Genomic DNA, 55,273 nt, shown 5'->3' with positions numbered 1-55,273 from the left:
GGTGATGAGTGTGCTCACCGACTCGCCCTGGTCCGGGGCGGACGCGGAGTTCGCTGCACGACCCTGGGCTTGTCGAGCATGGAGCCGACGTTGTGGTAGAACACCCGGTTCTCGACGATCTTGCCGTCCTTGATGGTGAATTGCTCGATGAAGTGGGTCAGTTCTCCGGTCGTGACGTCCTTGATGCCGACGCACGCCGCGACGCGGTCGCCGTCGGCGATGGTGTAGTGCACGGTGATCGAGGAGACCTCGATGTAGTTCGGCAGGACCTGGGCGAGGCCGAGGAATTCGTCCTTGCCGTGGTAGGCCTTCCCGAAGGGCAGGAACACCGGCTCGATGACCGCGACGTCCTCGGAGAGAAAGGAAAAGACTCCCTCGACGTCGCCGCGGTTCGCCGCCGCGAACATGCCTTCGACGATCGCGCGGTTCTGCTCGGTCAGTGAGGTGGCTGCGGACATGGCGTTTCTCCTTTGAGGCCTTTGGGGCGAAGACTCTGGGTCCAGTTGGGGCGAGGACTCTGGGTTCAGCGGTCGATCGTGGACTCGTTGAAGTCGTCGTGCCGGGCGCCGGTGGCCGGCGTGAGGGTGTCCAGCCGCCGCAACTGGTCGGCGGTCAGGACGACGCCGTCGGCGGCGGTGTTCTCCTCTACGCGAGCGACCCGTCGGCTGCCGGGGATCGGGGCGATGTCTCCGCCCTGGGCCACCAGCCAGGCCAGCGCGATCTGGGCCGGGGTGGCATCGACCTCGGCCGCGATGTTCCGCACTTCCTCCACGAGCCGCAGGTTCTCGTAGAAGGCCTCGCCGATGAAGCGCGGATTGGTCTTGCGCCAGTCGCCGTCGGGGATCTCCTCCGGCGTGCGGATCTGGCCGGTCAGGAAGCCGTGCCCGAGGGGCGCGTAGGGGACGAGGCCGATGCCCAACTCTCGTAGCAGGGGCAGGAGTTCGTTCTCCACGTCCCGGGTCCACAGGGAGTACTCGGTCTGCAACGCGGAGATCGGGTGCACGGCGTGCGCGCGGCGGATCGTCTCCGGCGAGGCCTCGGACAGGCCGATGTTCAGCACCTTGCCTTCGGCGACCAGCTCGGCCACGGTGCCGATGGTCTCCTCGATGGGGGTGTTCTGGTCGACCCGGTGCTGGTAGTAGAGGTCGATCCGGTCGGTGCGCAGGCGCCTCAGGGAGCCCTCGACGGCGGTGCGGATGTTGGCCGGACTGCTGTCGAACAGGCCGGTTCCGTCCCCGGCGTGGGACAGGATGCCGAACTTCGTGGCGAGGACGGCCTGGTCGCGCCGCCCCTCCAGCGCCTGACCGACGACCTCCTCGCTGTGGTAGGGGCCGTAGCTCTCGGCGGTGTCGATGTGGGTGACGCCGAGGTCGAGTGCGCGATGGACGGCGCGGATCGATTCGGCGTCGTCCAGACCGCCGCCGGAGAGGAGGGTGCCGGCCATGGACATGGCACCCAGGCCGATCCGGGAAACCCGCAGGTTCCCCAGCATCGCGTGCTGCATCAGAGAACTCGTTTCTCGTCGAGAGCGTCGAGGGACGGTGCATCAGAGGGAAGTGGCGAGGACCGACGTCCGTGGCATCCGGGCGCCGATCCCGATCGGCAATCCCGATCGGCAATCCCGATCTCACCGGCACCCAGCCAACATCCGTTCGCCGTATCCCGACAGGCACTGCGAAAAGGGGTACTCACAGGGACCCCTTACGGGACGCGGACCGGGCCTACCCTTGATCCATGGACGAGAAGGAGGCCGCACGGGCGGCGGTCCGCGAGTTCCTCACCACGCGCCGCGCCCGGGTCACCCCGGCCGACGCGGGCCTTCCTCCGCAGGGCACCCGCCGTCGGGTGAAAGGCCTGCGCCGGGAGGAGGTCGCGCTGCTCGCCGGCGTCAGCCCGGAGTACTACGTGCGCCTCGAACGCGGCCAGGCGACCGGACCCTCCGCCGGAGTCGTCGACGCCGTCGCCGACGTCCTGCGGCTGGACGACGACGAACGCGCTCACCTCCGCCGGCTGCTCGCCGCCCTGACCCCCGCGGCCCGCAAGCGCCGCCGCCGCGCGGCGAAAGACCTGGTCACCCCCGGAATCCGGGTGCTACTGGACTCCATGGACCACCTACCCGCGGTGGTCTTCAACGCCCGGTTCGACATCCTCGCGGCCAACACCCTGGGGCGGGCACTCCTCGCGCCCGTGTTCGACCTGCCCGGACGGACGAACAGCGCCCGCTTCCTGTTCCTCGACGAGCCCGGGGCCCGGGACCTGTTCCCCGAGTGGGACCGGATCACGGCCGACACCGTGGCGATGCTGCGGATCGAGGCCGGCCGCCGCCCCGACGACCCGGACCTGACCGAACTGATCGGCGAACTCGCGACCCGCAGCACGGAGTTCCGGACCCGCTGGGCGACCAACGACGTACGGACCGCCCGAGCCGGCGCGAAGACCTTCCGGCACCCGCTCATCGGCGAGATCACCCTGCCCTACGAGACGCTCCGTATCGACGCCGTCTCCAGCCAGATCCTCAGCGTCTACACTCCTCAGCCCGGCACCCCCGAAGCCGACGCGATCCGCCTCCTGGCCAGCTGGAACGGGCTCACCAGGGCATCACCCCAGGGCGTGCTCCAGTAGTGCCGCCCATTGGGCCACCACTCGTTCCCGCCTGCCCCTGTCGTCCGTGAGCAGGTTGGCCAGGCCCAGGCCCCTCGCCATGTCCAGGAGGCCCTGGACCGTTTCGCGCACCCCCGGCCGGGACTCGTCCGCGTCCAGCAGGTCCACCGCGATGCGGTGGGTCTCGCGGCCCACCTTCGCCTCCAACTCCGTCACCCGGGGCCGGAGTTGGTCCTCGTTCGACGCGGCTACCCATAGGTGCAGGGCCGCGCGGAAGAGGGGGCCGGTGTAGAGGTCGACCAGGGCATCGATCACCGCGCGGCGGTTCGCGGCGCCCTCCGGAAACAGGGCGCGGAGGGCCGTGGAGCGTTCTTCCGCCACGTACTCGACCGCCGCCGTGAAGAGGTCCTCGCGGGTCGGGAAGTGGTGTTGGGCGGCGCCTCGGGAGACGCCGGCGCGTTCTGCCACGACCGAGACCGTGGAGCCGGCCCAGCCGTGTTCGGCGAGGCAGGACACGGCGGCTTCCAGGAGGCGTTGCCGGGTGGCCCTGCTGCGGTCCTGCTTGGGTCTGCGGTCGACCGCGCCCGGCGCCGTCGTCGCGCTCACACCACCCATGCGGGATCCCGTCGTTCGAGAAATGCTGTCATCCCCTCGCGGGCCTGCGCGGAGCCGAACAGCCGGGCCGAGAGCGCGGTCAGGTCGGCCGCGTCCCGGTCGAAGGTTTCCAGCACCCTAGCCGTGAGCAGCCGCTTCGTCTCGGCCAGGGCCTCGGGGGCGGATCGGCGCAGGCCGTCGAGGATCGGTGCCAGTGCCTCGTCCACGTCCCCTGCCGCCGCTGTCAGCAGACCTGCGCGGGCCGCTTCCGTCGCGTCGAAACGCTCGCCGGTGAGGTAGTAGCGGGCCAGTGCTCGCGGGTCCGTGCGGGGCAGGAGCGGGAGGGAGATCACGGCCGGGGCGACTCCGATCCGCACCTCCGTGAACGCGAAGGTGGCGGACGTAGAACCGACTGTCATGTCGCACGCGGCGAGCAGGCCCAGGCCGCCCGCGCGTACGTGGCCCGTCACTCTCGCGACCACCGGCTTGGGGAGTTCCACGATCTGGCGGAGTACGGCCACCAGGGCGTCCGGCGGTGGCGGGTCCCGTAGGTCCGCGCCCGCGCAGAACGTGTTGCCGGTGTGGGTGAGGACGACCGCCCGTACGTCGGCGTCCTTCCCGCACTCCGTCAGCGCGTCCGCCAACTCGCTTACCAGGGAAGCCGATAGCGCGTTCCTGGTGTCCGGTGAGTCGAGGCTCAGGGTCTCGATGCCACGCGCGCGTGAACGACCGATCGACGTCATGCGCGGCCTCGCAGTTCCCGGCGCAGGATCTTGCCGGAGGCGGCGCGCGGGACGGCGTCGATGAAGGTGACCATGCGGACGCGCTTGTAGGGGGCGACGCGTTCGGCGACGTACATCAGGACCTCGCTCTGGGAGAGGTCCAGGGCGGTCTGTTGGCGGACCACGTACGCATGCGGGACCTCGTTGTTGTCGTCGTTGTACTCGCCCACGACGGCCGCGTCGGCGATGCCGGGGTGGGTGAGCAGGAGGGCCTCCAGTTCGGCGGGGGCCACCTGGAAGCCCTTGTACTTGATGAGTTCCTTCACCCGGTCGACGACGAACGTCCAGCCGCCGGCGTCCACGTAGCCGACGTCGCCGGTGCGCAGCCAGCCGTCCTGGTCGATCATCGCGGCGGTCTCGTCGGGGCGGCCGAGGTAGCCCTTCATCACCTGGGGGCCGCGGATGAGGAGTTCGCCCGCCTCGCCGATGCCCAGGTCCTTGTCGGGGTCGTCGAGGGAGACGATCCGCATCTCGGTGCCGGCGATGAGTTTGCCGACCGTGCCTGGAGGTGCGGTGGGCATGTCCCGTACGGGGACCACGTGGGTGCCCGGGGACAGTTCCGTCATGCCGTACGCCTGGCCCACAGGCGGCAGGCCCAGGCGGTGCGAGCAGGCGGCGGCGAGGTCCGCGTCGAGGGGGGCGGCGGCGCTGATGATGTATTTGAGGGAGGAGAGGTCGTACTGGGCTACGGCCGGGTGCTTGGCGAGGGCCAGGACTATGGGTGGGGCCACGTAGAGGCCGGTGATGCGGTGGTTCTCGATCGCCGCGAGGAAGGTCTCCAGGTCGAAGCGCGGGAGGACGACGACTGCGGCGCCCTTCCTCAGGGGGGCGTTCATCAGGGCCGTGAGACCGTAGATGTGGAAGAAGGGCAGTACGGCGAGGATGCGGTCGCCGGGACCGGTGGGGACTGCGGGCTCCAACTGGGCCAGGTTCGTGGCTATTTGACGGTGTGTCAGCATCACGCCCTTGGGACTGCCGGTCGTGCCCGAGGAGTACGGGAGGGCCGCGACGTCCTCCGCCGGGTCGATGTCGATCACCGGCTCGGGCTCCGTCGAGCCGAGCATGTCGGCCAGCGAACGGTGTCCGGGCGCACTGTCGCAGACGAATATCTCCTCGACGCCGCCCGCGAGTTCGGCGGCCCGGCGGGCCGCGTCCACGAGCGGTGACACGGTGACGATCCAACGGGCCGCCGAGTCGGTCAGCTGCTTGGCGAACTCCTCCGGTGTCGCGAGCGGGTGCACCGTCGTGACGGAGGCACCCGCACGCGTGGCGGCATAGAACGCCAGCGGGAAAGCGACCGTGTTGGGGCTGTGCAGGGCGAGCACGTCCCCCTTGCGCACGCCCGCCTCCGCGAGCCCGGCCGCGATACTGCGGTGGAACCGGTCCACCTGGGTGTACGTGAGGGTGGTGCCGTCCGTGCCGTCGACCAGCGCGGGTTCGTCCCCGAACTCGGCGGCTCGGGCCAACACCGCGTCGTGGATGGGGAGTTCTACGGCCGGAACGTCTGCGTACTCGCTGCGGAACATGGTTCCTCCTGGCGCGGACTGCACGGGGCTTCAAGCCGGCGCGGGGCTTCAAGCCGGCTTCGGGCCTTGGCCCCCGGGTCAGTACGACTTCGGGAGGCCCAGGGTCTGGTGGGAGACGTAGTTGAGAATCATCTCCCGGCTCACCGGAGCAATACGAGCCACGCGCGCGGCAGTTATCAACGAAGCGAGCCCGAACTCCCGCGTGAGGCCGTTTCCGCCGAGGGTGTGCACCGACTGGTCCACCGCCCGCACGCACGCCTCCCCCGCTGCGTACTTGGCCATGTTGGCGGCCTCGCCCGCGCCCACGTCGTCACCGGCGTCGTACAGATACGCCGCCTTCTGCATCATCAGGCGGGCGAGTTCGAGGTCGATGTGCGCCTGGGCGAGGGGGTGGGCGATGGCCTGGTGGGCGCCGATGGGGGCGTCCCATACGGTGCGGTCTCGCGCGTACTCGATGGCTCGGGCCAGCGCGTAGCGGCCCATGCCGATCGCGAAGGCGGCGGTCATGATGCGCTCGGGGTTGAGACCGGCGAAGAGTTGGAGCAGGCCCGCGTCCTCGTCTCCTACGAGTGCGTCGGCGGGGAGTCGTACGTCGTCCAGGGTCAGCTCGAACTGCTTCTCGGCGGCGGTGAGTTCCATGTCTATCTGGCGGCGGGTGAAGCCGGGGGCGTCTCGCGGGACGATGAACAGGCAGGGCTTCAGGCGTCCCGTTCGGGAGTCTTCCGTGCGGCCGACTATGAGGGTTGCGTCGGCCAGGTCCACGCCGGAGATGAAGACCTTGCGGCCGGTGAGGAGCCAGTCCGTGCCGTCTTTGCGGGCTGTGGTGGTGATGCGGTGGCTGTTGGAGCCTGCGTCGGGTTCCGTGATGCCGAAGGCCATTGTTCGGGTGCCGTCGGCCAACGCGGGGAGCCAGGTTTGTTTTTGGTCTTCTGTGCCGAAGCGGGCGATCACTGTTCCGCAGATCGCGGGTGACACGACCATCATCAGCAGGGGGCAGCCTGCCGCTCCCAACTCCTCCAGGACGATGGAGAGTTCGGAGATGCCGCCGCCTCCGCCGCCGTATTCCTCGGGGATGTTGACGCCCAAGTAGCCTAGTTTTGCCGCCTCGGACCAGAGTTGCTCGCGGTCATAGGTGCGGCCGTGTCTTTTGCCCAGGGCGGATACAGCTTCACGTAGGGCTTTGTGCTCGTTTGTTTCGGTCGTGGGCATGTGGCTCCCTCGTTGTGGCTGGTCGCGCTCGCGCGGCGGTAGCCGCAAATAGATACAGCCCCGCGCCCCTTTAGGTGGGCTGGACTACCGCCAATAGGGCGGCTAGCTGGACTTGTTGGCCAGGTACCGCGTTCAGGGCCGTTAGTTTTCCTGTTGCCGGGGCTGTGATCTTGTGTTCCATCTTCATTGCCTCCAGCCACAACAGGGGCTCACCGGCGGTCACTTCGGCCCCTACCGCCAGGCCCTCCGCCACCCTCACCACCGTGCCCGGCATCGGTGCCAGCAGTGAGCCGGGGGCCAGTTGGGCGGCGGGGTCGGGGAAGCGGGGTAGGGCTGTCAGGGTGGTCGCGTTCACGTACACCTGGTCGTCGCCGTAGCTCGCGACCTCGAACTTCCTTTGCACGCCGTCCACTTCGAGTACGACCCGCTCGGCGTCGGCATGCACCACGCGCACCCCTTCCGCCGTCAGGCCCTCCCTCGTGTGGCGGTACTGGACCTCGCACTCGGTGTCGCCCATGGCGTAGCGCTTGGTCTGGGGCTGGGAGGGGAGGTTGCGCCAGGAGCCTCCGAAGCGGGAGCGGCCGTGGGTGTCCGCCAGGGCGGCAGCCAAGGGGGCGTGCGGGTCGGGGGCTCGTTGGGTGAGTTCCGGGAGGTGGCGGTCGTAGAAGCCCGTGTCCATGTGGGCGGTCGTGAACTCCTTGTGGCGCAGGGAGTTGACGAGGAGGGCTCGGTTGGTGAGCGGGCCGTGGATTGTCGCTTGTTCCAGGGCGCCCGCGAGTTTGCGGAGGGCTTCCGCGCGAGTGGGGGCGTGGGCCACGACCTTGGCGAGCATCGGGTCGTAGTGGACGCCGATGTCGTCGCCGTCGGTGTAACCGGTGTCCAGTCGGACGCCGTTCGGGACGGCCAGGCGGTGCAGGGTGCCGGTTTGGGGGGTCCAGTCGGTTGCCGGGTCCTCGGCGTAGAGGCGGGCCTCTATCGCGTGGCCGTGCGGGCTGGGGGGTTCGGTTTCCAGGGGTTCGCCCTCGGCGATCCGGAGTTGCAGGGCCACCAGGTCTATGCCGAACACGGCCTCTGTCACCGGGTGTTCGACCTGGAGGCGGGTGTTCATCTCCAGGAAGTGCGCCTTGCCGTCGGGGGAGATCAGGAACTCGACCGTTCCGGCGCCCTCGTAGGCGACCGCGCGGGCGGCGCGTACCGCCAACTCGCTCAGTTCCTGCGCCAGTTGATCCGGCAGGCCCGGGGCCGGGGACTCCTCGATCACCTTCTGGTGGCGGCGTTGGAGGGAGCAGTCGCGGGTGCCGAGGGACCAGACCGTGCCGTGGGTGTCGGCGAGGATCTGTACCTCGACGTGCCGGCCGCCCTCCACGTAGGGCTCGACGAAGACCTCGCCGTCGCCGAAGGCGCTCGTCGCCTCGCCACGAGCGGCCGTCAACTCAGCGTCCAGATCGGCTAGTTGTCGTACGACGCGCATGCCGCGTCCGCCGCCACCCGCCGCCGCCTTCACCAGGACCGGGAGGTCGGCCTCGGTGACGTGTTCCAAGGGCGCGATGCCCATCAGTTGCTTGGCGCGGGTCTTGGAGGCCATGGCCTCGATCGCCTCGGGTGGCGGGCCGATCCAGACCAGGCCGGCGGCCAGGACGGCGCGGGCGAAGTCGGCGTTCTCGGAGAGGAAGCCGTAGCCGGGGTGGACCGCGTCCGCGCCCGCCGCGACGGCCGCCTTCACGATCAACTCGCCGCGCAGGTACGTCTCTTGGGGTGTTGCCCCGGGCAGTCGTACCGTCGCGTCGGCCACGCGCGCGTGGAGCGCGTTCTCGTCGGCGTCCGAGTGGACGGCGACCGTGCGGATGCCCAGTTCGCGGCAGGTGCGGAAGATCCGGCAGGCGATCTCGCCCCGGTTGGCGACAAGGACGGTCGCGATCATGTGGTCCCTCATGTCGGTCATGGCCCTCACATCCGGAAGACGCCGAAGCCACCGCGCGCGCCCTCGTAGGGCGCGGTGTGGATGGCGGACAGGCACAGGCCGAGGACGGTGCGGGTGTCGCGCGGGTCGATGACACCGTCGTCGTACAGCCGCCCCGACAGGAACATCGGCAGTGACTCGGACTCGATCTGCTGCTCCACCATGGCGCGCAGCGCCGCGTCCGCGTCGTCGTCGTACGGCTGCCCCTTCGCCACGGCCGACTGGCGGGCGACGATCGACAGGACGCCGGCGAGTTGCTGGGGGCCCATGACGGCGGACTTGGCGCTGGGCCAGGCGAACAGGAAGCGGGGGTGGTAGGCGCGCCCGCACATGCCGTAGTGGCCGGCGCCGTACGAGGCGCCCATGAGGACGGAGAGATGCGGTACGCGGCTGTTGCTGACGGCGTTGATCATCATCGCGCCGTGCTTGATGATGCCGCCCTGTTCGTACTCCTTGCCGACCATGTAGCCGGTGGTGTTGTGCAGGAAGAGCAGCGGGATGTCGCGCTGGTTGGCCAACTGGATGAACTGGGCGGCCTTTTGGGACTCCTGGCTGAAGAGGACCCCTTGGGCGTTCGCCAGGATGCCCACCGGATAGCCGTGCAGGGTGGCCCAACCCGTCACCAGGCTCGTGCCGTAGAGGGGCTTGAACTCGTCGAAGTCGGAGGCGTCTACGAGCCGGGCGACGACCTCGCGGGGATCGAAGGGGGTCTTCAGGTCCCCCGGGACGATGCCCAGCAGCTCGTCCTCGTCGTACTTGGGAGGTGCTGCCGGGGCCGGATCGCCGTACGCCTTACGGTGGTTGAGGCGGGCGACGACGCGGCGCGTCTGCCGCAACGCGTCCTGCTCGTCCACGGCGAAGTGGTCCGCGAGGCCCGAGACGCGCGCGTGCATCTCGGCGCCGCCGAGCGACTCGTCGTCGCTCTCCTCGCCGGTCGCCATCTTCACGAGCGGCGGCCCGCCGAGGAACACTTTCGCCCGCTCCCTGACCATGATCACGTGGTCGGACATGCCAGGGATGTACGCGCCACCGGCGGTCGAGTTGCCGAAGACGACCGCGATGGTCGGGATGCCGGCGGCCGAAAGGCGGGTCAGGTCGCGGAAGATGGCGCCGCCCGGGATGAAGATCTCCTTCTGGGACGGGAGATCGGCGCCTCCGGACTCGACGAGGCTGATGCAGGGAAGGCGGTTGGCGAGGGCGATGTCGTTGGCGCGCAGGGCCTTCTTCAGGGACCAGGGGTTGCTGGCGCCGCCACGGACGGTCGGGTCGTTGGCGGTGATCAGGCACTCCACGCCCTCTACGACACCTATGCCGGTGACGAGTGAGGCGCCGACCGCGTAGTCGCTGCCCCAGGCGGCGAGCGGGGAGAGTTCGAGGAAGGGCGTGTCGGGGTCGAGGAGCAGTTCGATGCGCTCGCGAGCGAGCAACTTGCCGCGCTTGCGGTGCCGTTCGACGTATTTCGGCCCGCCACCCGCGAGAGCTTTGGCGTGCTCGGCGTCGAGTTCGCCGAGCTTGGCGAGCATGGTCTCGCGGTGGGCCGCGTAGTCGGGACCGTTGGTGTCCAGGGCGGTCGGGAGGACGGTCACAGGAGGGCCTCCGGTATGTCCAGACGACGGGAACGCAGCCATTCGCCCAGGGCCTTGGCCTGCGGATCGAAACGATGCTGGGCGGCGACGCCCTCGCCGAGAATCCCCTCGACGACGAAGTTGAGGGCGCGGAGGTTGGGCAGCACGTGCCGCGTCACACCCAACTCGGCGGTCTCCGGCAGGAGTTGCTTGAACCGCTCGACGGTCAGCGCATGGGCGAGCCAGCGCCACGCCTCATCCGTACGCGCCCACACCCCCACGTTGGCGTTCCCTCCCTTGTCGCCGCTACGGGCCCCGGCGACCAGACCAAGGGGCGCCCGCGTCGTGGGCCCGTCCGGCGGAGGCTCGGGGAGGGTCGGCTGCGGAACGTCTTCCAGTACGCGGGTGTCGTGGGCCGGGGCCACAGCAATCCGGCGCCCGTCATGGAGGACGGCCATATGGTCGACGGCGCCATGGGGGACATACACATCATCGAAGACGCCATAGGGCGCTCCCTTTCCAGGTGGGGTCAGCACATGGAAGCCGGGGTAACTGGCGAGTGCGAGCTCGACGGCCGCCGCGCTCAACGCCCGCCCGACGGTCTCCTGATCGGGATCCCGCACGACGAGCCGCAGCAGTGCGCTGGCGGTCTCCTCGGTGGAGGCGTCCGCGTGGTCGGTACGGGCGAGATCCCAACGGAGTTCACCGGGCCGGGACTTGGCGTTCCCCTCGTCGAACGCGGCCTCCATCTGCTCCCGGACGAGTGTGGCCTTGCGCTCGATGTCGAGCCCGGTGAGCACGAAGGTGACCTCGTTGCGGAAGCCGCCCAGCCGGTTGAGCCCGACCTTGAGGGTGGGCGGCGGAGCCTCCCCCCGCACCCCCTCGATCCGCACCCGATCGTCCCCGGTCTCGTCCTCCCCGATCCGGACGGTGTCGAGGCGGGCGGTGACGTCGGGGCCGGCGTACCGGGCGCCGTGCGTCTCGTACAGGAGCTGCGCGGTGACGGTACCGACGTCCACGACTCCCCCCGTGCCGGGGTGCTTGGTGATGACGCAGGAGCCGTCCCCGTGGATCTCGGCGAGCGGAAAGCCGGGGCGGCGGAGCTTTTCGGGCGCGTGCTCGGTGAAGAAGGCGTAGTTGCCGCCGGTCGCCTGGGTCCCGCACTCCAGCACATGTCCGGCGACAACGGCCCCCGCGAGCCGGTCGTAGTCGCCCGCCCCCCACCCGAAGTGCGCGACGGCGGGCCCCGCGACCAGGGCGGCATCGGTGACACGCCCGGTGACCACGACCTCGGCCCCCGCATCAAGACAAGCGGCGATCCCGAAACCACCGAGATAGGCATGCGCGGCGAGAGCATCCGGATACCGACCGGCGAGATCGTCCCCCTCGACATGCGCGACCCGTACGGCTATCCCGAGCCGATCCGCCAACTTCCGTACGGCGTCGGCGAGTCCGGCGGGATTGAGCCCTCCGGCGTTGGTGACGATCCGCACCCCACGCTCCTGGGCGAGCCCGAGACACTCCTCCAACTGCTTGAGGAAGGTACGGGCGTACCCGGCGCCGGGGTCCTTGAGCCGGTCCCGGCCCAGGATGAGCATGGTCAGCTCGGCGAGGTAGTCACCGGTGAGGACGTCCAGTTGACCGCCGGTGAGCATCTCGCGGAGGGCGTCGAACCGGTCGCCGTAGAAGCCGGAGGCGTTGCCTATGCGGAGGGGGGCGACGGTGGAAGTCACTCTCCGGCCCCCTTCGACTTCGGCGGACGCCCGGCGCCGGGTGGCCCCGCGAAGGCCTGGGCGATGTCGAGCCATCGATCGGCATCGGGACCGACCGCCTCCACCGCGAGGTCGGTGCGGTGGGCGCGCTGGGTGACGAGGAGGCAGAAGTCGAGGGCGGGGCCGGTGACACGTTGCGGAGCGTCTTCGGGACCGTAGACCCACAACTCACCCTCGCCGGAGGGAGCGTGGAGTTCGACGCGGAACTCCTCGCTCGGCGGGGTGAGCCCATGCACACCGAAGGCGAAGTCACGTGCGCGCACACCGATGCGCACCACATGCCGGAGCCGATCTGTAGGTGGCCGAACCACACCGACCGCGTCGGCGACATCCTGCCCATGGGCCCAGGTCTCCATAAGCCGACCGGTGGCCATGGAGGCGGCCGACATGGGTGGGCCGTACCAGGGGAAGCGGGTTCCTGTGGATGCGGAGTACAGGGCGTCCAGCAGCGCCGCCCGCCCGGCCCGCCAGTCGGCGAGAAGCTGGGTGGGTGTCTTCGAGGCCCCCTCCTGCGCTCCCTCGTCCACGAACGTCTCGGGAGTGGCGAGGGCCTTCTCGACCAGCGCACGGAACGCGTCCTCGTCCGTCACGGCGAGCAGGGCGGAGTGGTCGGTCCAGGCCAGGTGGGCGATCTGGTGGGCGACGGTCCAGCGGGCAGCGGGGGTCTCGACGGCCCAGCCCTCCGGCCTCAACTCGGCTACCAGCCGGTCGAGTTCCTCGCTCTCCTCACGCAGGTCGTCGAACACGCGCGTCGGATCGGACATGGGGGGAGCATGGCAGGGGCGCCAGAAACAATCAAGCGTGCTTGCATTATTGAGTGGGGGGTGTGGGATGAGGAAGGGACGGGGAAGTGCTGTGGGCCTGAGCCGTGGAGTGGACGTCGGGCCGCCCGCTTCTTTGTGAGAGTCGGGCTTCCGTGCACCTACACACCCGGTCCACCTACGCCTCTACCTTCACCTTCCCCCGGCCCACCTGCGTCCGCACCGCCCCCATGCTCGCCGCGATGACCAGCGCAATAGCCATCGCCTCAGGAACGGACAGTGCCTGGTGGAGGATCAGGAAACCCGCCGTCGCCGCCACGGCCGGTTCCAGGCTCATCAGGATGGCGAAGGTGGAGGCGGGGAGGCGGCGCAGGGCGAGGAGTTCGAGGGTGTAGGGCAGGACCGAGGAGAGGATCGCAACCGCAGAGCCGAGGGCGAGCGTCGTGGGGTTCAGGAGCTTCGTGCCCGACTCCGCGATGCCTAGCGGCAGGAACACCACCGCCGCCACGACCATCGCCAGCGCCAGCCCGTCGGCCTGGGGGAAGCGGCGCCCCGTGCGGGCGCTGAAAACTATGTACGTGGCCCACATGGCGCCGGCGCCCAGGGCGAACGCCACACCTACAGGGTCCAGGCTGCTGAAGCCTCCGCCGCCGAGGAGGAAGACGCCCGCCAGGGCGAGCCCCGCCCACACCGCGTTCAGTGCGCGCCGGGACGTCAGGACCGAGAGGGCGAGCGGGCCGAGTACCTCCAGCGTCACCGCCGGGCCCAGGGGGATGCGGGCCAGCGACTGGTAGAAGAGGCCGTTCATCGCGGCCATGGTGACGCCGAAGACGACGACCGTGCCCCAGTCCGCGCGTGAGTGACCGCGCGGGCTCGGGCGGCAGATCACGAGCAGGACCACCGCGGCCACCAGCAGGCGGAGCGCGACCACACCCAGCGCGCCCACCCGCGGCATCAGCGTCACCGCCAGCGCGCCGCCGAACTGCACCGAGATACCTCCGGCCAGCACCAGACCCACCGGTCCGAGCGAACCCCCGCGGCGCGGGGCGGCGGCGGTCGGAGTGGCCACGGGGGCGGTGGTCGACGTACTGGTGGGGATGCTCACGGGGCTTCCAGGGCTCGGCTCAGCGCGCATTCGTCCATCACGATGCACTGCTCGGTCCATGGTAATGGACTTAGACAGGTGTGAGAACCCTTTATGCAGCTGTCGCTGGGCCTAGTCCCGGAACAGGGGCCGGCCGTCGGGGAGGCTGGTGGGCATGGGCCCGAAGAGGGGATCGGAGTACTCCGGATACTCGGTCTGCGGGTAGGCCTGCGGGCAGGTCTGTGAGTAGGCCGGCGGGTAGGTCGGTTGATACGTCGGCTCGTACACCGGCTCGTACGTCTGCGGCGGCGCCCAGCTCTCGACGAAAATCGGCGCCGGGGAGTATCCGTAGCCCACGCCCGCCGCCGCACCCTCCGCCACTGCCACCGGCACGCCCACCGGCACCCCTACCGGGATCCCCCTCTCCGCGAACGACGGCAGCCTCAACTCCCCCGTGTCCATCGCCGCGTTGTTCTGCGAGCGGTGCAGTCGCGAGTACGCCCCGCCCCGCGCCATCAACTCCTCGTGCCGGCCCGTCTCCACGATCCGGCCCCGGTCCACGACCAGGATGCGGTCGGCGTCGGGGGCGAGGTTGAGGTCGTGGGTGATCATGATGGTCGTACGGCCCGCCATCAGGCGTCGTAGGGGCTTTACGACCCGACGGGCGGCCATCGAGTCCAGGCCGGTGGTCGGTTCGTCGAGGACCAGGACCGGGGCGTCGCGCAGGATCGCGCGGGCGATCGCCAGGCGCTGGAGCTGACCGCCGGACAGGCGGGCCGAGTTGGGGTCGACCTTCGTGTCGTAGCCGTCGGGGAGGCGGAGGATGAACTCGTGCGCGTCGGCGGCGACGGCCGCGTCCATGATCGCCTGCTCGCTCGCGCCGGGCCGGCCGCAGGCGATGTTCGCGCGGACGGTGTCGTGCAGGACCAGCGTCTCCTGGGGGAGCAGGGTGACGTACTCGCGCAGGCGGGCCAGCGGGAGGTTCCGCAGCGGTACGCCGTCGAGGAGGACCTCGCCCGCGTCGGGGTCGTAGAAGCGGAGCAGCATTTTGGAGACCGTGGACTTGCCGGCGCCACTGGGGCCGGTGACGATCACCAGTTCGCCGGGGTTGACGGTGAAGGAAAGGCCGTCCAGGGCGACTCGGTCGGCGCCGGGGTAGCTGAAGGAGACGTCGCGGAGTTCGACGGTGCCGTCGGGGCGGCCGGTCTCCGTGTCGCGGGCGGGGTCGGCGACGGACGGGCGTACGTCGAGGATCTCGATGAGGCGTTCGGCGCCCGCGGTGGCGGCGGTGATGGTCAGGCCGAGTTGGGCCAGGCCGCGGACGGGCGGGTAGAGGTAGCCCAAGAAGGCGGAGAACGCGAGGAGTTGGCCGAGGGTCATACGGCCGGTGGAGATCTCCCAGGCGCCGATGCCGATGACGGCGAGCACGCACACGGTCTCGATGACGGCGACGAGTTGCTCGTACGCCTCGTTGAGCCGCGTCGAGCGGACGGAGGCCCGGAACCAGGCGCCGGCCTCCTCGTTCAGGCGGCGGCGTTCGGCGTCGCGGCGGCCGTAGGCCTGGGTGAGGACGATGTTGCCGAGGGACTCCTCGACGACGGAGGTGATCGCGCCGTCGGCGACCCGGCCTTCGCGCGAGACGTCCTTGATGGAGCCGGAGAAGCGGCGGGCCGCCAGCCAGAAGAGGGGGGCGAGGACGAAGGTGGCGGCGGCGAGGTCCCAGCGGAGCCAGAACGCGGCGGCGGCGTAGAAGAGGGCGGAGAAGATCGCGGAGGCGGTGCCGATGACGCCGGACACGACGAGGGTCTCGATCGCCTCGACGTCGCCAGTGAGGCGGGACAACAGGTCGCCCTGGCGGTGCCGTTGGAAGAAGTGTGGGGGCAACTGCTGTACGTGGTCGAAGACATGCTCGCGCAGTCTCATCACGAAGCGTTCGGTGGCCCAGGCGGCAAGGGAGTTGCCGGCGTACGAGACGAACGCGCCGACGATCGCCACGCCCAGCCACTTGGCGGCGGGGCTCCAGAAGGCGCTCAGCGAGCCCTTCGCGAGGGCGCGGTCGGTGAGGTCGCTGAAGAGGAGGATGGCCTCGGTCTCGGCGAGTGCGCCGACGATGGTGCACACCCAGACGAGCATCAGCCAGCGTCTGAGACCCGCGGTGAGCGGCCAGAACCGCCGGAAGGCGACTTTGGCGGGAATGGTGGGAGTTCCGTAGTCCTCGTCGTATTCGTCGAGGTCTTCCTGATCAGGATCCGCCGTCGCATCCATATCCACGCCCACAATCCCCTCCGCTTTCCGTCATCAGAATTCTCTTGGATTTTCGAATTCGGGAAAGAAAAGAGGGCCGACTGCGTGGGTCGGCCCTCTTCTACTGCCGGTTCAGCTGTCCTGGCCGGGCAGCGGCTTCGGCAGCGGCTTCGGCTGGTGCTTCTTGCGCGGCTTCGGGGGCGGCGGCGGGAGCTGCTTCGACTTGGGCTTGGGGGGCAGCGGGGCGAGCTTCTTGAGGCTCATGCCGAACTCCTTGGGTTGTGCAGTGGATTGTGCGTCAAAGTCGAGCGTTTTACCGCCCGGGGAATTCCCGACACCGAGGAACTTACACGCGGCCGACGCCACGAAGCAGCAAAGTCGGCAAGCAAACGGCAAGCAGGTGCTGTGAATACCTTTGCGAATCCTGAGTTACGACCCCGAACCTGAGAGTTCTCTGATAAACCTGAGAGCAGCCTTAATGAACCTGTGCTTCCGCCCTCAGCCGGGCGCCCTTGAAGTCGTATACGGCGTCACCCGCGCCCGTCCCGAGGCCCGAACATCTCCAGTGCTTCCGTGTCCGACGCCCGTGCGTTGAGGAAGTAGTCCGCCCACTCGGCGATCTCCGGGTAGCCGGACTCGCGGGTGAGGCGGGTGATCGCCGCCGGGATGTCGTACGGCGTGACGCGCAGGTCCGTGCCGGGGCCGAGCAGGCACCAGTGGGCGCCGGTGCGGCCGTACGGCATGCCGATGCTGCCGGGGTTGACGATCAGGCGGCCTTGGGCGAGGCGGATGTACGGCATGTGGGTGTGGCCGCAGACGACCGTGCGGATGTCGTCGTCGAGGCCGGTGAGGACCTCGGTCCAGCGGGCGGGGCGGGAGTCGACCAGGACAACTTCCTCGTCGTTTCGGGGAGTTGCGTGGCAGAACAGGACCCGTCCGTGGCCGCGGACGGGGAGCGTCAACGTCTTGGGGAGGGTGGCCAGGAAGTCGATCTGGTCGGGGCGGAGGGCGGTCGCCGCGTAGGGGGCGATCGGGTCGGGGATCTCGTCGCGTTCGCCCCTGCGGTACTCGACCAGTTCGCGGTCCGCGTTGCCCGCGATCCACAGCACTCGGTCGCCCTGGGCCCTCAACAGGTCGACCACTTCCGCCGGTTGGGGGCCGGCCGTGATGTCGCCGGTGAGGACGATGCGGTCGGCGGTGGCCACCTCCGGTTCGGCGAGGACCGCTTCCAGAGCGGGGAGTACGCCGTGGATGTCGGAGAGGACCGCGACTCGGCCCAGTTCGTCGGTCACTTCCCCTCTCCCTCCAGCACCTCCGCCAGCACCTCCGCCAAATGCCGCCCCCGTACCCCCGCCATCTGCTCCAGCTGCGTCCGGCACGAGAAGCCGTCCGCCAAGATCACCGCCCCGTCCGGTGCTTCCCTCACCGATGGCAACAGCTGTTCCTCCGCGCACGTCGCCGACACCTCGTAGTGGCCCTTCTCGAAGCCGAAGTTGCCTGCCAACCCGCAGCAGCCGCCCGCCAGTTCGCCGGTCAGGCCCGCTGCCGCGCGGAGGCGGCGGTCGGGGGTGTCGCCCAGGACCGCGTGTTGGTGGCAGTGGGTCTGGCCGACCGCGGGGCGGTCGATGCGGGGCGGGGTCCAGTCGGGGGCGAGCTGCTCCAGGGCCTCGGCGAAGGTGAGGATCGACGCGGCGAGGCGGGCCGCTCGGGGGTCGTCGGGGAGTAGCTCGGGGAGGTCCGTGCGGAGGGCCGCCGCGCAGCTCGGTTCCAGGACGACGAAGTGCGCCGGAATCTCGTCCGTCTCGGGCAGGTCGGGGCTCAGGAACACATCCAGCAGGTCCAGCGTGTTGCGCAACACCGCGCGGGCGCGGTCCAGTTGGCCGGTCGACACATAGGTCAGGCCGCAGCAGACGCGGACTCGGCGGGCCTTCCAGGGGCTGAAGGTGTACGACGTGCCGTCGCCGTCCTCGTCCGGTGTCTCCGTCACGCCCATGGTCTTCGCCGGCATGGGCACCACGAAGAGCCCGGCCGCCTCCAGTACGCGCACGGCCGCCATTCCCACCGACGGTGAGAGGTGCTCCGTGAAGGTGTCCGGCCAGACCATGACCGCGCCGCCCCGGGGGCGCTCCGGTTCCCGGCCCGATCGCCAGTCGGCGCGCATGCCCCGCAGCTTCGCCCTGAACCATCGCTTCGACCATCGGGTGAACGTCACCCGCGCGACCCGAGGGATCCTCCGCTCGGGCGCGATCCCGCCGAGCCTCTTCGCCGCCCACGCCAACGGCCCCACCGCAGCAAGGGAGTTGACCAGCCACGCCGTACGCGTGCGTTCCACGAGTCGCAGCCAGCGCGGCAGCCAGCCCATCGAGTAGTGGGCCGCGGGCCTGCGGCACCCCTCGTAGTGGTGGTGCAGGAACTCCGCCTTGTATGTGGCCATGTCGACGCCGACCGGGCAGTCCGTGCGGCAGCCCTTGCAGGACAGGCAGAGGTCCAGTGCGTCCCGGACCTCCGTCGACTGCCAGCCGTCGGTGACCAGTTCGCCCGCGAGCATCTCGTGGAGGAGTCGGGCCCGCCCGCGTGTGGAGTGCGCCTCCTCGCCCGTCGCGCGGAACGACGGGCACATCACCGACGATCCGGACACCTCTGTCGTACGGCACTTGGCCACCCCCACGCAGCGCCGTACCGCCGCCGAGAAGTCGCCGCCGTCGGACGGGTAGCCGAACACCACGTCCACCGGTTCGCGCGGGAGCACCGAGAAGCGGAGGTTCGAGTCGAGCGGGGCCGGTCGCACCAGCATGCCGGGGTTGAGGAGGTCGTCCGGGTCCCATACCCCTTTCGCTCGCTCGAACAGGGTCACCATCTCGGCGCCGTACATCTTCGGGAGGAGTTCCGCGCGTGCCTGGCCGTCCCCGTGTTCGCCGGAGAGCGAGCCGCCGTGCGCCGTCACCAACTCGGCCAGTTCCTCGGAGAAGCGGCGGAAGCGGGCCACCCCCGGCTCCGTCAGCAGGTCGAAGTCGATGCGGACGTGGATGCAGCCGTCCCCGAAGTGGCCGTACGGCGTGCCCCGTAGGTCGTGCGCGGCCAGCAAACCCCTGAAGTCCCGTAGGTACGGGCCCAGTTGAGCCGGTGGTACCGCGCAGTCCTCCCAGCCCGGCCACGCCTCCGAGCCGTCCGGCATCCTCGTCGCCGTGCCGCTCGCGTCCTCGCGGATGCGCCACAGGGTCCGTTGGCCCGCAGGGTCGGTCACCACCAGGGAGTCGAGGACGTCGGCCGCGCGGACGATCGTCTCCGCACGCGCGCGTGCCTCCGCCTCCGTGTCGCCGCCCGTTTCGACGAACAGCCAGGCGCCGCCCCGGGGGAGGTCGGCCGTGGAGCGGACCAGGTCGGCCGCCATGCCCTCGACGGTGAGCGGCGAAAAAGGCAGGAGCCCCGCCGCCGCCTCCGCCGCCGCGCTCTCGTCGGCGTAGCCGAGTACCGCCAACGCACGCGCGCGGGGTGCCTCGACAAGGCGTACGACCGCCTCCGTGAGGATGCCCAGCGTGCCCTCGCTGCCGCAGAAGGAGCGGGCGACGTCCGCGCCGTTCGCGGGGAGGAGGGCGTCCAACGCGTAGCCCGAGATGCGGCGGGGGAGGTCCGGGAAGCCGGAGCGCAGGCGGGCCAACTCGGCTTCCACGAGGGGGCGTAGGCCCTCTGGGGCGCCCGCCCAGTCGCGGCCCAGCGTCAGGCGGTCGCCCCGCGCGGTGATCACCGACAGTTCGCTCACGCTGTCCGCCGTCGTGCCCCAGGCGACCGAGTGGGAGCCGCAGGAGTTGTTGCCGATCATCCCGCCGAGGGTGCAGCGGCTGTGGGTCGAGGGGTCGGGGCCGAAGCGCAGACCGTGCGGGGCGGCAGCCTGTTGGAGGCGGTCGAGCACCAGGCCGGGCTGCACGACCGCCATACGGGAGGCGGGGTCCAGGGACACCAGGCCGTTCATGTGGCGGGTGAAGTCCAGGACCACGCCCGTGCCCGTCGCCTGGCCGGCGATCGACGTGCCGCCGCCGCGTGCCACCACCGGCACCCCGTGCGCCCGGCACGCCGCGAGCGTCGCCGCCACGTCCTCGGCGTCACGGGGCGCGACGACACCCAGCGGAACGCGCCGGTAGTTGGACGCGTCCATCGTCATCAGCGCCCGGGACGTGACGTCGAAACCGACCTCGCCCCGGACGGTGCCGCGCAGCTCCGCCTGGACAGCCGCCAGTTCCGCCCGAGCACCCACCGACTCCGTCTGAAGATCCGCCATGCCCCCAGCATGCACCCGACCACTGACAGTGACCGCCCGGCATCTGACGAAACGTTCCGGGAAACTTCGCGCCGACGGACCACCAATTCCGTAAACGCATCCAGAACCTACCCAGTTCGATCACTAACTCTCATATAGTGACCGTCAGTTGAGCACCCGGTGTCGCTTCTCGCCCAGGAACCCGACGAGCACCCCCCGAGGACACGACCGAGGACGACTGAGGACCACGACCAAAGACGCCCGAGGACCCGACCGAGGACCCCCTTCATGACCGCCCCCATACTTCCCGGCGAACGACCCACCTTCCGCACCGTCGCCCCCGCGCCCCTGTTCACCGCCGTGCTGGCCGGGCTCGCGGTCGCCGGCGCGGTCTATGTGACCCCTGGTTCGAAGCGCCTCGCGGTCGCCTGCGGTGCCGGTGCCGGCGCGCTGCTGCTGTGCGCGGCCGTCGCGCTCGCCGCGCACGCGTACCAGACGGCCCGGATCACCCGCCGCCGCCTGGAGGCCGTCACCCTGGACGCGGGGCGGCTGCTGCAGGAACGGGCCCGGCTGAGCACCGACTTCGACCGGGAGCGCGTGCAGCTGACCGAGGAGCTGACCCACGAGCGGGCTCGGCTGACCACCGAACTCTCGCAGGAACGCGCCCGGTTGACCTCCGACTTCTCCCAGGAGCGCATGCGGCTCACCACCTCCTTCGCGGAGGAGCGCACCCGCCTCACGGAGGAGCGCGAGCTGGAGCGCGCCCGGCTGACCGCCGAGAACAAGCAGCTGTCCGAGAAGGCCCGCCGGGACTCCCACGAGCGGGCCGCCGCGCTCTCCGCGACCGCCAACGCGGCCGGCCGGATGCAGGCGTTGGCCACCGGCATGCTCGCCGACCTGCGCGCCATGGAGGAGCGGCACTCGGACGAGGACGTCCTCGCCGACCTGCTCCACCTCGACCACCGCACCGCGCAGGCGGGCCGTATCGCCGACTCCGTCGCCGTGCTCACGGGAGCGCGCTCCGGCCGCCGTTGGGCCCGTCCGATCGCCATGGAGTCGATCCTGCGCGGCGCGATGGGCCGGATCAGCGGCTACCAGCGCGTGCGTGTGCACTCCGCGAGCGACACCGCCGTCGCCGGGCACGCGGCCGAGGGCGTGATGCACGCGCTCGCCGAACTCCTCGACAACGCCGCGAACTTCTCGCCGCCGAGCGCCGAAGTGCATGTCTACGTAGAAGAAGTGCCCGCCGGGGTCATCCTCTCGGTGGAGGACAGCGGTCTGGTCATGGGCGACATCCAGCTGCGCCGCGCCGAGCGTGCCGTCTCCGGTGACTCGACCGAACTGGGCGGCCTCACCGGCACCCGGCTCGGCCTCGCGGTCGTCGGGCGACTCTCCCGCAAGTACGGCCTGAAGGTGTCGTACCGGCCCTCCGCGCGGGGCGGCACCGGCGTCCTGATGCTCGTACCGCAGGACATCCTGGTGCCCCAGGACGCGCCGACACCGCAGGTGTCCCTGGACCTGCCCGAGCCGTCACCGTCGCCGCAGCCCTCGCCTTCAACACCGGTGGATCCGGAGGCGGTTCCCGAGTCCGAGCCCGAGTCCGCGCCCTCCGTCCGGGACCATCCGTGGATGTCCTACGCCGCCGGGCGCACCCTCGCCGATCTGGACCCGGACCCGGTGCCCACGCACGAGTCGCCGGAGCGCGGTATCCTCGCCGACGCGGTGACGGACGTAGCGGACGCGTTGCCCGAAGGCCTGCCCAAGCGGCGCCGGGGTCAGGCGCTCGCGGAAGCCGAGCGTTCACGCGCGCGTGCCGAGTCCCCGGTGCCCGAGACGCCCCGTCCCGCCCCCTCGGCCGACGACACCCTCGCCCGCACCGCCCGCTTCAACAGCTTCCGCCGGGCCGTACGCGAGGCGGCGACCGACCAGGGCACGCGCGCGTCCGACATCGACTCGGACAGCCCCGTATCAGCGAACAGCGCGGACAGCCCCGTATCAGCAGAGCCCGCCCCCTCCCTCTCCCACTCGGAAGGCAACCCCACCTCATGACCGGCACGACCACCGCCGACGAGAAGCTCACCTGGCTCATCGAGGGCCTCCTGGAGCGCACCCCGGGTGCGCGGCACGCGCTCGTGCTGTCGCGGGACGGCCTCAAGCTGTGCCGGACGCCCGAACTCTCCGTCGACCAGGCCGACCAGCTCGCCGCGATCGCCGCCGGGATCCAGTCGCTGTCGCACGGCGCGTCGGTGGAGTTCGGGGACGGCAGCGGGGGTGTGCGCTCCGCGATGACGGAGTTCTACGGCGGGGTGCTGTTCATCGTCGAGGCGGGCGAGGGCGCGCATCTGGCCCTGGTCACCGCCGAGGACGCGGACGCGGGGCTGATCGGGCACAACATGAGCGAGCTGGTCGAACAGCTCGGCGAGCACCTGCGCGCGGAACCCCGTTCGTGATGAGCCGCCCCGGCAGGGACGACTCACCCGACCGCCTCTACACGCTCACCGGAGGCCGCACCCGTTCCGGCCCGGACAGCCCGTTCGACCTGGTGACCCTCGTGGTCGCCGAGTGCGATCCGGCGACCGGGATGCAGTCGGAGCACGCGGCGATCCTGCGGATCACCGAACACCCCACGGCCGTAGTCGAGTTGGCGGCCGAACTGAAACTCCCGGTGTCCATCACCAAGATCCTCCTCTCCGACCTTCTCACGGCCGGCCGGGTCAGCGCCCGCCATCCGCGCAAGGCCGATCTCGATCCCGACGTCCTGGAACAGGTGCTCGTTGGACTCCGCAACCTCTGACGCGCGCACCCCCTTGGGTGCCTCCGCCGACAACGGCCTGAAGATCGTGGTCGTCGGCGGCTTCGGCGTCGGCAAGACCACGCTGGTCCGCTCGGTCAGCGAGATACGTCCCCTCAACACCGAGGAGACGATGACGAAGGCCGGCGAGGCCGTCGACGACATCAGCGAGGTGCGCGGCAAGTCCGCGACCACCGTCGCCTTCGACTTCGGCCGCATCACACTCGACGCCCGCAATGTGCTGTACCTGTTCGGCGCCCCCGGCCAGGAGAGGTTCTGGTTCCTCTGGGACCGACTGTTCTCCGGAACGCTCGGCGCGGTCGTCCTCGTCGACACCCGCCGCATCGGCGACTCCTGGTACGCCATCGACCGCCTCGAACACCACGGCACCCCCTTCATCGTGGCCTGCAACGACTTCGGCGGCCAGACCTACGCCCCGCAGCAGATCCGCGAGGCCCTCGACCTCGACCCGCACGTCCCCCTCCTGGACTGCGACGCCCGCTCCCGCGCGTCCGCGAAACAGGTCCTGATCAGCCTGGTCGAGCACGTCAAGAACCACCACGGCCCGCAGAGCGGTCGCTACGACACCCAAGTCCCCGCCCCTCACCAGGAGTTGGCCCTGTGACCGCCCCTGCCCCCGCGCCCGTACCGCTGAGCGGACCCAGGTTCCAGACCGAACCGGCGCAGCTGTACCGGGAGATGAGGCGCGAGCACGGCGCCGTGACCCCCGTGGTGCTCGACGGCGACGTACCGGCCTGGCTGGTGCTCGGCTACCGCGAGCTGCACCAAGTCACCGGCGATCCGGTGCTGTTCAGCCGTGACTCCGACCTGTGGAACCAGTGGGACGGCATCCCCGACGACTGGCCGCTGCTGCCGATGATCGGCCGTAAGCAGCCGTCGATCCTCTACACGGTCGGCGAGCGGCACCGCGAGCGCGTCGGCATGATCAGCGACGCGCTGGAGGCCGTCGACCCGTCCGAACTCCGGTCGTACACCGAGAAGTTCGCGGACGAACTGATCGACGGGATGTGCGCCAAGGGCGAGACGGACATCGTCGGCGACTACGCGATGCTGCTGCCGGTACGGGTCCTGGCCCGGCTCTACGGCTTCCGGGACGAGCAGGGTCCCGGCCTGGTGACCGCGCTCAACGACATGATCGACGGACGCGAACGCGCGATCGCCGGGCAGACCCATCTCGCCACGTCCATGGGGCGGTTGCTGGCCGACCGGAAGGACAATCCGGCCGACGACGTCGTGTCGCGGATGCTCACACACGACTCCGGCTTCGACGACTTCGAGATCGCCCAGGACTTGATGGTGATGATGGCGGCCGGCCACCAGCCGACCGCCGACTGGATCGGCAACTCGCTGCGGCTGATGCTGACGGACGACCGTTTCGCCGCCTCGCTGTTCGGTGGCCGCAACAGTGTCGCCGAGGCGATGAACGAGGTCCTCTGGGAGGACACCCCGACGCAGAACGTGGCCGGCCGCTGGGCCTCCCGCGACACCCAGCTCGGCGGTCGCCGTATCCGCGCCGGCGACCTGCTCCTGCTGGGCCTCCAGGGCGCCAACTCCGACCCCCAGGTCCGCACCGACGGCTCCGCGCTCACCGGCGGCAACAACGCGCACTTCTCCTTCGGGCACGGGGAGCACCGGTGCCCGTTCCCGGCACAGGAGGTGGCCGAGGTGATCGCGCGGACGGGGATCGAGGTCGTACTGGACCGCCTCCCGGACATCGACCTGGCGGTACCGGCCGAGTCCCTCACGCGGAGACCTTCGCCGTGGCTGCGGGGCCTGACCGCCCTGCCGGTCCGGTTCACGCCCGTCGCCGCGCACTGAGTTCCCGCCCTTGCGCCTTGCCCTGCCCTTCCTTTGAGCCCAGCCCCTGCCTTTGGAGGCACTCCCGCATGAGCACCGGTACCGAAGAGACCCGTATCGTCCTCGACCCCTTCGTCGGCGACCTGGACGGCGAGAGCGCCAGGCTGCGTGAGGCCGGTCCGCTGGCCGCCGTAGAACTGCCCGGTGGTGTGCCCGTGTGGGCGGTGACGCGGCACGCCGAGGCGAAACAGCTGCTCACGGATCCGCGGCTGGTGAAGGACATCAACGTCTGGGGTGCCTGGCAGCGCGGTGAGATCCCCGCGGACTGGCCGCTGATCGGGCTGGCGAACCCGGGCCGTTCGATGCTGACCGTGGACGGCGCGGACCACCGCCGGATGCGCACGCTGGTCGCGCAGGCGCTCACCCCGCGCCGGGTGGAGCAGATGCGGGAGCGGATCGCGAAGCGGACGCAGGGCCTGCTCGACGGCCTGGACGGGGACGAGGTCGAGGTCGACCTGAAGGCGGCGTTCGCGTACCCGCTCCCCATGTACGTCATCGCCGACCTGATGGGCATAGCGGAGGACCAACTCCCGCGCCTGAAGGAGCTGTTCGAGAAGTTCTTCTCGACGCAGACCCCGCCGGCCGAGGTGATCGCCACCCTCACGGAACTCGCGGGCATCATGGCCGCGACGGTCGCGGCCAAGCGCGCCGAACCCGGCGACGACCTGACCTCCGCCCTGATCGCGGCGTCCGAGAACGGCGACCACCTCACCGACGACGAGATCGTCTCCACGCTCCAGCTGATGGTCGCGGCCGGTCATGAGACGACGATCTCGCTGATCGTCAACGCGGTCGTCAACCTGTCGACGCACCCCGTCCAGCGCGCCCTGGTGCTGGCCGGCGAGGCCGACTGGTCCTCGGTGGTCGAGGAGACCCTGCGCCACTCGACGCCCACCTCGCACGTCCTGATCCGCTTCGCCACGGAGGACGTCCAGGTCGGCGACAAGGTCCTCCCGGCCGGGGACGCGCTGATCGTGTCGTACGCCGCGATCGGCCGCGACGAGGAGGCCCACGGCCCGACGGCGGGCGAGTTCGACATCACCCGCACCAGCGAGAACCGCCACATCTCCTTCGGCCACGGCCCGCACGTCTGCCCGGGCGCGGCGCTGTCCCGCCTGGAGGCGGACGTGGCGCTCCCGGCGCTCTACGAGCGCTTCCCGCACCTGGACCTGGCGGTCCCGGCGGCCGAGCTCCGCAACAAGCCGGTGGTGACGCAGAACGACATCTTCGAGCTGCCGGTAAAGCTCACGCCGGGCGACTGACACCGGGCGACTGATCCACTTGTCCACGGGCCGGACACGGGCCGGAGGGACCATCTCCTCGGTCGTCTCATCGAACGGACGCGTTTCCGTCCGGTTTCACCGAGGGGATACGCTCCGGCTCGTGGCTGATATCGAGATTCCCGCTGACATCAAGCCCGCCGACGGACGTTTCGGCGCTGGCCCCTCCAAGGTGCGGACGGAGGCGCTGGACGCGCTGGCCGCCACCGGTACGTCTCTGCTGGGTACGTCCCACCGCCAGGCCCCGGTCAAGAACCTGGTCGGCAAGGTGCGCGAGGGCGTCTCCGCCCTCTTCTCCCTCCCCGAGGGCTACGAGGTAGTCCTCGGCAACGGCGGTTCGACGGCCTTCTGGGACGTCGCGACCCACGGCCTGATCGACAACAAGTCCCAGCACCTGACCTTCGGCGAGTTCAGCTCGAAGTTCGCGAAGGCGGCCAAGCTGGCGCCGTGGCTGGCCGAGCCGACGGTCATCTCCTCCGACCCGGGCACGCACCCGGACCCGGCCGCCGAGGCGGGCGTGGACGTGTACGCGTACACGCACAACGAGACGTCGACGGGCGTCGCGGCCCCCATCAAGCGGGTCGCGGGAGCCGACGAAGGTTCCCTCGTCCTCGTGGACGCCACCTCGGGCGCGGGCGGCCTCCCGGTCGACATCGCCGAGACGGACGTCTACTACTTCGCCCCGCAGAAGTCCTTCGCCTCCGACGGCGGCCTGTGGATCGGCGTCTTCTCCCCGGCCGCGATCGAGCGCGCGGAGCGCATCCACGCGTCCGGCCGGCACGTGCCCGAGTTCTTCTCGCTCCCCACGGCGATCGACAACTCCCGCAAGAACCAGACGTACAACACCCCGGCCCTCTCCACCCTGTTCCTCCTCAACGAGCAGCTTGAGTGGATCAACGGCCAGGGCGGCCTTGCCTGGTCGACGGCCCGCACGAAGGACTCGTCGAGCCGCCTCTACACCTGGGCGGAGGAGTCGAAGTACGCGACCCCGTTCGTATCCGACGCCACCAAGCGCTCCCAGGTCATCGGCACGATCGACTTCGCCGACGAGATCGACGCGGCGGCCGTCGCCAAGGTCCTGCGCACCAACGGCATCGTCGACACCGAGCCCTACCGCAAGCTCGGCCGCAACCAGCTCCGCGTGGCGATGTTCCCGGCGATCGACCCGGCGGACGTCGAGGCGCTGACGAAGTGCATCGACTACGTCATCGAGAAGCTGTAGTCGTTTTCGCTACGACGACGGAGGGCGCCCCGCGGATCGACCGCGGGGCGCCCTCCGTCGTGAGGTTCAGGAATTCCCGAGTTCCGTCATGCGTCCCGGCCCATCATGACGACCGCGATGACGGCATCCACGCCATACGGATTCCGCCAGTTGTGCGGGGTGCCCAGCTGGGCGAACGCCTCCCCCGCCGACAGTTCCGCGGACGTCCCGTCCTCCATCTCCAGCACGATCCGTCCGGAGAGGACGATCCCGACGTCGAGCGAAGAGGTCTGGTGGAACTCCGCGGGCGGCGGAGTGTCCGGGGTCTCGGGGGCACGGTCACCGACCAGAACCGCACCCCGCCCGCCTCGGGGAAGAACGGCGACTCCACCGCGTCGTCCCCTGTTTTCGCCGCGTCACCGCCCGGCAGCACCCCGTCGGCCTCCCAGAGCCGGCTGAGGCCGCGCCCGTCCGGGACGGAGTTGACGGGCCACGACGTTGTCCTTGGCGATCGTCGAGAGGCCCGTCTCCGTCACCCCGGTCTCGACCACTCGGTAGCTGCTCGTCAGCGGCGTTTCATCCTGCTGTGCGCGAGTCGGTGCGGATCCGGTCATGTGGTGCCTCCATGGTGGGTCAGGGCGTCGGTGCGACGCATGTGACCTGGATACATACGATTGGTATGTAGCGCCACGGTAGGCCAGTATGGGAGGGCCTACAAAACACACATCCGTGTCCGCTACCGAAGGGGGGTGTCCGCAATGAAAGCTGTCTCAGTCCCTGCCTCAGTCCCTGCCTCAGTCCCTGTCTCAGTCCCTGTCTCAGTCCAGAAGGACCCAGCCGCGCTCCCGGGGCCCTGCGCCCGTATCCCGGTCGAGGACGCGGACTTCGTCCGCCAGATCATGGACCGGGTCGGGGACAAGTGGTCGTTGATGGTGATCGCGACCCTGCAGGACGGCGTGATGCGCTACACCGAGCTGCTGCACGCCATCCCCGGCATCTCCCAGCGCATGCTCTCGCGCACCCTGGCCCAGCTTCACCAGGACGGCCTGATCACCAGGACCGCCCACGCCGAGGTGCCGCCGCGGGTGGAATACGCCCTCGCCCCACTCGGCGCCAGCCTCAAGGACATCGTGGCCTCCCTGATCGAGTGGGCCATCACCCATCACGACGAGATCCGCCGGCACCGGGCCGCCGTCGAGACGGCCGACGCACGCCGGCGGGCGGATCAGCCGCGGGGCAGCATCACGGCGAAGGCGGCGACGACGGCCTTCTGACGCCGTTTTTACGCCGGTGAAACCGCAGCAGGGCACTTCGCACAGCCGGGGCGTCCCGGCTGGCACATCGGCACGCTGACATTCAGCGGCGGCGGAATTTAGCGTTCCGCCAGCGGCCCCTTTCCCGGGAGGCACCGCAGCCACTGGAGGTCCTGATGACCGAGAGATCCGTGGGCGTCGACGACTACGCCCTGACCCGAGTTCCGCACTCCGCGCGCTACCCGTGGTGGTCGGTGGCAGTACAGCGTTTTGGACAGGTGTCCGCGCTGAGCCAGTTCCTGCTGGGCGCGACGCTCGGTTACGGGATGACGTTCTGGAACGCCTTCTGGGCGTTCACCCTGGGCGCCCTCATCCTGGAGGCGGTCTCGGTGCTCGTCGGCGTCATCGCCGTACGGGAAGGGCTCAACACCTCGGTGCTGACCCGCTGGACCGGCTTCGGCCAGGGCGGCTCGGCGCTGATCGGCCTGGCCATCGGCATCAGCCTGATCGGCTGGTTCGGCATCCAGTCCGGGGTCTCCGCGCAGGGCCTGCACGGGCTGATCGGCGGGCTCCCCGAATGGGGCTGGTCGCTGCTGTTCGGGCTCGCCATCACCCTGATGGTGATGTGGGGCTTCGACTCGATGAAGTGGGCCGCCTACGTCACCGTGCCCGCGTTCCTGATCCTGGTCGGCTGGTCGGTCATCCGCGAGCTGTCCAACCACAGCCTCGGCTCGCTCGTCTCGTCGGCCCCGGTGGGACCGCACATATCCCTGCTCCAGGGGACGACCCTGGTGGCCGGCGGATTCATCGTCGGCGCGGTGGTCACCCCGGACATGACGCGCTTCAACCGGGGCACCGCCGACGTGGTCAAGCAGACCGTGCTCGGCTTCACGCTCGGCGAATACACCATCGGGATGTCCGGTGTGCTCCTCGCCCACGCGGTCCACTCCTCCGACATCATCACCATCGTCACCTCCTCGGTCGGCTGGGTCGGCACCCTGGTGATCGTCATGGGCACCCTGAAGATCAACGACTGGAACCTCTACAGCTCCAGCCTCGGCATCGTGAACTTCGTCGGCACGGTCTTCGGCCGCTCCGCCAACCGCGCGGTGGTGACCCTCGTGGTCGGCGTCGCGGGCAGCGTCCTCGGCGCGGCCGGGATCCTCGACAGCTTCACCGACTTCCTGGTCATCCTCGGGGTGGCCTTCCCGCCGATCGTCGGGATCATGGTCGCCGAGTACTTCATCGTCAAGCGCTGGCGCCCGGACCTCGAAGCCGGCCGCGCCACCGGCGAGTTGCCCGCGCAGGCGCCGACCTGGGTGCCCGCCACGCTGGTGATCTGGCTCGCCGCGTCGCTGGTCGGCAAGTACGTCGACTGGGGTCTGCCGAGCGTCAACTCGCTGCTGGTCGCCCTGCTCGGGTATGTCCTGGTGGGCAAGGCGGGACTGCTCATCCCGGTCGGCATCTCCCGTACCACCGACCTGCGCGGCGCGGCGCGGGCGACGGCCTCCGACCGCGTCCCCGAACCCGACCCGGTCTGACGGCGCCGGCCCGCCGTCAGGATCAGGGCCGCCGGGCAGCCGGGTGCCACCCGACAGCCTGGTGCCGCCCAACTGCCTTGATCCGTACGGCGGTCCGGGCCCGGCGGCACCGCCCAACGCACCGCATCGCCCCACCTGTCTGGAGACATCCCGTGCGCATCGGAATCGACGTCGGAGGAACCAACACCGACGCAGTACTGCTGGACGGCTCGACCGTGCTGGCCGCGACCAAGGCGTCCACCAGCCGTGACGTGACCACCGGCATCGTGCAGGCGCTGGACGCGCTGCGGGCCCAACGCGCCTTCCAGCCAGGCGAGTTGACGGCGGTGATGATCGGCACCACGCACTTCATCAACGCCCTCGTGCAGGCCCGCGACCTGGCGCCGACCGCCGCGCTGCGGCTCGGCCTGCCCGCCACCGCCTCACTGCCGCCGATGGTCGACTGGCCGCGGCGGCTGGTCGGCGCGGTGTCCGGGCGGGCCTATCTCGCGCACGGCGGCCACGAGTTCGACGGCCGGCACATCGCCGAGCTGAACGAGGCCGAACTGCGCGCGCACGCCGCCGACATGGCCGCGCACGGGGTCCGCTCGGTCGCCATCTCCTCGGTGTTCTCGCCGGTCAGCAACGAGTTCGAACTGCGCGCCGCGGAAGTGCTCGCCGCCGAACTCGGTCCCGACGTGGCGCTCTCGCTCTCCCACGAGATCGGCCGCATCGGCCTGCTGGAGCGGGAGAACGCCACCATCGTCAACGCCGCGCTGCGCGAACTCGCCGCGCACATCGTGGACGGCCTGATCCGCTCGCTGGCCGACTACGGCATCACCGCGCCGCTCTACCTGAGCCAGAACGACGGCACCCTGATGGACGTCGAGTACGCCCGCCGCTACCCGGTCGCCACCTTCGCCTCCGGACCGACCAACTCCATGCGCGGCGCGGCCCTCCTCTCCGGCCTGGGGACCTGCGCCGTCGTGGATGTCGGCGGTACGACCAGTGACGTCGGGGTGCTCAGCGGCGGCTTCCCCCGCGAGGCCACCACCGAGGTCAGCATCGCCGGTATCCGCACCAACTTCCGGATGCCGGACGTGGTCAGCATCGGCATCGGCGGCGGCAGCCTGGTGCGCGAGACCGCCGACGGGCCGACCGTAGGACCGGACTCGGTCGGCTACCGGCTGACCGAGGAAGCCCTGGTCTTCGGCGGCTCCACCCTCACCGCCACCGACCTCGCGGTCGCCGCGGGGCGGGCCGACATCGGCGACCCGGTCGCGGTCGCCCGTCTCGATCCGACGCTGGTGAAGGCGGCCCTGGACCGGATCGCCGTGGACGTCGCGGACATCGTGGAGCGGATGCGTACCTCCGCCGACCCGCTGCCGGTGGTGGCGGTCGGCGGCGGGTCCGTGCTGCTGCCGGACGACCTGCCCGGCGCCGGCGGAGTGCACCGCCCGGACCACTTCGCGGTCGCCAACGCCATCGGCGCGGCCATCGCCCAGGTCGGCGGCGAGGTCGACCGGGTGTACGCGATCGGCTCGGGCCGCCGCGAGGCGGTGGTGGACGAGGCCCGGCAGGAGGCCGTCGACCGGGCGATAGCGGCCGGCGCCGACCCGGCGGGCGTCCGCATCGTCGACTTCGACGAGGTCCCCGTCCCCTACCTCCCCGGCAACGCCACCCGTATCCGCTGCAAAGCGGTCGGCGACCTCCAACTCCCCGCCTGAGCGCTGCCCGCGACACAACCCCCGACAGGAGCACAACCCCATGAGCTGGAAGCTCGGCCTGGACCAGCTGACCGACCTCGCCCGCGGCGCCGCCCTGCTCGGCACCGGCGGTGGCGGCGACCCCCTGATCGGCCGCCTCCTGGTGGAGCAGGCCATCCGGGAGCACGGCCCGGTGACCGTACTGGACCCCGAGGAACTCGACGACGACGCGTTCGTCATCCCCACCGCGATGATGGGCGCCCCGACCGTGATGGTCGAGAAGATCCCCAGCGGCGCCGAACCGGTCGCCGCGCTGCGCGCCCTGGAGGCGCATCTCGGCCGCAGTGCCGACGCCACCATGCCGATCGAGTGCGGCGGCATCAACTCGATGATCCCCCTGTTCGTCGCCGCCCGCACCGGACTCCCGGTGGTCGACGCCGACGGCATGGGCCGGGCCTTCCCCGAACTCCAGATGGAGACCTTCTCGGTCTACGGCGTCCCCGGCACCCCGATGGCCATCGCGGGCGAGAACGGCGAGAGCGTGATCATCGACACCGGCGGCGACAACAAGCGCATGGAGTGGATCTCCCGCGGGGTCACCGTCCGCCTCGGCGGCTCCTCGCTGATCGCCGAGTACGCGATGACCGGCGCCGACGTGAAACGCACCGCCATCCCGCGCACCCTCTCCCTCGCGCTCGCCGTCGGCCGGGCCATCAGGCAGGGCCGGGAGAACCACACCGACCCGGTCGCCGTCCTGCGCGAGACCCTCGCCGGCACCATCTACACCCACCTGCGGGTGCTCTTCAGCGGCAAGGTCACCGACGTGGAACGCCGTACGGTCGAGGGCTTCACCCGTGGCCGGGCCCGCTTCACCGGCCACGACGGGCACTCCACGCTCGAACTCCGCTTCCAGAACGAGCACTTGGTCGCGGTGGTGGACGGTGACGTGGTGTGCATCGTCCCCGACCTGATCTGCGTCCTCGAAGGCGACACCGCCGAGCCGATCACCACCGAGGGGCTGCGCTACGGCCAGCGGGTCACCGTCGTCGGCATCTCGACCCCCGACCTGATGCGCACCCCCGAGGCGCTGGACGTCTTCGGCCCGTCCTGCTTCGGCCTCGACCATCCCTTCGTACCGGTCGAGCGGCTCGTCCCCGAAGCGCCCTGACCGGAGCGTACGACGGGATGTACGACTTGGTGTACGGCCCGCCCCCCGGTCGCACGACGAGGCGTACGACCGATGCCGACCCGGCCGGTCACGGTCCGACCTGGCAGGATGACCGATGTGACCGGTACGCCCGCCCGGACTTCCCCAGCCCCGGCCCTGATCCGCGCGGCCGACGTCGACGCCCTCGTCGTCGGTGTCAGCCTGCTGGGCTCGGGCGGTGGCGGTGACGCGGTGACCTTCGCCGGGGTACTGCGGCGCAGGCTCGGCGACGGTGAGATCGCCCTGATCAGCCCGGACGACCTGCCGGATGCGCTGACCGGCGGTCACGTCGTACCGATCGGGGTGGTCGGCGCGATCAACGTGCTCACCGAGAAGCTGCCCAGCGGGCGCGAGTTCCGCGATGCCGTGGCCGCCGTGACCCGGTGGACGGGCCGCCGCGCCGACGCCCTGATGGCGTGGGAGGCCGGCGGTCTCAACGGCCTCAGCGGGCTGGTCGCCGCCCTCGACCTCGGGCTGCCGTTCGTGGACGCGGACCTCATGGGCCGGGCGCTGCCCCGCCTGGACCAGTTCACCTGGGCGGTACGCGGCAGACCGCTGACGCCCTGCGCGCTGGCCGAGCCCAGCGGCCCGATCCTCGTCGTGGACAGCGCGGAGGGCGCGGACGGGGCGGCCGGAGCGAACGCCACCGGCCTGGAACGCACCGCGAGGTCCTTCGTCGCCTCGGCCGGCGGCTGGGCGGCGCTCGCGCTCTGCCCGACCGAGATCGGAGAGGCCACCCGCGACACCGTCACCGGAAGTCTCACCCGCGCCCTCGCGCTCGGCCGGGCGCACGCCACCCTGGACCAGGCACCCGCACCGGAGGCCGTAGCGGATGCGCTCGACGCCCGGGTGCTGGCCACCGGCCGCATCGTGGACGTGGTCAGGGAGGGCATGGGCCGCGGCTTCCGACGCGGCAGCCTCGCGGTGGTCGACACCGCCTCCGGCGCCGTCCTGCGCCTCGAAGCGGAGAACGAGTTCCTGCTCGCCATCCTCGACGGCGAACTCACCGCCAGCTGCCCCGACCTGCTCTGCGTACTGGACCGGCGTACGGCCGTCCCGCGCGCGGTGGAACGGCTGCGGGTCGGCGACGAGGTGATGGCGGTCGTCCTGCCGGGCCCGGAGTGGTGGTGGCAGGACGAGGCGATCGACCACGTATCACCGTCCGCCTTCGGCCTCGACGCACCGGCGGTCCGAACGGCCGTTGCGGGCACGCCCGTTGTGCACACAGGCGGTCCCCGATGACCACCGCCCGCCCCGGCGTACCGCTGGCCGCGATGCTGGAGCATCCCTCATGGCAGGACGTCACCGTGCTCGCCGGCAGCGGCGGCCACGGCGACCGGATCCTCACCGGCGCCGTGGTGCACGCCGAACTCTCCACCCCCTTCGCGGAGGTGGCCGGCCCCGACGCCCCGCTCACCGGCCGGCTGCTCGTCGTACTGCTGCCGGGAGAGCGCGGCGACTGGCGGCTCGACACCCTGCTGCGCCGGGCACACACGGCCGGGGCGGCGGCCGTGCTGCTCGCCGGGACCGAGCCGCTGCGCCGCGCGTCGCACGCGCTGGCGGCGCGGCTCGGACTGCCGGTCCTGGGCGCGGCCGACCCCCTGACAGCCCACTCGGCGCTGAACCTCGTCACCGCGCAGCCCCAGCTGATGACCGCCGAGACGGTCATCCGTACCGCCACCGCCTGCCAGCACGCGGGCGACACTGTGGACGAACTGCTCAACGGACTGACCACACTCCTACGCCGCCCCACCGCCCTCTTCCACCACGCGGGCGACCGGATCGCCGGACAGCGGGTGCTCTACGGCGACGAGACCGGCGCGGTAGCGGCCTGGCTCGGCGGCTCCAGCGCGCAGCACCCGGTGCCCCGGCTGGTGGAGCTGCCGAGCCGCGCGGTCCTCGTCATCCATCCGGTACCCGACACGAGCGGAGCCGGGCCGCCGTACTGGCTCGCCGTCCGGCTGCCCACCGCGCTGCGCGCCGAGAGCGACGCGGTGGCCGCCGCGCTGTCGGTGGCGGCCGGCGCGGTCCGCCAACGGCTCACGCTGCGCCGGCTCGGTCTGGAGCGCAGCGCCCGCAGCCGTGCCTCGCTGCTGGGTGAGCTGCTGCACCTGGCCGGTGACGCGCCGGTGGCGGTGCGGCGGCGGGCGCTCGACCTCGACTGGCAGCTCGACGGCTGGCACACCGGGGTACGGATCGGCGTCGCGCCGGAGGTCGATGTGGCCGGTCTGCGCGCGGACGTCGTCGCCGCGCTCGGCGCCGAGGAACTGGACGCGGCCGTGGTCGAGCAGGGCGACGGGTGGTCTGCGTGGATCACCGCCGGGCGTGAGCCGTCCGGCATCGAGGTCGAGCGGCTGGCCGGTGCGATCCGCCGGGCGCAGCGGCGGCTCGCCGACACCGTCGGCACGTATGTCGGGGTCGGCCGGGTGCACGCCGGTCCCGAGGGCATCGCGCGCACCCTGGGCGAGGCGGGCGACGCCGCTCGCCTCGCCCAGGGACGCGCCGCGACGGGCCGTTTCCTGCACGTCGACCGGCTGGGTCTGGCCCAGCTGCTGCTGGCCTGGACCCGGACCGACACCTTCCAGCCCGCCGCCCGGTCCCTGCTCGAACCCCTGGTCGGCGAGAGCGGCGACCTGGTCCGCACGCTCGCCGCGTTCCTGGACGCCGAGTCCTCGACCGCCGAGACCGCCGCGGTGCTCGGCGTCCACCGCAACACCGTCACCGCCAGGATCGCCCGAGTCCAGCAACTCCTCGGCGTCGACCTCGCCGACCCCGACGAACGCCTGGCCCTGCACCTGGCCTGCCGCACGGCCCTGACCTCGCCGCCGCCGGAGGGGCCGTGAGGCGCGTTTCGCCGACGCCTGTCGTGCCGAGGACAATGCGGGGCGGCCTGCGGCCGACGTCCAGGTGAACCCGTAACCCGGACAAACCCACCACACGCCACAGCCACGTAACAGCGAACGCACAAGGGACAACTCCCACCCCACCACGCCGGTCGAACTCGACGCGTCGCACACCTGCGGCGCAACTCCTCGATTCCCGACCGAAGTTGGAGTTGCCCCATGCCCAGGAAATCCCTGCCGACACGGCTCGCCGCCACCGCCGCGCTGCTCCTCGCCACCGGCGCCCTGTCCGCACCGGCCGCCTCCGCGGACCCGTCCCCCGGCGACGCGTACGTAGTGACCGTGACGACGAACCCGGCGACCACCACCTACGGCAACCGCCACGTCGACGTCACCGGCACCGTCACCAAGGCGGACGGCACCCCGGCGCCGAACATCCCCGTCACGGTCGAGGAAGTCGTCCAGTTCACGACCTGGAACCCGTGGGGCGACCCGATCGACCCGCACTACTACGAGCCCCGCGACCTGGGTAAGCCGGTCACCGACGCCAACGGAAAGTTCACGATCCCGGACGTCGCAATCGACCACGCCACCGACAGCAGCCTGCTCAACGTCGAGCGCGGAGTCCAGATCACCGCCCTCTACGACGAGGACGGCGACCTCAACACCCCGCAGGACGGCTACTTCGCGGACACCACCGTGGGAGTCAACACCCAGTCCAGTTCGGTCAGTTACCGGCTCAGCAAGAAGAAGGTGAAGGCCGGCGACATCCTCACCGTCACGGGCAAGGTCACCCTCCCCAAGGGCGTCCAGCCCCAGGGCACGGAGGTCTTCCTGCAGACCTACTGGGAGCAGGAGTACGACACGAAGGTGACCGCCACGTATGACGGCTTCTTCGTCATGTCGGTACGGGTCACCGGCTACGACGACACGTTCACCCTGCGCACGGCGCCGAGGGATATGTACGTGGCGGGGGCACAGCAGGCTCTGCCGATCACCAACACGTCGTTGCCTCGGGGGTAGTTCAGAGGTATTGGACGAAGTTGCGCCAGGCATCGCGGGAGACGGTGAGGAGGGGAGTACCGTCTTCCGGGCGCTTGCTGTCGCGGACGGCTCGGCCGTGGTCGGTGGTGTCGGCGACCTCTACGCAGTTGCCCTCGCCGGTGGAGTACGACGACTTCCGGAAGGTGCTTACGATCTCGGTCACGATGTGTTGTCCTTGCTGCTCCGCAGTGCACTTCGAATCAGTCGCACACTGGCGTCCGGTCCCAATGCCGCCGATCGTAGTTGGTCGTACGCGTTGGCGTAAGCGGCAAGATCCTCAGCACCTTCAAGAACCGAAGTACCTCGCAAGTTGTCCATAGTTACGGCTTCGACGGTCGGCTCGGACTCGAAACTGAAAGAGGAGAAGGCGTACGTAGAACCCGCCACCGCCCCCGCGCTGAACGGCAACACCTGGATGGTGACGTTCTTCCGCTCACTCACCTCAAGGATCCTGGACAACTGCTCCCGGTGAATCTCGACGCTCACCATCGGCTGCGTGACCACGGCTTCCCAGAGGATGGCCGTGTACGTTGCTCCACCCTCCTCGATCTTCGCCTGTCGCCCCTCGCGCACCTTCACCAACTGGGCGATCCGTTCGGGGGCGATGTAGTGAGGAGTCGAGGCGATAACCGCCTCCGCGTAGGCCGGAGTTTGCAGCAACCCGGGTACGAGCACCGGTTGCCATTCCCGGATGTACGTGGCGTCGTCCTCCAACGCGATGTGATCGACGTAGTCCGGCCGTAGGTGTGCGGCGTGCTCCAGCCACCAGCCCCGGTTCTTGGAGTGCTTGGCCAACTCCTCCAGTTTGACGCGGACTTCAGAGTCCGTGACGCCGTACGCATCCAGTAGCAACCGCACCTCGATCACGCGAGCGGTGACGTGTCCGCTCTCAAGTCGGCTGATCCTGGCCTGCCTTGCCGCGATGACCTCGGCGGCCTGCGGCTGATCGAGCTTGGCCGCGTGCCGGTACTGCCTGAGCGCCGTACCCAAACGCCTGCTGCGTACCGTCGGCCGTCCACCTGCGGGCATGGGCCCTCCCCTCTTCTTTCGGCAACGATGCCACACGGACCGCTCCCTCCGAGAGCATGTCACTCGATCGAGTGGACAGGTGAATGCATTCACTCGAACCTGTTGCGCAGGCGCCGAATCCGGCCGTAGCTTCGTGAAGGCGCCGCAGCGCAGCCCAACTTGACGCCACGTCAGGACGGAGTCCCCCATGCCCGCGTCCGAGAGCTTCCTCATCCCCAAACACCGCCGACACGTCCCCACCGCCCGCCAACGCGTCCGCAAGACCCTCGCGGACTGGGGCATCACCGACGAACTCGCCGACGCCGTAACCCTGTTGGCCAACGAACTGGTCACCAACGCCGTGACCCACTGCAAGGTCTCCCACTCCCAGGTCAAGGTCGAACTCGCCCTCAACAGCAGGGAGTTGGTCCTGGAGGTCTCCGACCCGGACCGGGACAGACTCCCCCGACCGCACGACTCGACCCCGGACGAGGAAGGCGGCCGGGGCCTCGCGCTCGTCGCCGCGCTGGCTGACAACTGGGGATGTCGGCAGGAGCCGTACGCGAAATGCGTGTGGGCGAGGTTCGACCTGGAGGGGGTTCAGGCTCATGGTCCTCATGTTCCGGCGACTTTATGAGGCGACGACCCGCCTGCTCACGCACAGAACTCCCCGAACTCCCCTGCCGGACACGGACCTTGGCGGAGAAGTCCGGACGCCCGACCCCTACGTATGGCGACTCCCAACCCCCCACGACGCCCGCTGGAAGCGCTGGCACAAACGCTCCCGCGCGGCCGGCCGCCACCTGCCCTTCCCGCTCGACGAACCCTGTTGGCAACTCCCGCCCGAGCCCCAACAGCCGCCCTGGCAGGCCGAGTCCGACCTGGTACGCCTCTACGTCCCTACGTCACACTCACGTAAGACGGACATCGCCCACACCCCCGAACGTGTCTGTTAGCGTCCGCGCGACCCCTCGAAGATCCGCAACTCGAAGATCCGTAACAGGAGACGCAGATGCATATCGCCCTCATCCTCGCGAGCGGCATCGCCTGGACGATCGTGTACATCGAAGCGATCCGCGTCGGGTTCCGCGAACGCACCTACGCCATGCCCGCCGTAGCGCTGGGTCTGAACTTCGCGTGGGAGTGGACGTACGCGGTGCACAACCTGGCCTTCGACCCGTCGGTGCAGGGCGGTATCAACCTGGTGTGGGGCATCGCCGACGCGGTCATCGTGTACACGTTCTTCCGGTACGGGCGTGCCGAGTTCCCGTCGTTCGTCACGGCGCGGATGTTCGGCGGCCTGAGCGTGCTGCTGTTCGGGATGTCGTTCGCCGTGCAGTGGCTGTTCCTGGCGAAGTTCGGCGCGGAGGACGGGGCCGCCTACTCGGCGTTTCTCCAGAACCTGTTGATGTCCGCCCTGTTCATCGCGATGTTCGTCGCACGGCGCGGACTGCGCGGGCAGTCGGTGACGATCGCGGTGGCCAAGTGGCTCGGCACGCTCGCGCCCACGATCCTGTTCGGCGCCATCCAGCACGACGGTTTCCTGCTCGGGCTGGGCATCATGTGCAGCGTGGTCGACCTGGTCTATGTGTGGTTGTGCGTGGAGGCGAAGCGAAACGGCGGCGTGGGTGACGCACCCGAGCCGCCCCGTACCGTGACAACGCGGGCCGACAGTGCATCCATGGAGGCATGACCAGCACAAACAGGACGGCACGGGTACACGTACGATCGGCCGGTGAACGAGCACCAGACCGTGATCCTGCACGCGGGTGCGACGCCGTCCGCTCCCGCCCTCCTCCTTCGCCCCTGGCGCACGGAGGACGTCGCCGCACTTGTCGAAGTGTTCCGGGATCCGACGCTGCGCCACTGGACCAGTTCAGGCGTGGAGAACGAGGCCGATGCGCTGCGGTGGATACGGGACCAGGAGCGGAACTGGGCGACGGGAGACCACCTCGCTTTCGCGGTCCTCGAAGCGGAACCCCAACCCACCTCCGGCCAAGGCCAGTTGGCGGGCCACGTGATCCTCAAGGGAGCGGCCACCGGCAAACCGTCGGCCGAGGTGGGCTACTGGACCGCCGCGCACGCCCGCGGGCGAGGTGTGGCACCGCGCGCGTTGGCGGCCCTCAGCGACTGGGCCTTCGACACCCTGGGGCCCGACGGGTTGGAGCGCCTGGAACTCCTGCACCAGGTGGACAACCCGGCCTCCTGCCGCGTGGCCCACAAGAGCCGGTACCCCCTCGACACCGTCCTGGCTCCGGCACCGCCCGCGTATCCCCGCGAGGGCCATCTGCACGTACGACACAGGCCCGGCTGAGACGAGGCGTTCGCCCCGGCGGGGGGCTCGGGAAGAGGCCCAGCAGGGCCGGCTGTTGGTGTCGGTGTCGGTGTCGGTGTCGCCAAGTGGTGAGTTCTTGGAGGGGGAGGTTCTGGTGTCGTCTTCGAAGCGGGTCGCGTCGGTCACGGGTGTGCAGCTTCCGATCTGCAGTACGTGCGGCGTGCAGTACGGGGCACCGCGCGCTGATTGCCCGATCTGCCTGGACGAGCGGCAGTACGTCGGTTGGGACGGCCAACAGTGGACGACGCTGGCCGAGTTGCGCGCCGGCGGCCGTCGCGGTCGGCTTTCTGAGGAGGGACCCGGTGTGATCGGGGTGGGTGCGGTGCCGTCGGTGGCCGTCGGCCAGCGCGCGCTGCTGATCCGCTCACCGTCCGGCAACGTGCTGTGGGACTGCGTGGGCTACCTCGATGACGACCTTGCCGCCGAAATCGAGGATCTGGGTGGGATCAGCGCGATCGCCGTCAGCCATCCGCACTTCTACGGCGTGATGACCGAGTGGGGCCGGGCCTTCGACGTTCCCGTGTACGTCCATGCCGCGGACCGTGACTGGGTCGGACGGCCCGATCCGGTGATCGAGTACTGGACGGGCGACACCCACCGGATCGCGCCTGGCATGACGCTGATCAACGCAGGCACGCACTTCGCCGGAGGCACCGTGCTGCACTGGGCTGACGACCCGGAGAGGCGCGGTGCGCTGTTCAGCGGTGACATCTTCATGGTGGTGATGGACCGGCGGTGGGTCAGCTTCATGTACAGCATCCCCAACTTCATTCCGGAGCGACCGAGCACCATCCGCCGCGCGCTCGCGCTGGTCGAGCCTTTCCCCTTCGAGCGCATCTACGGGGCGTTCTGGGGGCGAGTGGTCAGCGCCGACGGGGCAGCCGCGGTCCAGCGTTCCGCGGAACGGTACCTGCGCTTCGTGGCGGAAAGCGGCTCTTAGCGGAGCCGGGCCGGACGGGTGCGCAGTCAGGGGGCGGGCGAGCAGGCACCGTGACGCCTCGCGGCCGATGCGGATCACCCGCCCGTGCACTTTCCGCAGGCAGGCGACCAGCGGGTGAACGGCCGGCCGAGCTCGACCGGCCGTGTGGTGACCGTCGCGATGACGAAATCCTCGTCGTCATAGCCGAGTTGACGGGGACGGCCTCCCGCCCACCGAGGGTCCAGGCAGGCCGGGCCGATCTCGTTGAAGCAGTGGATCACGTCCCGGATGGTGTCCTCGTCGGCCTGCAAACCGCACATCCAACCGCCACGACCACCAACCCGGCGAACCTACGCGGTCACAGCACTGGCCGAGACCGCGGGCTTGCACCTCACACGGCGTCGCTCGTCGTCCGTGACCGTGTCGCACAGCGCAGAGAGCAGGGTCTCCGCCTCACCCAGCTCCCCGGGGACCGGCCCCACGCCCTGCCCCACGCCCGGCCCCACGCCCGGCCCCGCGCCCGGTGCCCGCCCGGCTCCCGCCGCCAGGAACCGCTCGGCGGCCTCCAGCAGCCGTTCCACCCGATCCAGCGGCTCCTCCTGGCCGGTGCCGCCCATGCCGTTCCCCGTCATTCCCCACCCCGATTCGGCACATGCCCATTCCGCACCCGGCCGCCGCGCGCGGCACGCGGTGTTCCCCGCCGGATTCGAGACCGGGCCCCCCGGAGGCGATCTTCCGGAATTCTGTCGGCCGGGCCCGCCGAATGCTATACACCCACCCAATTATCAAGAAATTCCAGAGGGGGCGCATGGACGAGTACGAGGCACGACTCATCGCGGCGCTGACGAGAGATCGGTAGGCGATACTAGAAAAACTCACCTCGGAAGACCGGAACCGCCTTGACGCATTGCTCGACCTGGCCGCCGAAAGGGGTGACGAGCGACGGCAGAAGGCCGTGACCCGTGCCGTCGCGGCCCACCTGCGTGCCGCCCTGCCGGAGGACGAGGTCCGGGCGGCGGTCGAGAGGCGGTTCACCGGTACGACGTCGGCCCCGCCGCACGAACTGCTGGCCGCGTTCGCCTCGTTCAGCGGCCGGTCGACAGAGCCGCACGGAACCCGGTCGGCAGCGCCGCACAGCACCGGGTCGACAGCACCGCACGCCACCGGGTCGACAGCGCCGCACGGCACCGAGCCCGCCCCGGTCGGCGACGCGGAGGCCCAACCCTCGCCGTACGAACGGCTGTTGGCCGCGCCCGCGCTCACCGAGGACGACCTGCGGGACAACTTCGGTGTGGAGGCGACCGCTCCCGAGCTGATCCGCCTGCGCCGCCGCGACGGCACGGAACGGCTGCCGGCCTTCCAGTTCGACGGCACGGGCCGGCCCCGGGAGGTGGTCGTCGCCGTCAACCGCATGCTGGGCGCCGCGGAGGATCCCTGGGGGGTGGCCGACTGGTGGCTCGGCCCCAACCCCTGGCTGGCCGCGACCCCGGCGGCACTGCTCGGCAAGGGTCTGGACGGACAACTGCTCGCCGCGGCGAGCGTGGTGGGCGAGGAGGACTGACATGGCCCGAGGCGCACGACTGCCCGACCGGGGCACGGCCGAACCGAAGCGGATCGACTGGCAGGCGGGCCAGGTCCTGTACCGGGTGCACTCGCAGCATCGCAAGGCGGTCCAGTTCAACCCGCGTCCTGCCGCGCAAGGAACTTGAGGGCAAGCGGCTCTCGCAGGTCCGGCTGGCCCAGGACGTGGCACTGCTCTCGCTGCACACCGTGTTCGACCTCTGCGGCGTGCAGCAGAACAACGACTGGCTGGTGCGGTCCGAGCCCACGGAGTACGCCTTCACCCGCCGCTGGACGCACTGGCTGCGCGCCGAAGCGCCCTGGGCGCAGGGCTTCCTCTACGGGTCGCGCCTCGCCTTCCCGAACGTGTCACTGGTGCTGTTCGACCTCGACGCAGACAGCGATCTGCTGGAGGCCACCGGCGAACCCGCGCGTGACCTCGACGAACCGGACAGCGTGCGGTGGCTCGACAGCCGGCTGAGGCCGTTCCACGTCAGGGTCGGGCCCCCGGACGCCGCGGACGGCACCGGCACCTGGGCCTGACGCCCTTATAGCGGACCGCGGGCGAAAGCCGGGCGTTTTCCGGGTTCTTACCGGTTATTTGGACGAACCGCAGACCGATCACCCGCACACGTGCATACTTTTCCATCAGTAACCGACCGTGCTGCCACAGCCGCACCTTTCGGCGCGTTCCCTGTCGCACGCAACGGCGTCCACTCGATTTCCTCGTCGAGAAAAGTCGAGAAAACACGCCGTTTTCCGTACGGCGTCTCTACGCCCATTTTCCCTTTCTGCCTTCCGCCTTCCGCCTTCCACTTTCCACGTCAGGACAGGAATGTCTGCATTCTCGAACGTCGAACGCCCCGCCGTGTTTCCCGTCTGCCTCTGCATCGACGTCTCGTACTCGATGCAGGGCCCGCCCATGACCGCCGTCAACGACGCCCTCCCCGAGATCAAGGCCGCGATCAAGAGCGACCCGTCCACCGGGGAGATCGCGCGGCTCGCCGTGGTGACCTTCTCCGACCAGGCCGACATCGTGCTGCCCCTGACCGACATCGCGTTCGCCGACATGCCCGTGCTGTCACCGCAGGGCGGCACCAACTTCGACGTGGGGCTGCGCGCCTCCGGTGACGCGCTGCGCGACGGCATCAAGGGCCTCGGCAAGGGCAGCGCCTACCACCAGCCGGTGATCTTCTTCATCAGCGACGGCGAGCACAACGCGGACGTCGACTGGACCCACGCCCGGGGACAGATCACCTCCAAGGAGGACAAGTACGGGGCGCAGATCGTCAGCTTCGGCTTCGGCAAGGCCAACCGGGAGACCATCCAGCAGGTCTCGACGGGCTTCGCCTTCTTCACCGACGAGAGCGACCCGGGAACGGCCGTCCGCGAGATCCTGCGCACGGTGCTCAGGAGCATCCGGACCACCTCCAGCAGCTTCTCCTCGGCCACCGGGGGCGCGCTCTCGGTGCCGCTCGACGGAACGAAGCTCACGCAGCTCCCGCTCACCCAGCACATGGTGAACTGAGCGTGCGAGTAGGCAAGTTCATCGGGCGCAAGGGCCGGCACGCGGCTGCGGCGCCGGGCCACGGGGCCGCCGTACCGGACACCACCGACACGACGGAGCCGGGCACGGCGGACCTCACGCCGCCCGGCCCCACGCCGCCCGGCCCCACGCCGCCGGAGCCCATGGCCACCGCCGTGGACAACGTCTCCGCCACAGACGGCTACTCCGCCACGGACAGCCACTCCGCCACGGACGGCGACTTGGCCACGGACGCCGTCCTCGCCTCCGGTACTCCCGGTACTCCCGGTACTCCCGATGACGACAACGCAACAGGCACCGCGCTTCCGCCCGTCGCCCCGCCCCGCACCCTGGCCACCGACGCCCCGCAGGTGGGAGACCATCTGCAACCCCTTCCGCTTCCCCGACTCGCGCCTACGACAACCTCGTTGCCCGGACTGCGGGCCGACGGGGGGCTGCTGGGCGACCGGTGGCTGGGCGCGGCCAGCCTTGTCGGGCAGTCGCACCTGAACGGCGGCAGCACGGCACAGGACGCCTACCAGTTCACGCTCTCCGACGACGGCTCCCTGCTGATCGCGGCGGTCTGCGACGGCATGGGCTCGCGTCCCCTGACCTCACAGATCGGCGCGGTCCTCCTGGCCTCCCTGCTGTGCGAGGAGGCTCGTACGGTCACCGCCGGAAAGCTCGCGGCCGACCCGCGCGCCGTACTGGGCGGCATCCTCGACGCGGCCTGCGCGCGGGTGACGCAGGTGCGCACGGCGGGGCTGCCCGGCCTGACGGACCGGGACCTGTCCTGTACGGCCGCCCTGGCGCTGCTCCCGGCCACGGGCACCGGCTGGGCCGCCCGGGTCGGGGACTGCGCGGTGCTGCGGCTGGCCGGCGAGGCGTGGGAGACCGTCTTCGCCCGCGACGGCGGACCGGTCAACATGGTCTCCGCCGCGCTGCCCCACCCCACTCCGGCGGAGGTCGCCGAGTACGCCCCGCTGGCCGAGGAGAGCCCGGGCGACTGTCTGATCCTGGCCTCGGACGGGCTGGCGGAGGACGCCTTCGGCTCGCCCGCGGTGCGCGCCTGGCTCGCCGAGCGCTGGTCGCGGCCCTGCGACGCCGCCGCGATGGCGGACTCGCTGCGCTACCGGCGCCGCGGCTCGCACGACGACCGGACCGCCCTCGTGGTGTGGTCACGGCAGCTGCGGAACGGATGACCGATGCGCATCGTCACCAGCAGGCTCGGCCGCAGATACCAGGTCGAGTCGCAGCCCTTCAACACAGACGGCGGCCAGGGTCTGCTGTACCACTGCGTCGACGAGGACGGAGTGGGGCGCGTCTTCAAGGAGTACAAGACTCCCGAGTCCGCGTCGTCCGAGGTCCACCGGCTGTACCAACTGGCGCTGCTCGGCTGGGACGCCGTCCACCGCGCCGAGAACGGCAGCAACCCCGCGACGTACGGCGGGCTCGCCACGACCGCCGAATCGTCCATCAACTGGCCCATCGACGTGATCCACGGCAGGAACGGCGCCGTGGAGGCCGTCATCCTGCCCCTCATCCCGCAGACCTTCATGTTCACGAACTCGGACGGAAAAGTAGCGCCCCGCACGCTCGACTTCCTCTACCTGGCCCGGGCCGAGCCGCCACCGCCACAGGCGCGGGTACGCCTCGGTGTACTGCTGCGCGTGTGCGACATCTTCAAGCAGCTGGAGGACCTCAAGCTCACCCACGGGGACCTGGCAGCGAAGAACCTCGTGTGGCGGGAGCAGGACACCCACGCCTATCTGATCGACTGCGACGGGCTGACCCCGTGGAGCACCCCGGCCACGCACGGCGTCGCCACGCAGGAATGGACGGACCCGCGCCGCATCGCCGGTGTGATCCCGGCGCACGACCGGTTCAGCGACCGGTTCGCCCTCGCCCTGGTGCTCTACCGCGGCCTGTTCCTCAACCCCGGTGGCCCTCGATGGCCGCAAGGGCACCAGAGAGGGCAGTGGATCAAGCCCTCGCAGTTCCCCGGCCGCCTGGACCCGGCGCTACGACAGCTGTTCAGCCGCGCGCTCGACGACCCGTTCGCCACGAGTACGCGGCCCAGCGCGGCCGAATGGCATCGCGCCCTGCACACGGCCTTTCTGACTCCGAGCCGCCTGCCCTCCTACCGTGCCGACGCGCTGCGCGTCCTGGACGACTACGCCGCCCAGCACCGACAGGCGATCCAGCACCAGCGCGCGGCCCCGCGAACGGTGCAGAGCCCGGCGCACGGCCTTCCGCCCCAGACACCCTCGCCCCACCCGCAGCCCCAGCCCCAGCCCCAGGTGCAACCGCAGCCCCAGGTGCAACCGCAGGCGTACATCCCCATCCCGCTCCCGCGCCCCGTACCGCAGTCGCCCTGGACACCCGCGCCCGCCCGTCGGAGCAACAGCACGCCGAAGTTCCTCGCGGTGCTGGTGACAGTGGTCGCGGCGATCGGCATCGGCCTCGGCGTCTACGTCGTCCAGCAGAAGTCCGCCGACCCGACCACCGCGGTCCCGCTCTCGGCGGGGCCGCCCTGCCCCACCGCCGTGGCCGACCGCATCCCGGACGGCACCGGAGCGACGCTGCTGCACGCCTACACGACGGAGTCGAGCCTCATCCGGCTGTGCAAGACCACGAGCGGACAGATCTACTACGACGGCACCTGGCTCCACCCGGACGCCACCCACAAGGCGTCCGAAGCGGTCACCGTCCCCGCCGAGGCCACCACGGACGGCTACCAGGCGGCCAACCAGGGCTATCTGTACGTCATCGAGGGCGAGTGGGTCATCGTCCACCAGCCCACGGGCCCGACGAAGAAGTACCGCCTCACCGAAGCCGGTTGAGCGTTCCGTCCCGGGGCTCAGCGGCGTCCCGGGGCTCACCGGCGGCGCGCGGCGAGTGCCTCCAGTACGGCGGCCGCGCTGACGGGATTGCGTGTCACCAGGTGCACCGGCCAGTCGGGGTCGGCCGCCAGCGCGATCTCCAGCGCCCCGAGGACGGCCTCCGCGCTCTTGCGCGCGTCCAGGCCGCCGCGCCCCGCGCCGAACAGGGGCAGGGCGACGGACCGCAGCGGGAGCCCGCCGGAATCCCGCTCCTGGCCCGCCGCAGGCTCCCGGAGATCGTGCGGCGGAACGTCTTGGACATCTCGAAGTAGATGTTCTCCGACGACACCAACACATCGACCCGCTCGATCAGTTCGATGGGCGCCACGTGCAGGGTGATCGTCACCTCGCCGTGCGGAAAGGGCGTCTCCACCGGATGCCGCCCCCGCCCGCACGAGCGGGGGCGGCTGGGGCGGCTGGGGCGGCTGGAACGACCCGGGCGCGGTGTACTCCGCACCGGACACCACAGGTTCGGCTCCCGCCAGAATCGCCTCGGCGACCTGGCGGACGAGCAGCTTCTCCTGGTGCTTGCGGAAACGGTCGGCGCCGATCCCCGCCAGGTCGGCGGCCTTGTCACGCCGCACCTTGCCCGACAGCGCGCGTGCCAGGTTCCAGGCCGAAGGTCAACCGGCCCAACTCCCGCTGTCCGGGGCCGAGTCCGTCGACCGCGCGGCGCAACGCGTTCTCCACCACGGCCGTGTCGACCTCGCCCCGCCCCGGTCCCGGGCGCCCGTCCGCACCGGCGGACCGCGCGAGCACGCCCGGCAACGGAATCCGCCGAACTCGCTACGTCACGGATGGATCGGATGTACCGGAGGGACCGGATGAAACCGCCACCGCCCCTCGGAAACGACCTCCACCTTGCCGTCCCTGACGCGCACGGCCGTGTCGTCGTCGATGAAGTAGAGCGGGAAGTTCGCCCGCGCCACGATGCGATCGGCCCAAGTGTCGTCCCGCTCGGGGAAGTTCGGCGAGTACAGATGCGGCTTGAGGTACCAGTCGAAGAGGCCGAACGGCGGCTCGACGGTCGTCGCGCCGAGCAGGTGGAGGTCCGCGGTGTCCCCGATGACGTCGGCGGAGTGCGCGGTGAGATTGCGGCTGAAGATCATCGACCCGGCGCTGACCCCGACATAGACCCGGCTCTCCAGCGCCTCCAGGAAACCGTCGGCCAGGCCGTTGCCGGTGATGCTGCGTGCGAGGTGGTAGTGGTTGCCGCCCTCGACATAGACGACGTCGGCGTGGAGCAGCCGGTCGAGGACCAACTGCCGGGGCAGGCCGTTCAGTTCAAGGACGTCGAACTCCCGCCAGCCGAGGCCGTGCAGCCGGTTCAGGTCCTCGACGAACCAGCCGTGGTCCCCCGGCTCGGCGACCGACGCCGTGGGGACGTACACGACGTTCGCCGATCCGAACGGCTTTCCCAGCATGTCCCGCAACGCGTCCCGCAGGGTGTCATTGCGCAGGCCACTGGCCGTCAGCAGAAGATTCATCGGGCGAGCCAAGCACGGCCGACGGGAGCGCGCAACGAACCCCGGGACGCGCACCGCGCGCCCCTTGCCGCCTACCGGGCCGCCTACCGGCTGAGCCTGCGGAACCTCCGTACCGCCAACGGCAGGAACAGCAGCGTCAGCGCCGCCGGCCACGCCCCCGCGAGCAGCAACGCGTGCTGTTCCGGCCAGGACGTGCCCTGTCCCGTCGGTGCGCCGAAGAGCGCGCGGGTGGCGCCGGCCGTCGAGGAGAGCGGGTTCCAGAGCGCGGCCTGGCCCAGCCAGTGGGGCATCTGCTGCGGGGAGACATAGATGCTGGAGATCATCGTCAGCGGGAAGACGATCGCGAACAGCCCGCCCACCTGCTCGGGCCCCGGCAGCAGCAGTCCCAGCCAGACCCCCACCCAGATCAACGCGAACCGCAGTGCCAGAAGCAGCGCTACGGCCTTCACGAAGCCGACGCCGAAGTCGGGTCCCGAGCCGAACTCCGGGCGCCAGCCCATGCCGTACGCCGTGGCCATCATGATGCCCAACTCGGCGCAGGCGACGATGAGATCGGTCGCACCGCGCCCCGCGACCACCGCCGACGGCGCCATCGGCATGGAACGGAACCGGTCGATGACACCCTTCTTCGCGTCGTTCACGAAGATCGTCGCCGTGGAGACGAACCCCATGGCGACCGTCATCACGAACATGCCCGGCATCAGGAACGCCTTGTAGTCCCCGCCGCCCGGCACCCGCATCGCCTTGCCGAAGACGTAGCCGTACAGCAGCACGGACAGGATCGGGAAGCCCAACTGCCAGAGGATGCTGACCGGTTGGCGCCGGTAGTGGGTCAGGCCGCGCCGGACGACGTTCCAGCAGTCCGCGACCGTCCAGAACAGACGCCCGTGCTGCGGCCGTCTGCGGTACGTCCGCCCGGTCGCCTCGGACGCCGTCGACGCGCCGCCGCTCACGCCGCCGCCCCCTCGGCCGCCGGAGCCTCGAACTCCGGCTCCTGGTCCGCCGGTTCCTCTTCCGTACGGCGGCCCGTCAGCCGGAGGAACACGTCGTCCAGGCTCGGGCGGCGCAGGCCGATGTCCTCGACCGGGATGCCGTAGTGCTGAAGGTAGCGGGCGACCTCGCTCAGTGACCCCACCCGGTCGACGACCGGCGCGTGCACCCTCAACTCCCCCATGTCGGCCTCCGGTTGGCCACCGTGAGCCACCCTCGCGACCGCCTGCAACGCGTACGGGATGTGGGCCGGTTCGCGCACCACGACCTCGACGCGGTCGCCGCCGACGCGGTTCTTGAGGCCGTCGAGGGTGTCGTCGGCGATGGCCCGGCCCTGGTCGATGACGGTGATGCGGGAGGCCAGCCGGTCGGCCTCCTCCAGGTACTGCGTGGTGAGCAGGACGGTGGTGCCGTCGGCCACCAACTGCCGCACCGCCTCCCAGACTTCGCCCCGGCTGCGCGGGTCGAGGCCGGTGGTCGGTTCGTCCAGGAACAGGACAGCCGGCGCCAGGATCATCGACGCGGCGAGGTCCAGACGGCGGCGCATGCCACCGCTGTAGCCGCCCGCGCCCTTGTCCGCCGCGGCCTCCAGGTCGAACTGGCGCAGGAGTTGGGCCGCCCTCAACTTGGCCCGCTTGCGCCCGAGATGGAAGAGGCGGCCGAACATCTCCAGGTTCTGCCGGCCGGTGAGGATCTCGTCGATCGCCGCGTACTGGCCGGTGAGCCCGATCCGCGAACGCACCTGGCGCGGCTGCCGGGCCACATCGAGACCGGCGACGGTCGCCCGACCGCCGTCGAGCCGGACGAGGGTGGAGAGGATACGGACGGCGGTGGTCTTACCGGCCCCGTTCGGACCGAGCAGCCCGTGCACGGTGCCCTCGCGGACGGCCAGGTCGAAGCCGTCGAGGGCGCGTTTGTCGCCGTAGCGCTTCTCCAGCCCTTCGGCCTCGACCACGTACCCGTCACCGCTCATGCCCTTCCCTCCCTCCCGTACCGAACTGCGTGCACCGTATCCGATAGCGCGTACGGTGTACTCGGTTTTCACCCATGGACCTACACTCCCCCGCATGACGAGCAGGCCACCGAACTCGAACTCGACGGACTCCAGCGGCAGCGGTGACATCGATCGCACCCTCGAACTGCTGTGGAACACCGGCCCGCGCCCCACCCGCGGACCGAAACCGGGCCTGAGCGTCGACCGGATCGTGGACGCGGCCATCCGCATCGCGGACGAGGAGGGACTGGACGCGGTCTCCATGCGCCGGGTCGCCACCGACCTCGGCACCGGCGCGATGTCCCTGTATCGCTACGTCCCCGGCAAGGCCGAACTCCTCGATCTGATGCTGGACCGCGTCCGCTTCCCGGACCACCCCAACGACCGCGACCGCAGCGGCAGTTGGCGTACGGCACTGGAAACCGCCGCCCGCGACGCCCTCGCCGTCCACCGGCGTCACCCCTGGCTGCTACGCGTCAACCAGTCCCGCCCGCTCCTCGGCCCCCGCGCCCTCGCCACCCTGGAACACCTGCTCGCCCGCATCCGCCCGATGGGCCTGACCGACCCGGAACTCGTCTCGACGGTCGTCATGATCGACGGCTACGTCGTCGGCGCCGCGCGCACCCAGGTCCACCAGGAGGAGGCGGCCCGCAGCACCGGCCTGACCGACGCGGAGTTCTACGGCGCCCAGGTCCCGGCGCTGGAGAAGGCGATGGCGACCGGCGCGTACCCGACCCTCGCGTCCCTCTCCCCCGACACCTTCACCGCGAGCTTCGACCACTTCGGGTTCGGGCTCGGACGCATCCTGGACGGACTGGAGATGGTGGTCCAACAGCGGTGCGCGGCACAGGAGTTCAGCGGCGACGCGTGAGGCGCCGCAGCCCGAACAACGCCCCGCCGACGACCACGACGGCCAGGGCGCCGATCTTCACACTGTTCCCCGAGCCGCCGTCACTGTCACCGCTCGCCGAACTCCCGCCCCCGGAGGGCGACTTGGAGGAGTCCGAGCCACCCCCAGGAGCATCCTCGGCCTGCACCGGACTGTCGGTGCCCTCGCTCCCGTACATCAGCTTGGTCCCGTCGGCGGAGTAGCTGACGGACTCCCCCTGCCCCTGCAACGGCACGTCGAGGCGCCCCTCGCGCTTGATCTTCCCGCCGTTCCAGTCGTAGTAGATCCCGCCCAAGTACCCGCGTACGGCGAGCTGTTGGCCGTTGGGCGAGAACGCGGCGTCGGTGGCCCAGAGGTCCACGGCGGCGATGGGCTTGAAGTAATTCGTCCCGGAGGAGGAGAGCGTGGCCGGGCCCTCGAACAGATGCCCGCCGTCCTCCTTCTTGTCGATGATGTACACGCGCCCGGTCTTGGGGTGCACGAGCAGCGACTCGGCGTTGCGCGCCCCGTCCGAGTACTTCACGACGTACTGCGTGGCCCGGATCGTCTGGTTCTTGAGCACCTTCGGCTCGGGCAGCTTGTAGATCCAGACGTAGGGCCAGGTCCCGTCGAGGTTGTCGCCGATGTCGCCGATGTAGATCTCGTTGTGCGGCCCGATGGAGATCGCCTCGACGTCACGCGGTTTGCCGACCCCGCTGAAGGTGACCGTGGCGACCGTCTTGCCGGTGCTGCTGTCGACGGCGTAGATGTACGGGCCGTCGTCGCTGTCGTTGTGCGTCCAGTAGATGCCGGGGTGGAGGTGCGAGGCGGCGAGCCCGCTGGACTCGGTGATCCGGGAGTCCGTGATCGTGAACCCCTTGTCGCCCTTGCCGTCACCGTCGTCGGAGGGTGCTGCGGCTGCGGGCAGAGCGAGCGCGCCGACGAGGAAGCCGGCACCGAGGAACGCGAGGAAGCGACGCATGCCCCAAGCCTGCCATCCCGTGCGGTGCGGAACGGAGAGTGCTGTAGCGGGCCGGGCGTGGTGGGCCTCACACCCCACCCGTTCCATCCATCGATGGTTGATCGTCCATCATGAGCGGATGCTCAGGTTCATGCCCGTAGGCGACTCCATGACGATCGGGAGCGCGGGCGAACACACTTGGCGTTACCGGATGTGGCAGCACCTGCGCGCGACCTATGGCGGCCCGTTCGCCGTGGTCGGCCCGCGCGAGACGCTGTACGACAAGGCGACGGACACGCCCACGTCGTACGAGTACGCCGACCCCGACTTCCCGCACTTCCACCTGGCCGGCTGGGGCGAGGGCTGGCTGCACATGGCCCCGCTGATCGGCGAGGCGGTCCGCGCGCACCGGGCGGACGTGCTCCTGGTCTCCCTCGGCCTGATCGACCTGGGCTTCTACACGAACGCGACGCAGACAGCCGACAACATGCGGTCCTTCGTGGCGGAGGCCCGCACCGCGAAGCCGTCCGTCCGCATGGTGTTCCTCCCGGTGATCCCGAACGTCCGCGCCCGCACGGACGCGCCCTTCGCCACCGAGGTCGCCCTCTTCAACGAACTCCAGGCGAAGGCGGTCGCCGACCTGGACGAACGGCGCTCCCCTCTCCTCCTGGCCTCCCTCCCGGAGTCGTACGACGTCGACCACGACACGTACGACGGCACGCATCCGAACGCGGCCGGCGAGCACAAGATCACGGGGGCGTTCGCGGGGGCGATGCATCAGGCGTGGGGGGTGGGTGGGGAGTACGGCGAGGACGACCCGGCCGGGAGCGACAGCACCCAACACCGGCCGCACCACTCCTCGTCGAGGCGGTCGGCCCGCCGCTGACCGGGGCGTGATCACGCCGGTCGAGGGCGTGATTCCCGCGTCTCCCGGTCACCGTGCGTATCGTTGTACCGCGCGGCTGCACTTGTGTGGAGGGCGGCCGGGGAGGAGCGCCACGATGACCGTCCTTGAAGACAGGATCGCGATGGCCAAGAGCGACGACGAGATCACGCTCGACGAGCTGTTCGAGCGGATCGAGAAGATGCCCGCCCCCGAGGGATACAAGGTCGAGATCGTCGAGGGGACCGTGTTCATGTCGCCGCAGAGGGACACCCACTGGGAGATCATCCTGGACTTCGTCGAACAGCTGCGGACCAAGTACCCCCGGAAGCGCGTGAAGTCAGACGTCCGTATCGACTACCCCGGTCACCTCAACGGATTCGCGACCGACGTGACGGCGATGGCCGAGGGCGCCGAGAAGACGGAGAGCGGGCGCTGGCGCTACCAGGACGTCGAGTTCGTCGCCGAGGTCATCTCCAAGGGAACCGCCGCCAACGACTACGGCCCGAAGAAGGCCGCGTACGCCCTCGCCGAGGTCCCCGTCTACGTCATCGCCGACCCGTACCAGGGCCGCTGCCACATCTACACCCACCCCAAGGGCGACGACTACACGACCGAGACGAAGGTGGCGTTCGGGGACGACCTCGATCTCACCGACACGGTGGTCGGCCTCACCCTCACCACCGACGAGTTCCCCCGCGACTGATCCCCCTTTGATCCCCCTTGCATAGAGCGCACTCAAAGTCGTTGGCTAGGTACTCATGAAGTACACGCAGCTCGGACGCACAGGCCTCAAGGTCAGCCGACTGGTCCTCGGCACGATGAACTTCGGACCGCAGACGAACGAGGCGGACAGCCACGCGATCATGGACGCGGCGCTGGACGCGGGGATCAACTACTTCGACACCGCGAACGTGTACGGCTGGGGCGAGAACAAGGGCCGCACCGAGGAGATCATCGGCAGCTGGTTCGCCAAGAGCCCCGACCACCGCGACAAGACGGTCCTCGCCACCAAGGTCTACGGCAACATGGCCGCCGACGGCGACGCCTGGCCCAACCACGACAAGCTCTCCGCGGTCAACATCCGGCGGGCCGTGGACGCCAGCCTGAAGCGGCTACAGACCGACTACATCGACATCTACCAGTTCCACCACATCGACCGTGACACCCCGTTCGAGGAGATCTGGCAGGCGATCGACACCCTCATCCAGCAGGGCAAGATCCTCTACGTCGGTTCCTCGAACTTCCCCGGTTACAAGATCGCCCAGGCCAACGAGATCGCCGCGCGGCGCGGTGGCACCATCGGCCTCGTCAGCGAGCAGTGCCTCTACAACCTCGCCGAGCGCCGCGCCGAGATGGAGGTCATCCCGGCCGCGCAGGAGTACGGCCTCGGGGTCATCCCCTGGTCCCCGCTCCAGGGCGGACTCCTCGGCGGGGTCATCAAGAAGGAGATCTCGGGCGGCCGCCGGGCAAGCGGCCGGGCCGCGGACACCCTCGCGAACCCCACCTCACGCGCCCAGATCCAGGCCTACGAGGACCTCCTCGACAAACACGGCATCGAACCCGGCGAGGCAGCCCTGGCCTGGCTCCTCACCCGCCCCGGCATCACCGGCCCGATCGTCGGCCCGCGCACGGCCGAACAACTCGACAGCGCGCTGAGGGCCGTAGAACTGGAACTGAGCAAGGAGATCCTGACGTCGCTGGACGAGATCTTCCCGGGTCCGGGCCCGTCGCCGGAGGCCTTCGCCTGGTAGACGCCTCAAGGGCAAGCGCCCCTTTTTCAGG

At 70.2% G+C, this 55,273-nt stretch carries 56 protein-coding genes and 1 pseudogene; 30 read left to right on the top strand and 27 right to left on the bottom strand.

Going from position 1 to position 55,273, the window contains the following annotated elements; genetic code table 11:
• Positions 1 to 14: 14 nt before the first annotated feature.
• Complete coding sequence (locus SPR02S_RS12545; protein WP_019057311.1) at positions 15 to 458, bottom strand: nuclear transport factor 2 family protein; 444 nt, start codon at positions 456 to 458, stop codon at positions 15 to 17.
• A gap of 65 nt (positions 459 to 523) precedes the next feature.
• On the bottom strand, positions 524 to 1,504 hold the full coding sequence (locus tag SPR02S_RS12540; RefSeq protein WP_019057310.1) for an aldo/keto reductase: 981 nt from the start codon (positions 1,502 to 1,504) through the stop codon (positions 524 to 526).
• A gap of 230 nt (positions 1,505 to 1,734) precedes the next feature.
• On the opposite strand from SPR02S_RS12540, the gene SPR02S_RS12535 reads away from it, so the two are divergent.
• The gene (locus tag SPR02S_RS12535; protein ID WP_019057309.1) at positions 1,735 to 2,622 is read left to right on the top strand and encodes a helix-turn-helix domain-containing protein; all 888 of its coding nucleotides are present in this window, start codon (positions 1,735 to 1,737) and stop codon (positions 2,620 to 2,622) included.
• Here SPR02S_RS12535 and SPR02S_RS12530 read toward each other — a convergent pair.
• The 13 genes from SPR02S_RS12530 to SPR02S_RS12470 form a co-directional block, all read right to left on the bottom strand.
• Positions 2,599 to 3,216, bottom strand: a complete 618-nt coding sequence (locus SPR02S_RS12530; RefSeq protein ID WP_019057308.1) for a TetR/AcrR family transcriptional regulator — start codon at positions 3,214 to 3,216, stop codon at positions 2,599 to 2,601. The two genes, SPR02S_RS12535 and SPR02S_RS12530, sit on opposite strands and share 24 nt — an antisense overlap.
• Positions 3,204 to 3,938: an enoyl-CoA hydratase family protein gene (locus SPR02S_RS12525; RefSeq protein ID WP_019057307.1), complete on the bottom strand. Its 735-nt coding sequence runs from the start codon at positions 3,936 to 3,938 to the stop codon at positions 3,204 to 3,206. The genes SPR02S_RS12530 and SPR02S_RS12525 overlap by 13 nt, the downstream gene beginning before the upstream one ends.
• Positions 3,935 to 5,503 carry a 4-coumarate--CoA ligase family protein gene (locus SPR02S_RS12520; RefSeq protein ID WP_019057306.1) on the bottom strand — a complete coding sequence of 523 codons (1,569 nt, stop codon included), beginning with the start codon at positions 5,501 to 5,503 and terminating at the stop codon, positions 3,935 to 3,937. Before SPR02S_RS12520 ends, SPR02S_RS12525 begins: the two co-directional genes overlap by 4 nt.
• Before the next feature lie 78 nt (positions 5,504 to 5,581).
• Positions 5,582 to 6,712, bottom strand: coding sequence for an acyl-CoA dehydrogenase family protein (locus tag SPR02S_RS12515; protein ID WP_026150467.1), 1,131 nt, complete (start codon positions 6,710 to 6,712; stop codon positions 5,582 to 5,584).
• Between the two features lie 70 nt (positions 6,713 to 6,782).
• A complete protein-coding gene (locus SPR02S_RS12510) occupies positions 6,783 to 8,633 on the bottom strand; it encodes an acetyl/propionyl/methylcrotonyl-CoA carboxylase subunit alpha (RefSeq protein WP_026150466.1) in 1,851 nt (616 codons plus the stop codon).
• Positions 8,634 to 8,659: 26 nt separating this feature from the next.
• Positions 8,660 to 10,258 carry an acyl-CoA carboxylase subunit beta gene (locus SPR02S_RS12505; protein WP_019057303.1) on the bottom strand — a complete coding sequence of 533 codons (1,599 nt, stop codon included), beginning with the start codon at positions 10,256 to 10,258 and terminating at the stop codon, positions 8,660 to 8,662.
• The gene (locus SPR02S_RS12500) at positions 10,255 to 11,970 is read right to left on the bottom strand and encodes an acyclic terpene utilization AtuA family protein (RefSeq protein WP_019057302.1); all 1,716 of its coding nucleotides are present in this window, start codon (positions 11,968 to 11,970) and stop codon (positions 10,255 to 10,257) included. The genes SPR02S_RS12505 and SPR02S_RS12500 overlap by 4 nt, the downstream gene beginning before the upstream one ends.
• Positions 11,967 to 12,773: a TIGR03084 family metal-binding protein gene (locus tag SPR02S_RS12495; RefSeq protein WP_019057301.1), complete on the bottom strand. Its 807-nt coding sequence runs from the start codon at positions 12,771 to 12,773 to the stop codon at positions 11,967 to 11,969. Before SPR02S_RS12495 ends, SPR02S_RS12500 begins: the two co-directional genes overlap by 4 nt.
• 175 nt (positions 12,774 to 12,948) lie before the next feature.
• Positions 12,949 to 13,905: an EamA family transporter gene (locus SPR02S_RS12490; protein ID WP_078622870.1), complete on the bottom strand. Its 957-nt coding sequence runs from the start codon at positions 13,903 to 13,905 to the stop codon at positions 12,949 to 12,951.
• Between the two features lie 81 nt (positions 13,906 to 13,986).
• Positions 13,987 to 16,119 carry an ABC transporter ATP-binding protein gene (locus SPR02S_RS12485; protein ID WP_019057299.1) on the bottom strand — a complete coding sequence of 711 codons (2,133 nt, stop codon included), beginning with the start codon at positions 16,117 to 16,119 and terminating at the stop codon, positions 13,987 to 13,989.
• A gap of 111 nt (positions 16,120 to 16,230) precedes the next feature.
• On the bottom strand, positions 16,231 to 16,362 hold the full coding sequence (locus SPR02S_RS65700) for a hypothetical protein (protein ID WP_019057298.1): 132 nt from the start codon (positions 16,360 to 16,362) through the stop codon (positions 16,231 to 16,233).
• A 266-nt stretch (positions 16,363 to 16,628) separates the two neighbouring features.
• Positions 16,629 to 17,390 carry a metallophosphoesterase family protein gene (locus SPR02S_RS12475; RefSeq protein ID WP_019057297.1) on the bottom strand — a complete coding sequence of 254 codons (762 nt, stop codon included), beginning with the start codon at positions 17,388 to 17,390 and terminating at the stop codon, positions 16,629 to 16,631.
• On the bottom strand, positions 17,387 to 20,374 hold the full coding sequence (locus SPR02S_RS12470; RefSeq protein WP_019057296.1) for an FAD-binding and (Fe-S)-binding domain-containing protein: 2,988 nt from the start codon (positions 20,372 to 20,374) through the stop codon (positions 17,387 to 17,389). The genes SPR02S_RS12475 and SPR02S_RS12470 overlap by 4 nt, the downstream gene beginning before the upstream one ends.
• Positions 20,375 to 20,641: 267 nt before the next feature.
• On the opposite strand from SPR02S_RS12470, the gene SPR02S_RS12465 reads away from it, so the two are divergent.
• From SPR02S_RS12465 to serC, 7 genes are all read left to right on the top strand, one after another.
• Entirely contained in the window at positions 20,642 to 22,402 is a 1,761-nt protein-coding gene (locus tag SPR02S_RS12465) for a sensor histidine kinase (protein ID WP_019057295.1), read from the top strand.
• Complete coding sequence (locus SPR02S_RS12460; protein WP_019057294.1) at positions 22,399 to 22,803, top strand: roadblock/LC7 domain-containing protein; 405 nt, start codon at positions 22,399 to 22,401, stop codon at positions 22,801 to 22,803. Before SPR02S_RS12465 ends, SPR02S_RS12460 begins: the two co-directional genes overlap by 4 nt.
• A complete protein-coding gene (locus tag SPR02S_RS12455; protein ID WP_019057293.1) occupies positions 22,803 to 23,147 on the top strand; it encodes a DUF742 domain-containing protein in 345 nt (114 codons plus the stop codon). The genes SPR02S_RS12460 and SPR02S_RS12455 overlap by 1 nt, the downstream gene beginning before the upstream one ends.
• The gene (locus SPR02S_RS12450) at positions 23,128 to 23,769 is read left to right on the top strand and encodes a GTP-binding protein (protein WP_078622869.1); all 642 of its coding nucleotides are present in this window, start codon (positions 23,128 to 23,130) and stop codon (positions 23,767 to 23,769) included. Before SPR02S_RS12455 ends, SPR02S_RS12450 begins: the two co-directional genes overlap by 20 nt.
• The gene (locus tag SPR02S_RS12445; protein ID WP_019057291.1) at positions 23,766 to 24,983 is read left to right on the top strand and encodes a cytochrome P450; all 1,218 of its coding nucleotides are present in this window, start codon (positions 23,766 to 23,768) and stop codon (positions 24,981 to 24,983) included. Before SPR02S_RS12450 ends, SPR02S_RS12445 begins: the two co-directional genes overlap by 4 nt.
• A 68-nt stretch (positions 24,984 to 25,051) precedes the next feature.
• A complete protein-coding gene (locus SPR02S_RS12440) occupies positions 25,052 to 26,284 on the top strand; it encodes a cytochrome P450 family protein (protein WP_019057290.1) in 1,233 nt (410 codons plus the stop codon).
• A 121-nt stretch (positions 26,285 to 26,405) separates the two neighbouring features.
• A complete protein-coding gene (serC, locus tag SPR02S_RS12435; RefSeq protein ID WP_019057289.1) occupies positions 26,406 to 27,524 on the top strand; it encodes a phosphoserine transaminase in 1,119 nt (372 codons plus the stop codon).
• Positions 27,525 to 27,610: 86 nt separating this feature from the next.
• Here the strand turns inward: serC and SPR02S_RS65695 are convergent, their stop codons facing one another.
• Positions 27,611 to 27,853: a cupin domain-containing protein gene (locus SPR02S_RS65695; protein WP_158697808.1), complete on the bottom strand. Its 243-nt coding sequence runs from the start codon at positions 27,851 to 27,853 to the stop codon at positions 27,611 to 27,613.
• Positions 27,854 to 27,919: 66 nt separating this feature from the next.
• The gene (locus SPR02S_RS62990; RefSeq protein ID WP_158697807.1) at positions 27,920 to 28,117 is read right to left on the bottom strand and encodes a hypothetical protein; all 198 of its coding nucleotides are present in this window, start codon (positions 28,115 to 28,117) and stop codon (positions 27,920 to 27,922) included.
• Between the two features lie 285 nt (positions 28,118 to 28,402).
• Here SPR02S_RS62990 and SPR02S_RS55625 point away from each other — a divergent pair, with 285 nt between their 5' ends.
• The 7 genes from SPR02S_RS55625 (at position 28,403) to SPR02S_RS12395 (ending at position 37,055) form a co-directional block, all read left to right on the top strand.
• Complete coding sequence (locus SPR02S_RS55625; RefSeq protein ID WP_019057287.1) at positions 28,403 to 28,777, top strand: winged helix-turn-helix transcriptional regulator; 375 nt, start codon at positions 28,403 to 28,405, stop codon at positions 28,775 to 28,777.
• Positions 28,778 to 28,932: 155 nt separating this feature from the next.
• The gene (locus SPR02S_RS12420; RefSeq protein WP_019057286.1) at positions 28,933 to 30,297 is read left to right on the top strand and encodes a purine-cytosine permease family protein; all 1,365 of its coding nucleotides are present in this window, start codon (positions 28,933 to 28,935) and stop codon (positions 30,295 to 30,297) included.
• Between the two features lie 152 nt (positions 30,298 to 30,449).
• Positions 30,450 to 32,003, top strand: coding sequence for a hydantoinase/oxoprolinase N-terminal domain-containing protein (locus SPR02S_RS12415; RefSeq protein ID WP_019057285.1), 1,554 nt, complete (start codon positions 30,450 to 30,452; stop codon positions 32,001 to 32,003).
• A gap of 40 nt (positions 32,004 to 32,043) precedes the next feature.
• A complete protein-coding gene (locus SPR02S_RS12410) occupies positions 32,044 to 33,150 on the top strand; it encodes an S-methyl thiohydantoin desulfurase family protein (RefSeq protein ID WP_019057284.1) in 1,107 nt (368 codons plus the stop codon).
• A 108-nt stretch (positions 33,151 to 33,258) separates the two neighbouring features.
• A complete protein-coding gene (locus tag SPR02S_RS12405) occupies positions 33,259 to 34,431 on the top strand; it encodes a DUF917 domain-containing protein (RefSeq protein WP_063746252.1) in 1,173 nt (390 codons plus the stop codon).
• On the top strand, positions 34,428 to 36,032 hold the full coding sequence (locus SPR02S_RS12400; RefSeq protein ID WP_019057282.1) for a PucR family transcriptional regulator: 1,605 nt from the start codon (positions 34,428 to 34,430) through the stop codon (positions 36,030 to 36,032). The genes SPR02S_RS12405 and SPR02S_RS12400 overlap by 4 nt, the downstream gene beginning before the upstream one ends.
• A gap of 219 nt (positions 36,033 to 36,251) precedes the next feature.
• Positions 36,252 to 37,055: a hypothetical protein gene (locus SPR02S_RS12395; protein WP_019057281.1), complete on the top strand. Its 804-nt coding sequence runs from the start codon at positions 36,252 to 36,254 to the stop codon at positions 37,053 to 37,055.
• A 1-nt stretch (position 37,056) separates the two neighbouring features.
• Here the strand turns inward: SPR02S_RS12395 and SPR02S_RS12390 are convergent, their stop codons facing one another.
• A complete protein-coding gene (locus tag SPR02S_RS12390; protein WP_019057280.1) occupies positions 37,057 to 37,239 on the bottom strand; it encodes a DUF397 domain-containing protein in 183 nt (60 codons plus the stop codon).
• Positions 37,236 to 38,105, bottom strand: coding sequence for a helix-turn-helix domain-containing protein (locus SPR02S_RS12385; protein ID WP_026150461.1), 870 nt, complete (start codon positions 38,103 to 38,105; stop codon positions 37,236 to 37,238). Before SPR02S_RS12385 ends, SPR02S_RS12390 begins: the two co-directional genes overlap by 4 nt.
• Positions 38,106 to 38,292: 187 nt before the next feature.
• Here SPR02S_RS12385 and SPR02S_RS12380 point away from each other — a divergent pair, with 187 nt between their 5' ends.
• The 5 genes from SPR02S_RS12380 (at position 38,293) to SPR02S_RS12365 (ending at position 41,359) form a co-directional block, all read left to right on the top strand.
• Entirely contained in the window at positions 38,293 to 38,721 is a 429-nt protein-coding gene (locus tag SPR02S_RS12380; protein WP_019057278.1) for an ATP-binding protein, read from the top strand.
• Complete coding sequence (locus tag SPR02S_RS62985) at positions 38,702 to 39,040, top strand: hypothetical protein (protein ID WP_158697806.1); 339 nt, start codon at positions 38,702 to 38,704, stop codon at positions 39,038 to 39,040. Before SPR02S_RS12380 ends, SPR02S_RS62985 begins: the two co-directional genes overlap by 20 nt.
• Positions 39,041 to 39,096: 56 nt before the next feature.
• Positions 39,097 to 39,777 carry a transmembrane-type terpene cyclase gene (locus SPR02S_RS12375; protein ID WP_019057277.1) on the top strand — a complete coding sequence of 227 codons (681 nt, stop codon included), beginning with the start codon at positions 39,097 to 39,099 and terminating at the stop codon, positions 39,775 to 39,777.
• A gap of 42 nt (positions 39,778 to 39,819) precedes the next feature.
• Entirely contained in the window at positions 39,820 to 40,398 is a 579-nt protein-coding gene (locus SPR02S_RS12370; RefSeq protein WP_019057276.1) for a GNAT family N-acetyltransferase, read from the top strand.
• 115 nt (positions 40,399 to 40,513) lie between these two features.
• Positions 40,514 to 41,359 (top strand): MBL fold metallo-hydrolase, encoded by an 846-nt coding sequence (locus SPR02S_RS12365; protein ID WP_019057275.1) that lies wholly within the window; start codon positions 40,514 to 40,516, stop codon positions 41,357 to 41,359.
• A gap of 33 nt (positions 41,360 to 41,392) precedes the next feature.
• Here the strand turns inward: SPR02S_RS12365 and SPR02S_RS12360 are convergent.
• Positions 41,393 to 41,649: pseudogene (locus SPR02S_RS12360) on the bottom strand (helix-turn-helix domain-containing protein); the annotation flags it as partial.
• 39 nt (positions 41,650 to 41,688) lie between these two features.
• Positions 41,689 to 41,970, bottom strand: a complete 282-nt coding sequence (locus SPR02S_RS58940) for a hypothetical protein (RefSeq protein WP_019057274.1) — start codon at positions 41,968 to 41,970, stop codon at positions 41,689 to 41,691.
• A gap of 323 nt (positions 41,971 to 42,293) precedes the next feature.
• Here SPR02S_RS58940 and SPR02S_RS12345 point away from each other — a divergent pair, with 323 nt between their 5' ends.
• The 6 genes from SPR02S_RS12345 (at position 42,294) to SPR02S_RS12325 (ending at position 47,266) form a co-directional block, all read left to right on the top strand.
• Positions 42,294 to 42,899, top strand: a complete 606-nt coding sequence (locus tag SPR02S_RS12345; protein ID WP_158697805.1) for a DUF3168 domain-containing protein — start codon at positions 42,294 to 42,296, stop codon at positions 42,897 to 42,899.
• A 1-nt stretch (position 42,900) separates the two neighbouring features.
• A complete protein-coding gene (locus tag SPR02S_RS64815; protein ID WP_019057272.1) occupies positions 42,901 to 43,047 on the top strand; it encodes a hypothetical protein in 147 nt (48 codons plus the stop codon).
• Between the two features lie 37 nt (positions 43,048 to 43,084).
• Positions 43,085 to 43,441: an RES domain-containing protein gene (locus SPR02S_RS55615; RefSeq protein ID WP_019057271.1), complete on the top strand. Its 357-nt coding sequence runs from the start codon at positions 43,085 to 43,087 to the stop codon at positions 43,439 to 43,441.
• 292 nt (positions 43,442 to 43,733) lie between these two features.
• Positions 43,734 to 44,426, top strand: coding sequence for a vWA domain-containing protein (locus SPR02S_RS12335; RefSeq protein ID WP_019057270.1), 693 nt, complete (start codon positions 43,734 to 43,736; stop codon positions 44,424 to 44,426).
• 2 nt (positions 44,427 to 44,428) lie between these two features.
• Positions 44,429 to 45,625 (top strand): protein phosphatase 2C domain-containing protein, encoded by a 1,197-nt coding sequence (locus SPR02S_RS12330; RefSeq protein ID WP_019057269.1) that lies wholly within the window; start codon positions 44,429 to 44,431, stop codon positions 45,623 to 45,625.
• A gap of 3 nt (positions 45,626 to 45,628) precedes the next feature.
• Positions 45,629 to 47,266 (top strand): hypothetical protein, encoded by a 1,638-nt coding sequence (locus tag SPR02S_RS12325; protein ID WP_026150458.1) that lies wholly within the window; start codon positions 45,629 to 45,631, stop codon positions 47,264 to 47,266.
• 35 nt (positions 47,267 to 47,301) lie between these two features.
• On the opposite strand, the gene SPR02S_RS12320 is transcribed toward SPR02S_RS12325, so the two are convergent.
• From SPR02S_RS12320 to SPR02S_RS12300, 5 genes are all read right to left on the bottom strand, one after another.
• Positions 47,302 to 47,889, bottom strand: a complete 588-nt coding sequence (locus tag SPR02S_RS12320; RefSeq protein ID WP_020684171.1) for a hypothetical protein — start codon at positions 47,887 to 47,889, stop codon at positions 47,302 to 47,304.
• Entirely contained in the window at positions 47,879 to 48,064 is a 186-nt protein-coding gene (locus tag SPR02S_RS58935) for a hypothetical protein (RefSeq protein WP_019057268.1), read from the bottom strand. Before SPR02S_RS58935 ends, SPR02S_RS12320 begins: the two co-directional genes overlap by 11 nt.
• A gap of 32 nt (positions 48,065 to 48,096) precedes the next feature.
• On the bottom strand, positions 48,097 to 48,792 hold the full coding sequence (locus SPR02S_RS12310; protein ID WP_019057267.1) for a Type 1 glutamine amidotransferase-like domain-containing protein: 696 nt from the start codon (positions 48,790 to 48,792) through the stop codon (positions 48,097 to 48,099).
• 83 nt (positions 48,793 to 48,875) lie between these two features.
• Complete coding sequence (locus SPR02S_RS12305; protein ID WP_052346970.1) at positions 48,876 to 49,673, bottom strand: ABC transporter permease; 798 nt, start codon at positions 49,671 to 49,673, stop codon at positions 48,876 to 48,878.
• 68 nt (positions 49,674 to 49,741) lie between these two features.
• Positions 49,742 to 50,755 (bottom strand): daunorubicin resistance protein DrrA family ABC transporter ATP-binding protein, encoded by a 1,014-nt coding sequence (locus SPR02S_RS12300; RefSeq protein ID WP_019057265.1) that lies wholly within the window; start codon positions 50,753 to 50,755, stop codon positions 49,742 to 49,744.
• Between the two features lie 94 nt (positions 50,756 to 50,849).
• Between SPR02S_RS12300 and SPR02S_RS12295 the strand changes: the two genes are divergently transcribed.
• The gene (locus SPR02S_RS12295) at positions 50,850 to 51,647 is read left to right on the top strand and encodes a TetR/AcrR family transcriptional regulator (RefSeq protein ID WP_019057264.1); all 798 of its coding nucleotides are present in this window, start codon (positions 50,850 to 50,852) and stop codon (positions 51,645 to 51,647) included.
• Here the strand turns inward: SPR02S_RS12295 and SPR02S_RS12290 are convergent.
• A complete protein-coding gene (locus SPR02S_RS12290; protein WP_019057263.1) occupies positions 51,631 to 52,626 on the bottom strand; it encodes a hypothetical protein in 996 nt (331 codons plus the stop codon). The two genes, SPR02S_RS12295 and SPR02S_RS12290, sit on opposite strands and share 17 nt — an antisense overlap.
• A 118-nt stretch (positions 52,627 to 52,744) precedes the next feature.
• Here SPR02S_RS12290 and SPR02S_RS12285 point away from each other — a divergent pair, with 118 nt between their 5' ends.
• The 3 genes from SPR02S_RS12285 (at position 52,745) to SPR02S_RS12275 (ending at position 55,242) form a co-directional block, all read left to right on the top strand.
• On the top strand, positions 52,745 to 53,491 hold the full coding sequence (locus SPR02S_RS12285; protein ID WP_019057262.1) for an SGNH/GDSL hydrolase family protein: 747 nt from the start codon (positions 52,745 to 52,747) through the stop codon (positions 53,489 to 53,491).
• Between the two features lie 115 nt (positions 53,492 to 53,606).
• Positions 53,607 to 54,194, top strand: a complete 588-nt coding sequence (locus SPR02S_RS12280; RefSeq protein WP_019057261.1) for a Uma2 family endonuclease — start codon at positions 53,607 to 53,609, stop codon at positions 54,192 to 54,194.
• 55 nt (positions 54,195 to 54,249) lie between these two features.
• Positions 54,250 to 55,242, top strand: a complete 993-nt coding sequence (locus SPR02S_RS12275) for an aldo/keto reductase (RefSeq protein WP_019057260.1) — start codon at positions 54,250 to 54,252, stop codon at positions 55,240 to 55,242.
• Positions 55,243 to 55,273: the final 31 nt, after the last annotated feature.

Origin of the sequence: Streptomyces prunicolor NBRC 13075, assembly GCF_000367365.1 — a bacterium.
Lineage (GTDB): Bacteria > Actinomycetota > Actinomycetes > Streptomycetales > Streptomycetaceae > Streptomyces > Streptomyces prunicolor.
The sequence above is the reverse complement of the archived record's forward strand: the minus strand, read 5'-3'. Positions and strand labels throughout refer to the sequence as shown.

Coding starts and splice junctions, on each gene's coding strand:
- SPR02S_RS64815 (WP_019057272.1), top strand. CDS start 42,901: ATGGCCCGAGGCGCACGACTGCCCGACCGGGGCACGGCCGAACCGAAG.
- SPR02S_RS12540 (WP_019057310.1), bottom strand. CDS start 1,504: ATGCAGCACGCGATGCTGGGGAACCTGCGGGTTTCCCGGATCGGCCTG.
- SPR02S_RS65700 (WP_019057298.1), bottom strand. CDS start 16,362: ATGAGCCTCAAGAAGCTCGCCCCGCTGCCCCCCAAGCCCAAGTCGAAG.
- SPR02S_RS12310 (WP_019057267.1), bottom strand. CDS start 48,792: ATGAATCTTCTGCTGACGGCCAGTGGCCTGCGCAATGACACCCTGCGG.
- SPR02S_RS12290 (WP_019057263.1), bottom strand. CDS start 52,626: ATGCGTCGCTTCCTCGCGTTCCTCGGTGCCGGCTTCCTCGTCGGCGCG.
- SPR02S_RS12545 (WP_019057311.1), bottom strand. CDS start 458: ATGTCCGCAGCCACCTCACTGACCGAGCAGAACCGCGCGATCGTCGAA.
- SPR02S_RS12300 (WP_019057265.1), bottom strand. CDS start 50,755: ATGAGCGGTGACGGGTACGTGGTCGAGGCCGAAGGGCTGGAGAAGCGC.
- SPR02S_RS12460 (WP_019057294.1), top strand. CDS start 22,399: ATGACCGGCACGACCACCGCCGACGAGAAGCTCACCTGGCTCATCGAG.
- SPR02S_RS12455 (WP_019057293.1), top strand. CDS start 22,803: ATGAGCCGCCCCGGCAGGGACGACTCACCCGACCGCCTCTACACGCTC.
- SPR02S_RS12395 (WP_019057281.1), top strand. CDS start 36,252: ATGCCCAGGAAATCCCTGCCGACACGGCTCGCCGCCACCGCCGCGCTG.
- SPR02S_RS12280 (WP_019057261.1), top strand. CDS start 53,607: ATGACCGTCCTTGAAGACAGGATCGCGATGGCCAAGAGCGACGACGAG.
- SPR02S_RS12535 (WP_019057309.1), top strand. CDS start 1,735: ATGGACGAGAAGGAGGCCGCACGGGCGGCGGTCCGCGAGTTCCTCACC.
- SPR02S_RS12530 (WP_019057308.1), bottom strand. CDS start 3,216: ATGGGTGGTGTGAGCGCGACGACGGCGCCGGGCGCGGTCGACCGCAGA.
- SPR02S_RS12275 (WP_019057260.1), top strand. CDS start 54,250: ATGAAGTACACGCAGCTCGGACGCACAGGCCTCAAGGTCAGCCGACTG.
- SPR02S_RS12295 (WP_019057264.1), top strand. CDS start 50,850: ATGACGAGCAGGCCACCGAACTCGAACTCGACGGACTCCAGCGGCAGC.
- SPR02S_RS12375 (WP_019057277.1), top strand. CDS start 39,097: ATGCATATCGCCCTCATCCTCGCGAGCGGCATCGCCTGGACGATCGTG.
- SPR02S_RS12405 (WP_063746252.1), top strand. CDS start 33,259: ATGACCGATGTGACCGGTACGCCCGCCCGGACTTCCCCAGCCCCGGCC.
- SPR02S_RS62990 (WP_158697807.1), bottom strand. CDS start 28,117: ATGACCGGATCCGCACCGACTCGCGCACAGCAGGATGAAACGCCGCTG.
- SPR02S_RS12400 (WP_019057282.1), top strand. CDS start 34,428: ATGACCACCGCCCGCCCCGGCGTACCGCTGGCCGCGATGCTGGAGCAT.
- SPR02S_RS12465 (WP_019057295.1), top strand. CDS start 20,642: ATGACCGCCCCCATACTTCCCGGCGAACGACCCACCTTCCGCACCGTC.
- SPR02S_RS12410 (WP_019057284.1), top strand. CDS start 32,044: ATGAGCTGGAAGCTCGGCCTGGACCAGCTGACCGACCTCGCCCGCGGC.
- SPR02S_RS12485 (WP_019057299.1), bottom strand. CDS start 16,119: ATGGATGCGACGGCGGATCCTGATCAGGAAGACCTCGACGAATACGAC.
- SPR02S_RS12385 (WP_026150461.1), bottom strand. CDS start 38,105: ATGCCCGCAGGTGGACGGCCGACGGTACGCAGCAGGCGTTTGGGTACG.
- SPR02S_RS12495 (WP_019057301.1), bottom strand. CDS start 12,773: ATGTCCGATCCGACGCGCGTGTTCGACGACCTGCGTGAGGAGAGCGAG.
- SPR02S_RS58940 (WP_019057274.1), bottom strand. CDS start 41,970: ATGACGGGGAACGGCATGGGCGGCACCGGCCAGGAGGAGCCGCTGGAT.
- SPR02S_RS62985 (WP_158697806.1), top strand. CDS start 38,702: ATGTTCCGGCGACTTTATGAGGCGACGACCCGCCTGCTCACGCACAGA.
- SPR02S_RS12285 (WP_019057262.1), top strand. CDS start 52,745: ATGCTCAGGTTCATGCCCGTAGGCGACTCCATGACGATCGGGAGCGCG.
- SPR02S_RS12490 (WP_078622870.1), bottom strand. CDS start 13,905: ATGCGCGCTGAGCCGAGCCCTGGAAGCCCCGTGAGCATCCCCACCAGT.
- SPR02S_RS12420 (WP_019057286.1), top strand. CDS start 28,933: ATGACCGAGAGATCCGTGGGCGTCGACGACTACGCCCTGACCCGAGTT.
- SPR02S_RS12470 (WP_019057296.1), bottom strand. CDS start 20,374: ATGGCGGATCTTCAGACGGAGTCGGTGGGTGCTCGGGCGGAACTGGCG.
- SPR02S_RS12440 (WP_019057290.1), top strand. CDS start 25,052: ATGAGCACCGGTACCGAAGAGACCCGTATCGTCCTCGACCCCTTCGTC.
- SPR02S_RS12325 (WP_026150458.1), top strand. CDS start 45,629: ATGCGCATCGTCACCAGCAGGCTCGGCCGCAGATACCAGGTCGAGTCG.
- SPR02S_RS12525 (WP_019057307.1), bottom strand. CDS start 3,938: ATGACGTCGATCGGTCGTTCACGCGCGCGTGGCATCGAGACCCTGAGC.
- SPR02S_RS12380 (WP_019057278.1), top strand. CDS start 38,293: ATGCCCGCGTCCGAGAGCTTCCTCATCCCCAAACACCGCCGACACGTC.
- SPR02S_RS12335 (WP_019057270.1), top strand. CDS start 43,734: ATGTCTGCATTCTCGAACGTCGAACGCCCCGCCGTGTTTCCCGTCTGC.
- SPR02S_RS12510 (WP_026150466.1), bottom strand. CDS start 8,633: ATGATCGCGACCGTCCTTGTCGCCAACCGGGGCGAGATCGCCTGCCGG.
- SPR02S_RS12515 (WP_026150467.1), bottom strand. CDS start 6,712: ATGCCCACGACCGAAACAAACGAGCACAAAGCCCTACGTGAAGCTGTA.
- SPR02S_RS12520 (WP_019057306.1), bottom strand. CDS start 5,503: ATGTTCCGCAGCGAGTACGCAGACGTTCCGGCCGTAGAACTCCCCATC.
- SPR02S_RS55625 (WP_019057287.1), top strand. CDS start 28,403: ATGGACCGGGTCGGGGACAAGTGGTCGTTGATGGTGATCGCGACCCTG.